The 57671-nt window shown below is 66.1% G+C and carries 49 protein-coding genes (1 of these 49 running past the window's edge); 24 read left to right on the top strand and 25 right to left on the bottom strand.

What is annotated here, in order from left to right; all coding sequences use genetic code 11:
• On the top strand, nt 1-2587 hold the 3' portion of the coding sequence (locus tag ENSA7_RS07275; RefSeq protein WP_106088478.1) for a protein kinase domain-containing protein. 209 nt of this gene lie to the left of the window's left edge; 2587 of the gene's 2796 nt are visible here — the last part of the coding sequence; the start codon falls outside the window, past its left edge; it ends in the stop codon at nt 2585-2587.
• A gap of 117 nt (nt 2588-2704) precedes the next feature.
• Here ENSA7_RS07275 and ENSA7_RS07270 read toward each other — a convergent pair whose 3' ends face one another.
• Entirely contained in the window at nt 2705-2935 is a 231-nt protein-coding gene (locus ENSA7_RS07270) for a helix-turn-helix domain-containing protein (protein WP_052555282.1), read from the bottom strand.
• 297 nt (nt 2936-3232) lie between these two features.
• On the opposite strand from ENSA7_RS07270, the gene ENSA7_RS07265 reads away from it, so the two are divergent.
• Together ENSA7_RS07265 and ENSA7_RS07260 are read left to right on the top strand one after the other, a co-directional pair.
• Entirely contained in the window at nt 3233-4525 is a 1293-nt protein-coding gene (locus tag ENSA7_RS07265; RefSeq protein ID WP_106088477.1) for a response regulator, read from the top strand.
• 7 nt (nt 4526-4532) lie between these two features.
• On the top strand, nt 4533-5216 hold the full coding sequence (locus tag ENSA7_RS07260) for a hypothetical protein (RefSeq protein WP_106088476.1): 684 nt from the start codon (nt 4533-4535) through the stop codon (nt 5214-5216).
• Here ENSA7_RS07260 and ENSA7_RS07255 read toward each other — a convergent pair.
• The gene (locus ENSA7_RS07255; protein ID WP_181233373.1) at nt 5213-6172 is read right to left on the bottom strand and encodes an HD domain-containing protein; all 960 of its coding nucleotides are present in this window, start codon (nt 6170-6172) and stop codon (nt 5213-5215) included. The genes ENSA7_RS07260 and ENSA7_RS07255 overlap by 4 nt on opposite strands.
• Nucleotides 6173-6246: 74 nt before the next feature.
• Here ENSA7_RS07255 and ENSA7_RS07250 point away from each other — a divergent pair, with 74 nt between their 5' ends.
• The gene (locus ENSA7_RS07250; protein ID WP_106088474.1) at nt 6247-6957 is read left to right on the top strand and encodes a RomY N-terminal domain-containing regulatory protein; all 711 of its coding nucleotides are present in this window, start codon (nt 6247-6249) and stop codon (nt 6955-6957) included.
• On the opposite strand, the gene ENSA7_RS07245 is transcribed toward ENSA7_RS07250, so the two are convergent.
• Nucleotides 6947-7240, bottom strand: coding sequence for a glutaredoxin (locus tag ENSA7_RS07245; RefSeq protein WP_244923737.1), 294 nt, complete (start codon nt 7238-7240; stop codon nt 6947-6949). The two genes, ENSA7_RS07250 and ENSA7_RS07245, sit on opposite strands and share 11 nt — an antisense overlap.
• 71 nt (nt 7241-7311) lie before the next feature.
• Between ENSA7_RS07245 and ENSA7_RS07240 the strand changes: the two genes are divergently transcribed.
• The 4 genes from ENSA7_RS07240 (at nt 7312) to egtD (ending at nt 10897) form a co-directional block, all read left to right on the top strand.
• The gene (locus tag ENSA7_RS07240) at nt 7312-7581 is read left to right on the top strand and encodes a hypothetical protein (RefSeq protein WP_146157435.1); all 270 of its coding nucleotides are present in this window, start codon (nt 7312-7314) and stop codon (nt 7579-7581) included.
• A 16-nt stretch (nt 7582-7597) separates the two neighbouring features.
• Nucleotides 7598-7990, top strand: a complete 393-nt coding sequence (locus ENSA7_RS07235) for an MAPEG family protein (RefSeq protein ID WP_106088472.1) — start codon at nt 7598-7600, stop codon at nt 7988-7990.
• Nucleotides 7991-8170: 180 nt separating this feature from the next.
• Nucleotides 8171-9781 carry a hypothetical protein gene (locus ENSA7_RS07230; RefSeq protein WP_181233371.1) on the top strand — a complete coding sequence of 537 codons (1611 nt, stop codon included), beginning with the start codon at nt 8171-8173 and terminating at the stop codon, nt 9779-9781.
• Nucleotides 9782-9886: 105 nt separating this feature from the next.
• Complete coding sequence (egtD, locus tag ENSA7_RS07225; protein ID WP_106088470.1) at nt 9887-10897, top strand: L-histidine N(alpha)-methyltransferase; 1011 nt, start codon at nt 9887-9889, stop codon at nt 10895-10897.
• Here the strand turns inward: egtD and ENSA7_RS07220 are convergent, their stop codons facing one another.
• Both ENSA7_RS07220 and ENSA7_RS07215 read right to left on the bottom strand, forming a co-directional pair.
• Entirely contained in the window at nt 10898-11599 is a 702-nt protein-coding gene (locus ENSA7_RS07220; RefSeq protein ID WP_106088469.1) for a uracil-DNA glycosylase, read from the bottom strand.
• Nucleotides 11600-11605: 6 nt separating this feature from the next.
• Entirely contained in the window at nt 11606-12337 is a 732-nt protein-coding gene (locus ENSA7_RS07215) for a haloacid dehalogenase type II (protein ID WP_181233369.1), read from the bottom strand.
• 179 nt (nt 12338-12516) lie between these two features.
• Between ENSA7_RS07215 and ENSA7_RS07210 the strand changes: the two genes are divergently transcribed.
• The 4 genes from ENSA7_RS07210 (at nt 12517) to ENSA7_RS07200 (ending at nt 16507) form a co-directional block, all read left to right on the top strand.
• A complete protein-coding gene (locus tag ENSA7_RS07210; RefSeq protein WP_146157434.1) occupies nt 12517-13401 on the top strand; it encodes a tetratricopeptide repeat protein in 885 nt (294 codons plus the stop codon).
• Between the two features lie 102 nt (nt 13402-13503).
• Nucleotides 13504-13641: a hypothetical protein gene (locus ENSA7_RS43315; RefSeq protein WP_181233367.1), complete on the top strand. Its 138-nt coding sequence runs from the start codon at nt 13504-13506 to the stop codon at nt 13639-13641.
• Nucleotides 13641-14942 carry a pyridoxal phosphate-dependent aminotransferase gene (locus ENSA7_RS07205; RefSeq protein ID WP_106088466.1) on the top strand — a complete coding sequence of 434 codons (1302 nt, stop codon included), beginning with the start codon at nt 13641-13643 and terminating at the stop codon, nt 14940-14942. The genes ENSA7_RS43315 and ENSA7_RS07205 overlap by 1 nt, the downstream gene beginning before the upstream one ends.
• Before the next feature lie 230 nt (nt 14943-15172).
• Nucleotides 15173-16507, top strand: coding sequence for an ATP-binding protein (locus ENSA7_RS07200; protein ID WP_181233365.1), 1335 nt, complete (start codon nt 15173-15175; stop codon nt 16505-16507).
• A gap of 23 nt (nt 16508-16530) precedes the next feature.
• On the opposite strand, the gene ENSA7_RS07195 is transcribed toward ENSA7_RS07200, so the two are convergent.
• The 4 genes from ENSA7_RS07195 to ENSA7_RS42095 form a co-directional block, all read right to left on the bottom strand.
• Complete coding sequence (locus ENSA7_RS07195) at nt 16531-16764, bottom strand: hypothetical protein (protein WP_106088464.1); 234 nt, start codon at nt 16762-16764, stop codon at nt 16531-16533.
• A gap of 303 nt (nt 16765-17067) precedes the next feature.
• Nucleotides 17068-17769, bottom strand: a complete 702-nt coding sequence (locus ENSA7_RS07190) for a RelA/SpoT domain-containing protein (RefSeq protein ID WP_106088463.1) — start codon at nt 17767-17769, stop codon at nt 17068-17070.
• A complete protein-coding gene (locus ENSA7_RS07185; protein WP_106088462.1) occupies nt 17766-18896 on the bottom strand; it encodes a ParA family protein in 1131 nt (376 codons plus the stop codon). The genes ENSA7_RS07190 and ENSA7_RS07185 overlap by 4 nt, the downstream gene beginning before the upstream one ends.
• Nucleotides 18897-19294: 398 nt before the next feature.
• Nucleotides 19295-21196 carry a hypothetical protein gene (locus ENSA7_RS42095; protein ID WP_146157433.1) on the bottom strand — a complete coding sequence of 634 codons (1902 nt, stop codon included), beginning with the start codon at nt 21194-21196 and terminating at the stop codon, nt 19295-19297.
• 928 nt (nt 21197-22124) lie between these two features.
• On the opposite strand from ENSA7_RS42095, the gene ENSA7_RS46095 reads away from it, so the two are divergent.
• Both ENSA7_RS46095 and ENSA7_RS07170 read left to right on the top strand, forming a co-directional pair.
• A complete protein-coding gene (locus tag ENSA7_RS46095) occupies nt 22125-22376 on the top strand; it encodes a helix-turn-helix transcriptional regulator (protein WP_106088550.1) in 252 nt (83 codons plus the stop codon).
• Between the two features lie 125 nt (nt 22377-22501).
• On the top strand, nt 22502-22870 hold the full coding sequence (locus tag ENSA7_RS07170; RefSeq protein ID WP_106088460.1) for a tyrosine-type recombinase/integrase: 369 nt from the start codon (nt 22502-22504) through the stop codon (nt 22868-22870).
• 45 nt (nt 22871-22915) lie between these two features.
• Here the strand turns inward: ENSA7_RS07170 and ENSA7_RS07165 are convergent, their stop codons facing one another.
• Entirely contained in the window at nt 22916-23332 is a 417-nt protein-coding gene (locus ENSA7_RS07165; RefSeq protein WP_106088459.1) for an ExbD/TolR family protein, read from the bottom strand.
• A gap of 95 nt (nt 23333-23427) precedes the next feature.
• Between ENSA7_RS07165 and ENSA7_RS07160 the strand changes: the two genes are divergently transcribed.
• Together ENSA7_RS07160 and ENSA7_RS07155 are read left to right on the top strand one after the other, a co-directional pair.
• Complete coding sequence (locus tag ENSA7_RS07160; RefSeq protein WP_106088458.1) at nt 23428-24321, top strand: hypothetical protein; 894 nt, start codon at nt 23428-23430, stop codon at nt 24319-24321.
• 41 nt (nt 24322-24362) lie between these two features.
• Nucleotides 24363-24725 carry a group I truncated hemoglobin gene (locus tag ENSA7_RS07155; RefSeq protein ID WP_106088457.1) on the top strand — a complete coding sequence of 121 codons (363 nt, stop codon included), beginning with the start codon at nt 24363-24365 and terminating at the stop codon, nt 24723-24725.
• 3 nt (nt 24726-24728) lie between these two features.
• Here ENSA7_RS07155 and feoB read toward each other — a convergent pair whose 3' ends face one another.
• Together feoB and ENSA7_RS07145 are read right to left on the bottom strand one after the other, a co-directional pair.
• Nucleotides 24729-26867, bottom strand: a complete 2139-nt coding sequence (gene feoB / locus ENSA7_RS07150) for a ferrous iron transport protein B (RefSeq protein WP_106088456.1) — start codon at nt 26865-26867, stop codon at nt 24729-24731.
• A complete protein-coding gene (locus ENSA7_RS07145) occupies nt 26864-27118 on the bottom strand; it encodes a FeoA family protein (RefSeq protein WP_244923736.1) in 255 nt (84 codons plus the stop codon). The genes feoB and ENSA7_RS07145 overlap by 4 nt, the downstream gene beginning before the upstream one ends.
• A gap of 118 nt (nt 27119-27236) precedes the next feature.
• Between ENSA7_RS07145 and hrpB the strand changes: the two genes are divergently transcribed.
• Nucleotides 27237-29852 (top strand): ATP-dependent helicase HrpB, encoded by a 2616-nt coding sequence (hrpB, locus tag ENSA7_RS07140; RefSeq protein ID WP_244923735.1) that lies wholly within the window; start codon nt 27237-27239, stop codon nt 29850-29852.
• A 152-nt stretch (nt 29853-30004) separates the two neighbouring features.
• On the opposite strand, the gene ENSA7_RS07135 is transcribed toward hrpB, so the two are convergent.
• Both ENSA7_RS07135 and ENSA7_RS07130 read right to left on the bottom strand, forming a co-directional pair.
• Entirely contained in the window at nt 30005-31093 is a 1089-nt protein-coding gene (locus ENSA7_RS07135) for a hypothetical protein (RefSeq protein WP_146157432.1), read from the bottom strand.
• 5 nt (nt 31094-31098) lie between these two features.
• Complete coding sequence (locus ENSA7_RS07130; protein WP_106088454.1) at nt 31099-32163, bottom strand: hypothetical protein; 1065 nt, start codon at nt 32161-32163, stop codon at nt 31099-31101.
• A 684-nt stretch (nt 32164-32847) separates the two neighbouring features.
• Between ENSA7_RS07130 and arsH the strand changes: the two genes are divergently transcribed.
• Nucleotides 32848-33558 carry an arsenical resistance protein ArsH gene (gene arsH / locus ENSA7_RS07125; RefSeq protein ID WP_280523979.1) on the top strand — a complete coding sequence of 237 codons (711 nt, stop codon included), beginning with the start codon at nt 32848-32850 and terminating at the stop codon, nt 33556-33558.
• Nucleotides 33559-33692: 134 nt separating this feature from the next.
• Here arsH and ENSA7_RS07120 read toward each other — a convergent pair whose 3' ends face one another.
• Genes ENSA7_RS07120 through ENSA7_RS07110 form a run of 3 tightly spaced genes read right to left on the bottom strand, consistent with a single transcriptional unit; the run spans nt 33693 to nt 35513 of the window.
• Complete coding sequence (locus tag ENSA7_RS07120; protein ID WP_244923734.1) at nt 33693-33938, bottom strand: putative antibiotic biosynthesis monooxygenase; 246 nt, start codon at nt 33936-33938, stop codon at nt 33693-33695.
• A 32-nt stretch (nt 33939-33970) separates the two neighbouring features.
• A complete protein-coding gene (locus ENSA7_RS07115; RefSeq protein WP_106088453.1) occupies nt 33971-34606 on the bottom strand; it encodes an isochorismatase family protein in 636 nt (211 codons plus the stop codon).
• Nucleotides 34607-34643: 37 nt separating this feature from the next.
• Nucleotides 34644-35513 carry a pirin family protein gene (locus ENSA7_RS07110; protein ID WP_106088452.1) on the bottom strand — a complete coding sequence of 290 codons (870 nt, stop codon included), beginning with the start codon at nt 35511-35513 and terminating at the stop codon, nt 34644-34646.
• A 115-nt stretch (nt 35514-35628) separates the two neighbouring features.
• Between ENSA7_RS07110 and ENSA7_RS07105 the strand changes: the two genes are divergently transcribed.
• Nucleotides 35629-36564 carry a LysR substrate-binding domain-containing protein gene (locus ENSA7_RS07105; protein ID WP_244923733.1) on the top strand — a complete coding sequence of 312 codons (936 nt, stop codon included), beginning with the start codon at nt 35629-35631 and terminating at the stop codon, nt 36562-36564.
• 204 nt (nt 36565-36768) lie between these two features.
• Here the strand turns inward: ENSA7_RS07105 and ENSA7_RS07100 are convergent, their stop codons facing one another.
• From ENSA7_RS07100 to ENSA7_RS07085, 4 genes are read right to left on the bottom strand one after another with little or no spacing between them, the layout of a single operon-like run.
• Nucleotides 36769-37470 (bottom strand): phytanoyl-CoA dioxygenase family protein, encoded by a 702-nt coding sequence (locus tag ENSA7_RS07100; RefSeq protein ID WP_106088450.1) that lies wholly within the window; start codon nt 37468-37470, stop codon nt 36769-36771.
• A gap of 14 nt (nt 37471-37484) precedes the next feature.
• A complete protein-coding gene (locus ENSA7_RS43310) occupies nt 37485-39878 on the bottom strand; it encodes a ligand-binding sensor domain-containing protein (protein ID WP_181233363.1) in 2394 nt (797 codons plus the stop codon).
• Entirely contained in the window at nt 39875-42463 is a 2589-nt protein-coding gene (locus tag ENSA7_RS07090) for an SAM-dependent methyltransferase (RefSeq protein WP_106088449.1), read from the bottom strand. Before ENSA7_RS07090 ends, ENSA7_RS43310 begins: the two co-directional genes overlap by 4 nt.
• On the bottom strand, nt 42423-43025 hold the full coding sequence (locus ENSA7_RS07085) for a hypothetical protein (RefSeq protein WP_106088448.1): 603 nt from the start codon (nt 43023-43025) through the stop codon (nt 42423-42425). Before ENSA7_RS07085 ends, ENSA7_RS07090 begins: the two co-directional genes overlap by 41 nt.
• A 77-nt stretch (nt 43026-43102) precedes the next feature.
• Here ENSA7_RS07085 and ENSA7_RS07080 point away from each other — a divergent pair, with 77 nt between their 5' ends.
• Complete coding sequence (locus ENSA7_RS07080; RefSeq protein ID WP_181233359.1) at nt 43103-43996, top strand: LysR family transcriptional regulator; 894 nt, start codon at nt 43103-43105, stop codon at nt 43994-43996.
• Between the two features lie 275 nt (nt 43997-44271).
• Here the strand turns inward: ENSA7_RS07080 and ENSA7_RS07075 are convergent, their stop codons facing one another.
• Complete coding sequence (locus tag ENSA7_RS07075; protein ID WP_181233357.1) at nt 44272-44577, bottom strand: hypothetical protein; 306 nt, start codon at nt 44575-44577, stop codon at nt 44272-44274.
• Nucleotides 44578-44920: 343 nt separating this feature from the next.
• On the opposite strand from ENSA7_RS07075, the gene ENSA7_RS07070 reads away from it, so the two are divergent.
• Nucleotides 44921-46693: a S41 family peptidase gene (locus ENSA7_RS07070; protein WP_106088445.1), complete on the top strand. Its 1773-nt coding sequence runs from the start codon at nt 44921-44923 to the stop codon at nt 46691-46693.
• Between the two features lie 126 nt (nt 46694-46819).
• Here ENSA7_RS07070 and ENSA7_RS07065 read toward each other — a convergent pair whose 3' ends face one another.
• The gene (locus ENSA7_RS07065) at nt 46820-49207 is read right to left on the bottom strand and encodes a hypothetical protein (RefSeq protein ID WP_181233355.1); all 2388 of its coding nucleotides are present in this window, start codon (nt 49205-49207) and stop codon (nt 46820-46822) included.
• Nucleotides 49208-49646: 439 nt separating this feature from the next.
• Between ENSA7_RS07065 and ENSA7_RS07055 the strand changes: the two genes are divergently transcribed.
• The 3 genes from ENSA7_RS07055 to ENSA7_RS42090 all read left to right on the top strand — a co-directional run bounded on the left by ENSA7_RS07055 (nt 49647) and on the right by ENSA7_RS42090 (nt 53337).
• Complete coding sequence (locus ENSA7_RS07055) at nt 49647-51494, top strand: OmpA family protein (RefSeq protein WP_146157430.1); 1848 nt, start codon at nt 49647-49649, stop codon at nt 51492-51494.
• Between the two features lie 160 nt (nt 51495-51654).
• The gene (locus tag ENSA7_RS07050; protein ID WP_106088441.1) at nt 51655-52962 is read left to right on the top strand and encodes a hypothetical protein; all 1308 of its coding nucleotides are present in this window, start codon (nt 51655-51657) and stop codon (nt 52960-52962) included.
• Nucleotides 52963-53133: 171 nt separating this feature from the next.
• Nucleotides 53134-53337 carry a hypothetical protein gene (locus ENSA7_RS42090; protein WP_146157429.1) on the top strand — a complete coding sequence of 68 codons (204 nt, stop codon included), beginning with the start codon at nt 53134-53136 and terminating at the stop codon, nt 53335-53337.
• A gap of 84 nt (nt 53338-53421) precedes the next feature.
• Here the strand turns inward: ENSA7_RS42090 and ENSA7_RS07045 are convergent, their stop codons facing one another.
• Together ENSA7_RS07045 and ENSA7_RS07040 are read right to left on the bottom strand one after the other, a co-directional pair.
• Complete coding sequence (locus ENSA7_RS07045; RefSeq protein ID WP_106088440.1) at nt 53422-55296, bottom strand: metallophosphoesterase; 1875 nt, start codon at nt 55294-55296, stop codon at nt 53422-53424.
• Nucleotides 55293-57671 (bottom strand): WD40 domain-containing protein (locus tag ENSA7_RS07040; RefSeq protein ID WP_342352815.1); only part of this gene is annotated, 2379 nt, incomplete at its 5' end. The genes ENSA7_RS07040 and ENSA7_RS07045, both read right to left, overlap by 4 nt.

The raw sequence follows: 57671 nt of genomic DNA, 5'->3' as shown, positions 1-57671 counted from the left end.
CCTCGAGCGGGTCGGCGCGGGCGGCATGGGGGTGGTCTACGCTGCGTGGGACCCGAACCTCGACCGCAAGGTCGCCCTCAAGCTCCTGCACGGCAACCGGCACGATCACAGCCAACGGCTGCAGCGCGAGGCCCAGGCGCTCGCTCGGCTGACGCACCCCAACGTGATCTCCGTGCACGACGCGGGCACGATCGCCGCCCTCGACGATCGCGTGTTCGTGGCCATGGAGTTCATCGAGGGCCAGACCTTGCGCGGCTGGGCCGGCGTCGCCCACGACCACGCCAACCGGAGCACCCCGGCGCCTGCCCGGGTCTGGTCGGAGACACTCGATGTCATGCTGGCCGCCGGGCGCGGACTCGCGGCCGCCCATGATCACGATCTGATCCACCGCGACTTCAAGCCCGACAACGTGATGATCGGCGACGATGGTCGCGTGTGCGTGATGGACTTTGGCCTGGCCCGCGCAGCCCGGGGTGGGGACTCGCTCGGCTCGTCGACCGACGGCCACCCCACCTCACCCAGCAAGTCCGCGAGCGCGCTGCGGGTGCCCACGCCCGCGGCGACCCAGGCTTCCGAGCCACCGGGTCCCACGGGCCCACGCCATGTTGGGGTCGAGCGGGTCGAGCGGGTCGAGCGGGTCGACGGGGGATCGGTGCTCGAGTCCGAGCTGACCATGGCCGGGTCGCTGCTCGGGACCCCGGCGTACATGGCCCCCGAGCAGCTGCGCAGCGACGAGACCGACGCGCGCGCGGATCAATTCTCGTTTTGCGTGACCACCTGGCAGTGCCTCTACGGCGTCCGGCCATTTGCTGGCGACACGCCGCTGGCCCTGTTGTTTGCGATCTCCAACGCCAAGTTCACCGAGCCGCCGTCGACCCGCGCGGTCCCGACGAGGATCCGGCGGGCGCTCGAGCGGGGCCTGGCCGCGCGGCCCGAGCAGCGCTGGCCGGACATGCACGCGCTGCTGCGAGCGCTGGCCGATGATCCAGTCGCGCGACGTCGACCGTGGGTGCTCGGTCTCGGCTCGCTCGCGCTGGCGGCCGCGGCCGCGACCGCGGCGATCGAGCTGCGCAACGACCCGCTCCCGCCACCGCCTCCGTGCGAGCACGCGGGCGCGCGGCTGCAAGAGCTCTGGTCCGACGCGCGGACGGCCGAGCTCGCGCAGGTGTTCGCCCGCAGCGAGCTTGTCTACGCCGACGAGACCTGGACCCGCGCGGCCGCCCAGCTCGACACCTGGTCGGCGGCGTGGGTCGCCGCGCGCGTCGACGCTTGCGAGGCGACCGAGCTGCGCCACGAGCAGTCCCCCGAGCTCCTGGATCTGCGCATGGCGTGCCTCGACCAGCGCTTGCTCAGGCTCGGCGCGCTGCTCGACGTGCTCGACCACGCCGACGACGCCGTGATCGAGAAGACCATCGAGGCGGTCGAGGCCCTGCCCAGCCTCGAGGTCTGCGCGGATCAGAGCTGGCTGACCGCGGCCCGGCGCCCGCCCGATGATCCCACCCTCGCGGCGGCGGTCGAGCGGGTGCGCGAGGACGTCGCGCAGATCGAGGCCATGGTCGACGGGGGCAAGAGCCACGACGCGCTGCCGCTGGCCGAGCAGACCCAGGCCGCCGCGCTCGAGCTCGGGTGGCAACCAACCCTGGCCGAGGCTGGGCTCGCGCTCGGCCGGGTCCGGCAGGAGCGGGGCGAGTTCACCGAGGCCCGCGCCGCGCTGGAGGCCGCGTTCTTCGCCGCGCGCCGCGGCAGCCAGGACGAGGTCTCCGTCAACGCGGCGTCGTTGCTGGTCTACACGTTCGCGGCCGGCCTTGGTGAGTTCGAGGCGGCCCGCGCCTGGACCGAGCACGCCCTCGCCGAAGCCGAGCGGGTCGGTCGCGACGATCTGCTCGCCGAGGTCCACACCGCGATCGGGATCGCCCACTACTTTGCGTCCGAGATCCCAGCGGCCGCCGCCTCGTTCGAGCGCGCGCTCGAGCTTCATGACGAGGACGAGGAGTCGACCTCGCTGGCCGCGGCTCACATCAACTACGGGACGATCCTGATCCGGGTTGGCGACGAGCACGAACGGCGGGCGCTGGCGGAGCTCGAGCTCGGGCTCGAGATGCTCGAGCACAGGGTTGGCCCCCAGCACCCCGCGCTCGCGCTCTCACTCAGCAACTACGCGACCGTTCACGGCACGCTGGATCACTTCAGCGAGGCGATCGCGCTGCTCGAGCGCGCGCTCGAGATCAACGAGCGGGCGCTTGGACCTCACCACCCCATGACCGCGCTGGTCGAGCTCAACCTCGGCAAGAATTTGCTCGACCTGGCCGAGCTGGCCGAGCCTGCCGAGCCTGCCCGAGCCGCGCTGCTCGAGCGAGCGCAGGCGCTGGCCGACCGCTCCCTCACCGCGCACCTGCAGGTGTTCGGTCCGCAGCACATCATGGTCGCGCAGTCTCAGCGCCTGCTCGGGCGCGCGCTGCTCGAGCTCGGGCGCCCCGCGGAGGCGATCCCCCCACTCGACGCCGCGATCGAGATCTGGACGGCGACCTTCGGAGCTGACCACACCGAGGTCGCCCAGACCCAGCTGCTGCGCGCGCGGTGTGACTGAGCGGCTCGGCTCGACCAACGACGAACGCCCTGAGCGGCAGCGACGAGTGGCGCCGGCGGGTCAGGGCGTTGCGACCCCGAAAGCGGGCCACGTCTGGGGGGCGATTGAGGATCCAAGTCAGAACGCCGCAATGGCGCTGCGATGCAGCAGGGGCTCGGGGACCCGCATGGGCGTGACACGCGGGCGCGGCCACTCGATCTGGTGCTTGAGGATCCGGCGCTTGAGCGCGTGCCGCGTGACCCCCAGCAGGTTGGCGGCCTCTACGATGCTGCCAGCGGTTACGAGGGCTTCCTCACAGAGCTTCCGTTCGGCTTCAGCGAGATTGAGGGAATCGAGAACGATCGGCATGCAGCGACAATAGTTGGATCACGATGCGGTGTAAAGAAAAAACGGGGCGCTAGGCCACAGTTTGTACATGTACCTAAGATCATGAATTGCCACAAAACGGCACTTCACGCTCTAGATGTTATGAATGATAGTTTATACAATGCGCGAATACGAAACATTGACGTTGTGAGCACCTGCAAAACCTAACCAGAAACCCAGTCCGCATGGTGGATAAGCTATGTGACGGGATTGGTACATCGCCGCGCGATTTCGTTGGCCCTATGGCCACGGGCGCCATGGCAGTAAGATGCGGTCTCCGTGTCGGAGACGAGTCGTGCGTCAGCGCTGTCCGCGATCCGCGTGTTGGTGGTCGACGACGAAGTCAACCTTCGGTTCGCCATCGAGCGTGTTTTGCGCCGCTCGGGTCACCTCGCCGACTCGGCCAGCACCGTACGCCAGGCGATCGAGCGGCTGCGCTCTCAGCCCTACGACACCGTAGTCACGGACCTGCGCATGCCCGGGGGCGACGGGCTCGAGCTGATCCAGTGGCTCGGCAGCTACAGCCCCTCAACCAAGATCCTGGTGATCTCGGCCTACATCACGCCGGAGTTCCGCAAGACCTACGGCAACCAGGCGTCGATCGGGATCCTCGAGAAGCCCGTCGAGCTCAGCAAGTTGATCGAGCTCGTCGAAGAGCTCGGACCGCGGCGTGGGTTCTACGGAAACTCGATCGAGGTCGAGCTGTTCGACTACGTGCAGATGGTCGCGCTCTCGGGCCGCGACAAGCTGGTCAAGGTCGTCACGCCGATCAGCGAGGGTCACATCTGGTTCGAGCACGGCGACATCGTCCACGCCGAATTCGAGTCCTACCAGGGCGAGAACGCGTTCTACAAGGTGCTCGCGGTCGGGCGCGGGACCTTCACCGAGGTGTTCTACACCGACCCGCCGAAGCGAACGATCATGGGCTCGGCGACCGGGCTGCTCATGGAAGCTGCCCGGCAGATGGACGAGGGCACGCTCGGCCAAGATCCCGAGCCACCGCCGCCGCCGCCGTCATCGGCGGAGCACGAGAGCTCGTTCGCCGATCTCAACGATCTGGATCACGAGCCGCCGCTGTCGGACCTCGACGGCCCCGAGTCCGCGGCCGGGTTTGATCCCTTCGATCCAACCCAGGCCGACACCGGGCTGCCCGTCGAACCAAATGATCCCTTCGACATGCGGTCGCCGCCTCCGCCTCCGCCGCCTCCGCCCGAGCCGCAGCACTCGGCGATGGGCCTGCTCGACGACCCGGAGACCCGCGAGCTGATGCTCGGGCAGTTCTTCGAGTTCGAGGGCGTCAACGGGGTGGCGATCATCTCGAGCACGGGCAAGGTCCTGGCCGAGAGCATGGGCGGCAACAGCTCGCTGGTCACGCTGGCCGGCTTCTACATGCGCGGCGCCGCGCGGATCGCCAGGTCGCTCGGCTACAACGTGTTTGACGGGGTCATCGCGCGGTCCGAGACCGGTCAACAGCTGATCATGGTGGGCATGGGGGCGACCTCCGCCGTGCTATCGATCGAGTCGAGCAGCAACCCCGAACAGGTCCGTGACGAGATCATGGGCCTGGATTGAGCCTTCCATGAGCGCGGTCCCAGAAGTGCTCCAACTCCTCGCCAAGATCACCCACGTGCAGGGCGTGCGGGGAGCCATGCTCGCGACCGCCGACGGCCCCGTCGGCGCGACCGAGCACGCGCACCTGCAGCCCGCTGTCGCGACCGACGTGGGCAAGACCGTGCGCCGCCTGGTCGTGGCGTCGACGACCGCCAACTCACCGCTGCGTGAGCTGCTGATCAACTTTGGTCCGTCGCGCATGATGTTGCGCCCGCTCGCTGAAGATGTCGTGGTCGTGCTGCTCGATCGTGACGCCGAGACCCAGCCGGTCCGCGAGCTGCTCGACGTCGAGGTCGCCCACATGCTCCGGGTCATGCGTGGCGAGCCCGAGGCGCCCGCGATCGCGGTCGGTGTCCACGAGGGCGACGACGAGGTCGGCGAGCTGCTCGCGAGCCCGCTCGGGCCCGTGCTGCTCGAGATCGAGAGCGTCTACCACACCTACCGCAAGCGTCGCGGCGCCAACCAGGGCCAGACCCGGTCCGAGATGCACGAGCAGATCCGCGAGTGGTTGCTGTGCTGCAACCCGTCCAACTACACGCTGCCGCTGCTGCTCGACGGCCTGTCCGAGACCATGATCGACGACCCGACCGGTCGCAGCGGCTTCGTCGGCGAGGTCCAGGGGATCCTCCGCCGCGCGGGCGCGCTGCGTTAGGGTTGGAGCCCGGTCAGGAGATCGCGGGCCCGCACCTGCTCGACGTAGTAGTCGCCCTCGCGCCCGCCCTCGAGCTCGCCGGCCTCGACCATGTGCTGGAGGCGGGCCCGGAGCAGGCCGATCTGTTTGCCGGGCGGGAGCTCGAGCGCGCGCATCAGGTCGTGACCCAGGCCCGACGGCAGCGGCTTGGGCTTGCGATCTTCAGCCTGCAGCGTGCGGATCCGCTGGGCGAGCTCGGAGATCAACTGCAGGCAGCGCTGACGCTTTCCGGGTCGCTGACTGGTGATGTCGGCCCGCGAGAGGTTGAGCAGCTCGTCGAGCGCGGGGCCGACCTCGCGCGCGAACCGACGGACCGCGGCGTCGCTCCAGCTGCCGTCGTACTGGCCCGGTCGCAGGTGCCATCGGATCAGCTCGGCCACGCGCTCGCGGACCGCGGGCGGAAACCCGATTCGCCGGGCCGGGCCGCGCTCGAACATCTGCTCGCCGATCTCCGCGTGGGCGCGGAAGGTCACGCGCCCGTCGGGCAAGAACCGCCGGGTCGGGACCTTGCCGATGTCGTGCAACACGGCGGCCCAGCGAACCGTCGGGCTCGGGACGGCCTGCCAGACCACGGTCTTGGTGTGCGCCCACACGTCTTTGTGACGGCGGGCGGCCTCCTGCGAGAAGTCGACCGTCGCCTCGAGCTCCGGCAGCAGCTGGGCGAGCAGGCCAGACTCGTGCATGACCTGCAGCGCCAGGTGAGGGTGGCGCCCGCAGAACGCGGAGGTCAGCAGCTCGTAGCGCTCGCTGGCCGTGCACGCCTGGACCTCGTCGGCGTGCGTGGCCAGCTGCGCGAGCTGCGAGGCCGAGGGCGCCACGCCCTCACGACCGGCGGTGACAACCGGGGCCAGGAGCGTCACTGGCAACCCGCTCACGACCGTCACCGACGGGGGCTCGCTGAATTCTGGCAGGGGCATGGCTGGTGCGGTCGACAGGATGTACCAAAACCCTGCGCGACCGTGGCCAGCCATGATAGGCTGGGGAGAGAGCGATGTCGCGGTCCCCGCAGCTCGGCTACAACCACAATATTCCGCATCGCGGCCGGCTTTATCACGTCCAGACTGAGGACTCTGGCGTGAAGAGGGCCCACATCTTCACGCACGTCTTCTACGACGGCACGATCATCTCGTCGAACAAGGTCGACTACGACCCCCAGGCGGAGGTCGAGAACCTCGACCAACACATCATCGGACTCATGCAGGAGTCCCATAAGTCGATGATCCGCAACCTGCGGCGCGGGGTCTACGACGACAAGATCGTGCAGTACATCGGTGAGCACCCCGAGGGTGCTCACGACGGGGCTTCCAAAGAGGCCGCAGCCGCCGCGCCCAGCGAAGACGTGCGGCCCGAGCGTCGCGCGCCCGTCGAGCCGCGTGAGGTCGAGCCTCAGGGTCCGCCGCTGACCCCCGGCCACCCCGGCCCCACCGTGGATCCAACCTTGACCCACCCCGCGTTCAGCTCGCGCGAGGCCCAGGCCCAGGTCGCCGCCAGCGCGTCTTCGGGCGCGGGTCCCAAGCGATCCAGCCGCGGCCCCAGTCGCGTGCGTCGACGCGCCGTCGGTGGCATCGGGGGGCGCGGCGTCTCGGCCGATCAAACCGCCAAGGCCAAGATCAACGAGCGCCGCGACGTGATCATCGGCAAGTTCGCGGCCGAGCACCAAGCCCAGCTCGACGAAGAGATCCTCGCGCTGCTCAGCGAGTGAGCCAGGTCTGCAGCTCGCCGCTCGAGTCGAGCTGCGACAGCTCATCGAAGCCGCCGACGCTCCGGCCCTTGATGAAGATCTGCGGCACGGTGGTCTGGTTGGTGGCCGTCCGCAGCCACGCGCGGGCGGCCGAGTTGCCAGACACGTCATAGCTCTCGAACGGGATCCCGCGGGCGCCCAACAACCGCCGCGCCATCATGCAGTACGGACACCCCGGCGTCAGATACACCACGACGTCACTGCCGAACGCGTCTGGGCGAGGAAACGATGGTTCGGCTGGCACAACCTGCAGCTACCCCCGCTCGCCGCCCGTGGCAAGCACCGCGCGCCAGAAGTAGTATGTTTGCCTACGCCATGTCCGAGAACGAGCTGATCAACAAGGGCCTGACCGAGCTCAAGGCGCTGCGGGCCGAACTAGAAAAGGCGGTCAAGACCGCCAGCGAAGAAGCCAAGGAAGGGTGGACGAAGCTGCAGCCGCACCTTCAACAAGCCGAGAAGCTCGCCTCAGAGAAGGCCAGCCACATCGCGCAAGAGGTCGGTGAGTCTGCCGGCGAAGTCATCACCGACGTCCGCGATCGCCTCGAGAAGCTGCGCGATCGGATCCGCAGCGAGAAGCAGGGCTGAGCGATCGTCTAGGCCCATGACCACTCCGTTTGTCTGTGTGTTGGTGGCGTTCGTGTCGATCTGGCTCGCGCGGATCCCCGTGTTCGTCGCGCTTGGGCGCAGTGAGCAAGACTTCGACAACAAGCAGCCCGCGCGCCAGCTCGCCAGCCTCGAAGGGTTTGGCGCGCGCGCGGTCGCGGCTCACCGCGGGCTGATCGACTTCTTCGCGCCGTTCGCCGCCGCTGTCGTGATCGCCCACATCTGTGGTGCCGACCCGCGTCGCTCGGCCGTGCTGGCGATCGCGTTCGTGGTCTCGGAGCTGCTCTATGTCACCGCCTACCTCGCGAACGCCGACTACCTGCGCTCGTTCGTGTGGTTGATCGGCGTGTTCACGATCCTCGGCCTGTTCGGCCTGGCGGCGGCGGCCTAGCTGGTTTCAGCTCGGGCGAGGCTGCTTTCAGCTCGGGCGAGGCTGCTTTCAGCTCGGGCGAGGCTGCTTTCAGCTCGGGCGAGGTTTCTCGCCCGCTTGCGGGCGCCTCAGCTGACCGGGGGGCTGATGGCAGCGAGCTCGAGCGTGCGTCGGCGGGTGGGCGCTGCTACGGTCGCCACGATGCGCCGCGTGATCGCCCCGACGCCGCTTGCAGCCCGCCGTCATGGCTGGTCCAAGCGCTTGATTCAGTCCGTTCCGCTGCTCGCGCTTGGGCTGACGTTGAGCTTCTCGGGCGGCTGTCGCCAGCCGCACACGCCCGATGGCAAGCCGCCCAAAGGTGAGTCGCGCGAGGCCGCCAGGATCCACCTGCCCGACCCCCTGCCGCTCCCGGCCGAGCCGCTCGCGGCCTCGTTCATCGCGGCGCCGAACCAGGCGATCTCCATGCTTCGGCCGTACAGCCCGGTCGAGATCGATCCTGCGGCGATGATCGAGCAGGCGCTCACCGAGCTCACGGATCCCTCGCTGGCTGGCGAGCTCGCCCGCGCCGTCGATCTTGCCGCGCCCTTCGCCAACGTGGTGCTCGACGACCAAGAGGTGATCCGGCTGTCGATCCAGGCCAGCGCGATCGGCTCGCTGGGCGGGCGTCTGGCCGAGCTCCCGCCCGTCGGTGACTTCGGAGCGGTGAAGCTGCCCTCGGCTGCGAGCCGTGAGACAGGCCGCGACTGGTTAGCCTGGGTCGACGAGGCCGACGGCAACACGCTGGTGCTGGCCAACACGCTGCCGGGGCTGGTCACCGCGCGCGGCCTGGCCGAGGCCTACGGACAGCAACCGATCTACTTCACCGCGGATCCATCTGCGCTGCCGATCCCAGTCGACGTCCCGTTCTCGCGGGTGACCGGACGCGGGGACATCAACGCGATCGTGATCGAGGCGCAGGCCATCCCGGGCCAAGATCCGCTCGCGCAGCTGCCGATCACGCCGGGCACGCTGGGCGGTCTGCTCGATGGCCCCGACCTGGTCGTGGGCGGCAGCGGTCGCTACGCGGACCATCAAGAGTTGGTCCGCGAGGTGACCTCGCAGATCAACGCCAACGTCCGCCAGCTGCCGTTCTTGGTTCGCGGCGTCGGTGAGGATCTCGCCGCCAAGATCAACACCTTGCTGCGCACCTGGGATGGCCGGGTGTTGGTCGCGCTCGGCCCGGCCCAGCACTTGCGCTTCGCGTACGGGGCCGGCGACGTGAACAAGAGCCAGATCGCGACCATGCGCTTGCTGCAGCAGGTCGTCGACAGCGTCTCGCTCGCGCGCAACTTCGTGTCGATCCCCAAGATGAGCCTGCGGCGGCGCGTGGCCAAGGGTGACGGCCAAGACGTCGAGATGCTCGTGATCCACGACGCCGCGAGCCTCGGGGTCTCCGAGCTGCGCCCGCTGATCGACGGCGAGGGGCGGCTCAACATCGCGATGGCGTGGTCCGCCCGCGCTGGCGGGGGCGTGTTCGTGATCGGGCCCGACGCCGCGAACCAGCTCGCGCGTTGGCTGGACGAGACAGCGAAGTCCGCCGCACACACGGCCACCGCTCAGCAGCTGCTGGCGGCCAACTTTGCTGGCGATCCCGCGCAGCTGCAGGCGTTGCTGCAAGCCAGCCCCGAGGCGATCGACGTCGGAAAATTGTTGCAGCTCCAACCGACAGGCCCGAAGTGGCAGGTCGGTGTCGAGCAGCGAGACGGCGGCCTGTATGTGATCGACGTGCGCTCGCCCGGGCCGCCCAAGCTGGCCCGGGTCAAGTCCAAGTGAGCATCCAAACGGCGCGGGGACCCCTCGGCGGTTGCCGCTCGTCGACCTCGCGACTACTTGGAACTAGCGCGACCTGCCTACGTACAGGCGGTTGCCGCCCCCGCCATGCTCGACTCGACCAAGAAGACCCAATCGGTCGCCCGTGCTCTGCACGCGATCGCGCCCCCCTCAGAAGATCGCAGCTTCGCGCAGGACGTGGTGTTGGGGTTGTCGAGCGCGCCCAAGCAGCTGCCGTGCAAGTACTTCTACGATGCGCGTGGGTCGGCGTTGTTCGATCGCATCACCGAGCTGCCGGAGTACTACCCGACGCGCACGGAGATCGCGTTGATGCGGGACCACGCGGCGAAGATGGCCGCGACAATCGGTGCCAGGGCGCTGCTCGTAGAGCTTGGCAGCGGCAGCTCCGTCAAGACCAGGCTGTTGCTCGACGAGCTCGAGCGGCCGGCCGGCTACGTGCCAATCGACATCTCGGCCGAGCACCTGCAGCAGGCGGCCAGCTCGATCGCCGCCGACTATCCAGAGCTCGAGGTCATGCCGGTCGCCGCCGACTTCACCCGTGGCTTCGTGATCCCGCGCCCACGCGCGGGTGCAGCACGCAGCGTCATGTACTTTCCGGGCTCGACGATCGGCAACTTCACGCGCGAGCGGGCGCTCGAGTTGCTGCGTGCGATCGCCAGGTTCGTCGGCGCCAACGAAGATGAGCGCCCCGGTGGGCTGTTGCTCGGCTTCGATCTGGTCAAGCCCGCCGACGTGCTGGTCCGCGCCTACGACGACGCCCAGGGCGTGACCGCGGCGTTCAACCTCAACTTGCTCGAGCGCATCAACCGGGAGCTCGACGGCGACTTCGACCTCGCCCAGTTCGAGCACCACGCGGTCTGGAACCCCAAGCTCGCGCGCATCGAGCTGTATCTCCGCAGCACCCGGGCGCAGGTCGTCCACGCCGCCGGCCGCAGCTTCGAGTTTGCCGCGGGCGAGCTGACGCTGACCGAGTACTCGCACAAGTACACGCGTGACTCGATCCTGTCGCTCGCGCACCAGGCCGGGTTCGAGCGCTCGACGATCTGGACCGATCCCGAGCAACGGTTCGGCGTCGGCCTGTTCCAGCTGGCCGACTAACTAGCTTCGGGCCCGCGCCAGCTTGGCCGCGCGAGCGAACACCTCGCGCAGCATCGGTCGGGTCAGGCGCTTGGTGAAGGTGTTCTGCTGGCTCGGGTGGAAGCTGCCGAGCAGCGTGTAGGTCCCGATCTGGACCTCGGCACCGTGCGCGAACTTGGGCTTGCGCGGGAGCTTGTGGCCGTGCGCCGCGAGCACCCGCAGCGCGCCGTCCCAGCCGAACCCGCCGAGGGCGACCACGACCGACGCCGTCGGCAACAACCGCAGCTCGTCGATCGCCCAGCTGATGCACTGATCACGCTCGACGGTGGTCGGCTTGTTGTCGGGCGGCGCACACTTGACGATCGAGGTGACCCAGGCGCCGCGCAGCTCGAGCCCGTCGCCGCGGGCGGTCGCGCTGGCCTGGTTCGCAAGCCCGGTCTCGTGCAGGGCCCGAAACAGCCAGTCGCCAGAGCGATCTCCGGTGAACATGCGGCCGGTTCGGTTGGCGCCGTGGGCCGCTGGCGCGAGCCCGACGATCAGCACCTTCGCCGCCGGATCGCCAAAGCCCGGGACCGGTCGGCCCCAGTAGTCTTCGCTGGCATACGACGCCCGCTTGTCGCGGGCGACCTGCTCGCGCCACTCGACCAGCCGCTCGCACGCGCCGCAGCGCACGAGCTTGGCCTCGAGCGTCTTCAGCGAGCGGCTGCGCGGTCCGGGTGGCATTGAAACTCAGCGCGCGAGCAGGGCCACGAGCCCAGCCAGATCCGAGACAGTCCAGTCGGCCGGCGGCTGCGCGTCGAGCTCGTCGACGTCTGGGGTCGCGCTCACGGATCCGCGGCCGCTGTCGCGGACCACGTACACGGTCTGCATGCCGTGACGGCGCCCCGGCCCGATGTCGTGATAGCGACTCTGCGCCGCGTGGAGCATCTGGCCTGGGGTGACGCCGAGCCGCTCGAACGCGCGCTCGAAGATCGCGTCGTGGGGTTTGTAGCAGCCGACCGAGCACGCGGTGATCACCGCGTCGAACTCGACCTGCAGCGCCCGGGCCGTGCCCGCGAACAGATCCTCGTCGACGTTCGAGATGATCGCCAACCTGTGACCCGCAGCCGCGAGCGCGCGCAGGCTCGCAACGGTGTCGGGAAACGGCTGCCAGTTCGGCAGCGACTCGACGAGGGTCTCGAGCTCGTCCGCCTGCGGCGCGAACCCGAGATCCTTGGCCATGCCCGCGAACGTGCGGCGCAGCACCTCGCGATAGGGCATGTACGGTCCGGCCTCGACCGCAGCCTCGGCTCGGGCGTAGGCCGCGAGCACCTCGTCGGGGCGGCTGACCAGCTCGTGGCGCGAGATCACCGGGTGCATCGCGGCGAGGATCCCCGACTCCCAGTCGATCAGCGTCCCGTAGCAGTCGAAGCTGATCACCTCGAAGTTGCGTGGGCCGGGCGGGGCAGCGTCGTTAGGCATCGGCGCAGTCTGAGCACACAAGCCGAACTCGTCCAGCTGGGACCCGCCGCGCGTCTCATGCGCGACCCCCCAGGAGAGACGCGCGCCCGCGAGGCTCTCCGGTTCCGCCGGGCGCAAAGACGGCGTCATCCCAACTTAGCCCAGCTTGCCCGCATCGACCTCGGGCTACACTCTCGTTGGTGTCGCGCCGGATCCCCGTCGACGAGCGCTGGTTCGCCCTCGCGCTCGTGCTCTTGCCTGGTTGTGAGGGCGAGATCGCAGCCCTGTTCTCGCTCGCGTTCGGGACCGCGCTCGGCGCCTGGATGGTCAGCCGCGACCGCCAGAACCGAGCGCTCTACGCCGCCGAGAACCTGCGTCACGCGATCGCAACCGGGCAGCAGCGCGACATCGAGATGAACCTGCGCAAGCAGCTCGCGCTCGCGGCCGCCGGGGAGGCGGTCAGCGTCGAGCGGCAGTGGCTCGCGCGGGCCCAGCTCGGCGGGCTGCTGGTGGCCGAGTGGCGGCTCGACGAGGCCCGCGAGATCTACGGGGCCGACGACACCGGGCTGTCTCCGCACCTGCAGGCGCTCGCCAACTTCGGTCGTCACGAGCTGGCGATCTTGACCGGCACCCCCGACGAGCAGCGGCTCGCGAAGATCATCGAAGACCGCGACAACTGCCTCGGCCACGTGCCCCCGCGCTACCGCGAGCTCGTCGCCGACGCCTGGCGAGCGCTCGAGGGCCTGTGTCTGGTCCGCATGGGCCGCGCGCGCGAGGCCGGGCCGCTGCTCGAGCGCGGGCTCTCGTCGCTCGCCTACAACCCCGCGCGGGTCGTGTACCTGTTTCACCTCGGCCAGGCCTACGAGCACCTCGGTGAGCGCCAGCTCGCAGCCGAGACCTACGAGCAAGCGACCAAGGCGTTCCCGGGCACCCGCCTGGCCAGCGAGGCCAAGTCTCGCCAGCTCGCGCTGGTCGACGGCCAGCACGGCGAGGGCATGTTCCGGCGCATGCTGCCCGAGACCCCGGTCGGGTCGGGCCTGGTGCCAGCCAAGGCCAAGGGCCCGCGCGACGAGCCCCAGGACTAATCTGAACCCAAACCGCCCCACATTGCGTGAGCGAGCGCAAACACCCGGTCCTGCTTGGCCTCCGGCGTGATGTGGTGTAATCCGCCCGGAAGCGACACGCGCATGGCCACTCCGAAGCAAGACGACCATCACGAGATCCCAAGCCTGTCGAGCATGGCCTACTTCGCGGTGTTTTTGGCCGTCTCGCTCCTGGGCCTCGTGCTGTTTCTGCAGTTCAAGTTCGGCACGCCCACGCCCTGATGAGCGCGCCAGACTCGTCCGGCCGGGCCGCGTCGATGTTTCGCTCGGTGCCCCGCACCGGCGTCATCTATGTGATGGCGGAGGCCGGCAAGCAGGGGTTCCGCTACGGGCACCCAGATTGGTGCAACCTCGGTCAGGGCGCGCCCGAGACCGGTGAACTGCCCGGCAGCGCGGCGCGGCTTAGCACGATCGGGCTCGACACGGAGTCGGCCGAGTACGCTCCGGTGCCGGGGCTTGGGGATCTGCGCGAAGCGGTCGCCGAGCTCTACAACCACCGCTATCGGCGGGGCATGGCCAGCCGCTACACGGCCGACAACGTCGCGATCGCGTCCGGTGGGCGGGCGGCGCTGACCCGCCTCGCGACCGCGCTGGGTCGCGTGAACCTCGGCCACGTGCTGCCCGACTACACCGCCTACGAGGAGCTGCTCGAGGTGTTTCGCGCGTTCGTGCCGATCCCGATCGTCGCCCACGAGCGCGAGGGCTTTCGGCTCTCGCCGCAGGCGCTGCGCGAGGCGATCGTCGGCAGCGGGCTCGGGGCGATCTTGCTTTCGAACCCCTGCAACCCGACCGGCCGCCTGATCGCCGGCGAAGATCTGCGCCGATGGGTCACGACGGCCGGCAAGCTCGGCTGCGCGCTGATCATCGACGAGTTCTACGCTCACTACGTCTACGGTCCGCCCAGCCTGCGCCACGCTGGCGAGCTGCCCCACAGCATCAGCGCCGCGGCCTGGGTGGAAGACGTCGATCGGGATCCGGTCGTGATCGTCGATGGCCTGACCAAGAACTGGCGCTATCCCGGCCTGCGCCTGAGCTGGACCGTTGGGCCCAAGTCCGTGATCGAGCGGGTCAGCTCGGCCGGCAGCTTCCTCGACGGCGGCGCGCCGCACTGCATCCAGCGGGCTGCGCTGCCGCTGCTCGAGCCTTCGCTCGCTGATCAAGAGGCGGCCGCGATCCAGCGGGCGTTCACGATCAAGCGCGACCTGATGCTCGAGCGGCTGGGCGGCATGGGGATCCGCGTGGCCGGAGCCGAAGACGGTGGGCCTGAGGGGGCGTTCTATTGTTTTGCGGATCTTCGGCAGCTGCCCGAGTCGCTGGCCAATGGGATGGCGTTCTTTCGCGCGGCGCTGGAGCAGCAGGTGATCTGTGTGCCTGGGGTGTTCTTTGACGTTGATCCTGGCAAGCGGCGTGATCACATCGCCTCGCGCATGGCCGGGTTCGTGCGGCTGAGCTTTGGGCCCGATCGACCGCAGGTCGAGCGGGCGCTCGATCGGCTGGCGGCGCTGGTTGCGGGCGCCTCCTGATTCCCGGTTGGGATCGTTCGTCGGCGCTCAGGCTGTGCGCGCCGCGGTCGAAGATGAGATCAGCAGCTTCGGGAGAGGCCGGTCGACATCGAGAGGGTCCCCGTAGACGAGGACAACTCCGAGTGCCGAGCCGGCATGTTCGAGCACGGTCGCCCACTTCGCCCCGGCGGGGCCACTCGTCACCTCCCACCCTGACCGTGCGTCGCCGGTCATGCGACACTCCGCCCGCCATGGCGCGCAAGAAGGTCTCGAAGCAGGTGGAGGTCGCGGTCCAAAAAGACCACCTGAGGAAGCTGGCGAAGACGCGGCACCCCGTGCACGCCGTCCAGGAATTGATCTGGAACAGCCTCGACGCCGACGCGAAGTCGGTCGAGGTCATCATCGAGCGCAACTTGTGGGGCGGCGTGCAGCGGCTCGCGGTCATCGATGACGGCGAGGGCATTCTTCCAGGGCGGGCCCAGGCTGCGTTCGAGCGGCTCGGTGGCTCGTGGAAGCAGGAGCTTCAGGTCACCCCCAAAGGGCGAAAGCTGCACGGACAGGAGGGGAAGGGGCGTTTCGCGGCCTTCTCACTTGGTCGGCTGGTCTCGTGGGACTCGATCGCGATGGATGACGATGGCGACTTTTACTCGTGCCGGGTCGAGGCGAGCGGGGACATGATCGATCGCTTCCTGCTCGCGGCCGGGCCCGTCGCCAAGGGTCGTCAGGTGACGGTCGGTACCAAGGTGACGGTCGACGAGATCCCCGAGTCGGTCCATGGGCTGATCGGCGAGGACGTGATCACGGCGATGCACGACAAGTTCTCGCTCTACCTCGTCAAGTACCCCCGCGTTAAAATGGTGTACGACGGCGAGGCGATCGATCCGCATGCCGCGATCTCGAATATCGAGTCGTGCAACGTCTGCGTGGAGGTGGACGGGGAGTCCGTCGAGGCGGACGTCGACATCGTCGAGTGGAAGCGAAAGGGCCCGCGGGGCATCTACCTGTGTGACAGCGACGGCTTCTCGGTTCAGGACGTCCCGCTCGGCAAGAGCACCCACGGTCGCCGGATCACTGCCCACATCAAGAGCGAGATCTTTCAGACGCTGCTGGCCAGCGGCGGCCTGAGCGTGGGCGACCTGCACCCGGTGGTTCGGGCGCTGCTCAACCGCACCCGCGAGCTGGTCGGCGACTACTACGAACGCAGCTCGAAGCGGGTGGCCATCGAGCGGGTGAAGGGCTGGCGCGACGAGGGCGTGTACCCGTTCGGCGCCGCGCCCAAGGGCCCGATCGAGACCGCGCAACAACAGACCTTCGTCCTCGTGGCCAACGAGGTCGAAGAGCGCGTGCCCGAGGTTCAAAAGCACGGGCAGAAGGCCAAGCGCCTGCTGTTTCGGCTGCTGCGCGACGCGATCGAGCGAGGTCCCGATCAGCTTCACGTCATGCTCGCGCAGGCGCTCGAGCTGACGAATGCCCAGCAGCAAGAGCTCGCGGAGCTGCTGCCCAAGCCCAAGGTCAAGAGCAAGCGCAAGCCAAAGTCCGCGGCTGAACCCAAGCGCGCGACCGCCTCGCGCTCGGTTGACGCCTGACGCAGATCTGGCCCTTGCGGCGATCAGCCCTCTTCTTCGGCGCGCTGAATCTGCTCGAGCGTCTCGATCTCGGAAAGACGCATGTAGGGGTCTTTCGCCTTTACGGGGACGAGGCGCTCGGTGAGTCGGTGCGAGAGCATGAAGAAGCCTCCGGCCATGATTAAGGGAATGGCAATGTTGAACACCCCGATCCTGTTGGTGCCGGCGGTCAGCAACACAGAGACCAAGATGCCAACGACCAGGCCCACGAGCGCCACGGGAGCCGAGACGATGATACCAATCTTGTCGCGCCATTTCTTGTCCGCTTCCCACGCTTGCTCGACCTCGTCGCGTGCCTGGCGTAGCTCGAGTCGACGAGGTCACCCGAACACTTGGGGCAATCGCGCGTCCACGTGGCCGCCCCGTTCGCGGCCGCAACGCGAAAGGGACCGGGCACGACGTCGTTCATCGCACCGGCGCCGCAGGCATTGCAAAAATAGCGACGAATCGGTTGGGGCGGGGGCACTGCCACAGCGTAACGCAGGGGCCCACTGGGTCATGTCCCGAGCCGCCCCCTTCAGCTAGTCAGGCAAGTCCTGTAGGCGCGTCAGTTCGCTATGCTCGACATACGTGGAAAATATGGAGTCCACCAGTCGTGTTCCTGTTGACACAAGCCTCGCCAAAACACGGAGTTGCTCCTGACACGCCTTGCTGATGGCTGGCGTCGGGTAGTTGATGGAATGATCAATCTCGCCCCAGATCTCCTCGAACAACGTCCTAACTTGCACTTCGCAACACATCGCCCTATTCCCACCAGGCGCACGGATTTGGTAGTGAACACTGGTATACGCGGACTCTTTGATTTTGACATCAAGCCCAAATTTCTCGAAAAAACTCTGGGCATCGGGATCCCAAGAGTACGCGACAGCAGCTTCGCCCAAAACCCAATCACCGTCCTGAACCTTCTGATCGATCATACCATGAATCGCAGGGAACTGCGTCTGGTGCAGGTGGAGCACCCTTACGCCCGCCAGATCTGTGATTTGATCAAACAAGGTGTCTTTCGTAACATCTTCCCCCTCCTCGCGCTTGCGAGACAGTTTACCCCTCAGATGCTCAGGATCTTTCAGGCGACCTTTGATCGAATGAATGACAGGTAAGGGGGGCAAGTGAAGTTCAGGCGCGACCTCGAATGTCCGCCTCACGGCAGTGTGCCAAACATCAATACTCGGGCGCTGTCGAATGTATTCCGCGATAATTGAGTCCTGCCACTCGGCGCTCATACATCACCTCCACTCGTCTTCAGCTTTTTGATTCGCTGCACGACAGATTTGGCGAAGGCATGGTATCCCGATTGGGTTGCTTCATATCGTTGCCGATTTCCGCTCACGGTCCCCCGGTCCCCAGGCTCAAGGGATTCATCTGGAACGCGCCAGATGGGCACACGGTATTTGTTTGCCATCGCCGGAAGCGTGCCATGTGAGTGCATGACCGCCTTCCCCCCAATGGGTTCCTCTAGTTCAGTGGGGTCAATTCCAATGCGAACAGAGTCGGGAATATACTTGGTGATAGTGGACGGAATTTCCCTCGCATAGTTATAGTGAGCAAGCGCAAGATCCCACGGGCTTGTTCCCGTGTACTTGCGTGCGTTGAAGATTGTAAAGCCAAGGAATCCGACGGAGTGCTGCGGAAAGGCTTTCCGTTTCTCCGGCGACAGAACAGTGTGAATTATCTTAAACTGTGCGTTCCAATCACTGAGAGCACGCCCGATATTGCGCACGCCATACAGGGAAAACACATCCGGGAGACAGGGGATCAGAAACGCATCAACCGTATTGATGGCGACTTTATTGAGAGCTCCAAGACTTGGAGATGTGTCCAGAAGCACATATTCATACCCGTAGTGTTCGGCGTACGACTCAATCAGCGTTCGAATTCGCGTGACCGTCCGAATCGCTAGAGGCTCACCCCGATACACGTCGCTCCAACGGCTGGAGATCTTCTCCTCGTATGTGTGAAGGGTGATCCGACCGGGGATGATGTCAAGATTTTCCCCAACGCGAAACGGCGGAGGGAGTTTGTCAATCTCACCGGTTCCTTCCTCTGTTGGCTTCAGTAAGAAGTGCACCGATCGTGGCTCGCTCAGCACATTCTCAAACTCAACCGCCGTGAGCTTGATTTTCGTACTCTCAAACCCGTCATCTATAAAACTGTCCTCGTCCCTCCACAGACCCTCGATTTCCCCCATGTCCAGATTGTATATTGTGATATTACACTGAGGATCAAGGTCCACAAACAGGGTTTTGTGCCCGAGTTCTGCTAGCGCGTGACCAAGGTGAAACGTCAAGGTGGTCTTGCCGACGCCACCCTTGTTGTTGAAGACAGATATTACGGCGGGAGGAGGTGACATAACACAGATCCTGTTCACAATATCGTATCACGTTCGTATTTGAATATCCAACACTGCACATCCGCCCCCCCCCCTCGTTGTGAGACTCGACCCCGCGTGGCTGCTTCAGAGGGTGTTCGCAGTCGACATCATGACCTCCGCGGCCAAGGCCAGCTCAAGCTTGACTTCGCGGCGTGACCGACCCGAATCTGCTTGAGTTGTGATCGTCGAGCCGCGGCTCGGGTGCACGGGCTGGCTTTGTTCGGGCGTGACATCGCGCCAAACGGGTCCTGTCCGGCAGCTGACCCACCCGCGATCCGCCTCGCCGGCCGACGAGCACGCCAAGCGTGAGGCGGCGCGATAGTCACGCACCCTGCGACCCCGCATCGGATGTCTATCCGCCACAGGCTCGCCTCTATCTACTCTTCCTCGATGGCTTCTAGCCGATCGAAGATGGTGAGTAGAGCATACCCTCGCGCCGTCAACCGAACTTCCAGAGTGCGCGGGTCAACAGCCACGGCTTTGTGTAGTTCTGAATCGATCGTACGTCGGACTTGATACAGTGAGCATTCGTCCTTGTAGTCCGAAATCAGTACATCTGTGACGTTCTGAAGATCAACCTTACCCGAGTCACTATCGAGAATCCTCAGGATCCTCATCGCGCGATCATACCTTTTGCTGCTTACCTGAGTCCAAGATGTTTGCGCCAAAGACGCATAGTTCAATTCCGCTTCGTCGGAAAGCTCCGACACCTTCTCGATCCAGTCAAAACTCCCTCGCTCGGGAGCCCCCTCGTCAAGAGTTGTTTTCAATGCATGCGATGCCGCCTCCAAATCAAGTTCGGGATGAGCGATGCTCCCCGCTGAAATGGTAATGCGCTCTGGAAGAATGAGGAAGGCATGCCGAAAATACGACGGGAGTGCGGTTACAGGTACTTTCGTGTGTGCTGTCAGCGTACGAATAAACAAAATATGTTTTAGGTGATATTTGGGTGTCCGGCGGCCGGGAAAAACCTCTTGGACCACCTCGAACACCGCAGGCTCGAAAACCCATCGTTTGGGTTGTTGACTGACATCGTCGACACCAAGCGGCGCGTTCCCATCTCCGTCATCCCTTAGAGATACTGACGCACGGCCAGCGGGACCTTCCTTGGATGAGAACTTGATCTCAATGAAGTTGATGTCCCTTGTAAACCCCTGAATATATCCAAGTATGTGAAATGGAAACGAGCGTATCCCGGAACGCGCATGGTCTGGGCGCCAGATAAGGATTTCCTCTTCCTCTGAGTCAAGCGCTCGTTGAGTTACAGTTGTCCCAGGTTCAGGCTCCAAAATCGACTCAAGTGTCGATACAAACTTGGCGTCAGAGAGTAAAGATGCGGGGATGTCTCCGCGTAGCGCTCGCTGAAAATAGTCGAGTTCAACATAGCGTGCGAAACGCATGAACAGAGGCTCGCCGGCTAGCTGTACTCCAAAACCGATTTGAGCGCTAGATGCCTTAAGAAATGTGATACGAAGGCCTGCGTCCTCAGCTTTCAACGCCGGGACGATCGAATGCACCACGCGTTTGCGGATAGTGCTATGGAGATCTGAGATGAGAGATAGCTGCTTGGCCGCGTCAGCCGCGTCCAGCCCGTGGGTAGCAAATCCTCCAGAGTATTTTAGCCAGGACTCGAACCCGTCATCTTGGCAGACCCTCATGACAGTCTCAAAAAGTTGCAGGGCGTCATTTTCCCCTTCCAGACGTGTGCGAACAAATGCCATTGCACGCGCCCTTTTGGGGGATGACACACACCTCAATGCGTTCATCAGAGGATCTTCCGGCACGAGCACAAGGCAGGCCCGTATCGCCCGTTTGCATATATCGTCTTGCTTGAGACTCTTTATGTCCTTCGACAGGCACGCCTGAAAAACGGACCCGAGTATCCCCTGTGCGGTCTTCCTAAACAATATCCGAGTGCGAAAAATATAGAAGTATTTGTGCTCTCCCTTAGTTTGGCCTTCGATACCGAAGCGCTGCTGCCGCACGGGGAAAAGTAGTCGTGTTTCTGGGAGCGACGAATCCAAGCCAAGTACGACAATGTCGTCTGTGTGATTCAGTTCGACTTTAACAGACGTCGGCAACTTGACATAGCGTTCTAGGCGCTCACCCGGTGAGTCTGCATCCGGGTTCTGAGAAGCATGAACAAAATCATCCTTATGGATGGCATGATGCGAGAATGAGTTGGACACATGGTCGCCAACCTCGATAGCTGCAGCCCCCCAGGCGACGGGCTCTCCTTCGGGCCAACTGCCCTCAAACCCGATTACTTGGGCTGACATTGAGCCAATTGCCTTCCTACGAGTTCGCGGACGAGTGCCCCCGTGCCGCCACTTATGTATTTCTGAAAGAATGTCCGGAACCACTCCGCCTCATCGTCGTCCGCCTCGGAATCGTGCCAATCAAGTAGTTGTGCGTAGAATGAGGGTGGACTCGACCACGCGACAACTCTCTCAGCTTTGAACGTGTCGAACCGCCCCTCCCAGGTCCAAGAGCGCCAATCAGGATTGCCTCGCCAGATGGCGGCGGCTGGCTTGTCATTCCAAACTTCATGTGGTCCGCTATGGGGAGGACTCCATGCACGTGTAAGGTCGAGATAGTCACTGAGAAAATCTAGACCCGGATGTTCTTGGAGGAGCTCCTGGCGTTGAGATTCACTCCAAGTATACGAATGCAAGAATGTCTGCCTTCGTTCCCTCTCCCAAGTGCAAACAGGTGAGATTTTTCGGACTAAACCGCCCGTGTCGAAAGGAGAAACTTCCCCAAACACCTTGAAGTCTGGATTATGAAAGGCGATTGACCATTCCCCGAATGTCTCGAGAGTGCGCCCTAAGTAGCAGTAGACACGTGCAGGAGAAATACGCAGTTCAAGTTCTAGCTGTCCCGTGTCTGGTGCTGCTGCGGCTGGAGGGGCCGGAGCGAACCCGTTGCGAAGCGCGTTAATTGCCGCACCTACCGAATTTCGCCTGAAAGCGTGAAACCAGACGATGGGACTACTCATGGGCTGTGGGAATCCGGTGAGCATATGAACATTCGGTCAGATGTAGTCTGAGCAGGAAGCGGCTTGTATGCACTGGGCGCGAAAGCCGCACCTGGCGTTGGGCGTGGCCATGAGGGTAACACGGGTACGCGTCGCAGAGCCAAAATTGTGCGTGGTTGTAGGCCGGGTTCCGGCTACTCTGTAGCTCCGCGTGGGGTAGAGTTCCATCCCTGGTTGGCCGACCAGATCTCGGTGTACCGTCCGTTGGTGACTACGAGGTTCTCTCCACGAACCTTCATCGTCTGACCTTCGAGCAGAACCTCACGCTCGAGGAGGTCGCCCGCAGGGCTGGCATCACCCTGGAGCAACTCGAGGCGATCTGCTCGGGGGAGGTTGATCCCGTCCTCGATCTCGTCGACCTGATTGCTAAGGCTGTCGGCGTCACTGCGTCCGAGCTTCTCGCCGAGCCCGACTTCAACTGACTCCCCTCCTAAGAGCCGATTCGCATGCAGTCGAGAAGTCGGGCGAGTCATGAGAGCTGAGCCTGTACACGCGGAGTTCACCACGCCGAAGCACGACAAGATCCGCACGGTGCCCATGACCAAGCGTGCTCGGTGAGCTGAAGCAAGCCAACCAGAAGCTGGTGTTCACGGGTGACGGCGACGTGCCGATCACTCGGCAAGTCGGGCGCACGTGGATGGGCCGCGCCCTCGACCGCGCCGAGCTACGCCAGCACGGCCCACATTCGCTGCGTCACACGTTCTGCAGCCACCTCGCCATGCGCGGGATCGCTGCGCGTGTGATCCAACAGCTCGCCGGTCACAGCGAGCTGACGACCACGCAGCGCTACATGCACCTGTCACCGGGAGCGAGCGAGGCAGCTCGAAACCCCACCACCACGGCGGGACGCTCCCGCGTGGAGACATGCTGGAGACGGCTTCACGCCCGCCCCCCGCACACTCCCCAACTCCAATGACTTATCCTCAGAACCCGAGGGGCTCCTAGCCCGTGCCCGCGCCACTTACAGCTTCTCAGACGCGATCCCGACGTGCTCGATCCCAGCCTCGCGCGCAGCAGACATCACGTCGATCACCGATCCATACGCAACCTTGTCATCAGCCTTCACAGCAACCCGCTGATCCGTCTGCGCCTTCTCGCTGGCGACCAACGCCGCGACCAACGCGGCACGATCACCCGCGACGGGCGTCTTGCCCACCGTCACCGCCCCGGCGGCGTCGATCTTGATCAGCAAGGTCGCGTCCGGATCATTCTCGGTCTGCTCGATCGGATCTTGCGGGATCGAGATCGGCTGCTTGTGGTTCGGCGGCGGCTTGGCGGCGACCATGAAGATGATCAACAGGCTCAAGAGCACGTCGATCATCGGCGTCACGTTGATCTCTGCGACAACGTCCGCGGCCGGGCCTTCCTCGTCGAGCACGGACGCACGCTAGCAAGGAAGCGGGACGGCTCACAACGTCGAAATGTGACCGCGATCACCGTTGCGTGTTTTGCGCTGACCCTATCCTGGCCGTCATGATTCGGCCGTTGATGACCTACTCGACCCTGGGGCTTGGCTTTGTCGCTTGTTTGGCGGTCGCCGGGCCGGCGTGCACCGACGACGGCAGCGCGGAGGCTGGCAACACCGAGACGGCCGGGGACGGCGACGGCGACGGCTACCCGGGCGACGGCGACGGGGATCCGGGCGACGGGGACGGCGACCCCGACTTCGGCGACTGCGGCAACGGGGTGGTCGACGACGGCGAGGTCTGCGACGACGGCAACAACGTGACCGAGTACCCCCCGTTCGCGGCGGGCGACTGCATCGACGACTGCTCGATGGTCCTGGCCACGTGCAACGACGGGACCGTCGACCCCGGCGAGGACTGCGACGACGGCAACGACGACAGCAAGGACGCGTGCACGACCTCGTGCACGACCAACAGCATGGGCGTGCACGCGGCCTGCACCGTGTTCGAGGACGGCATGGAGGTCGACCCGCTGTTCAACATCAGCGAGGGCGACATCCAAAACTGCGACAACGTCGAGCCCGTGGCCGGGACCGCGGTCGGCTGCAATCGCTCGTGGCAGTACATCGGCAACAACCTGGTCTACGCGGCGGGTGGTGACTGCCAGATCATCGCGCTCGAGTGCGAGGGGGATCTGTGCCCGCCGGGACCGATCGGCGACTACCCCAACGTCAGCGCTTGCCCGGAAGGGCACGTGCTGATCGACAAGGTCATCGAAGGCGGCGGTGGCGTGCCCGAGATCCGCAGCAAGGTCTGCCTGCTCGCGTGCGAGTCCGACCGCGACTGCCGCTGGAACGAGGCCGACGTGTTCTGGGACGGACCGGGCGAGTACCGGTGCAAGACCACGCCGCTGTCCGGTGGCGCGCGCGTGTGCAACGACGGCCGCAACAACGAGCTCTAGTCGCGTTCCCCCTCGGCGAGCTAGCGGCTACGCTGCGGCCAATGTCCGAGGACTCTCTGTACCAGCGCATCGGCGGCAAGCCAGCACTCGAGGCCGCCGTCGACCGCTTCTACGCCCGCGTGCTCGCCGACGAGCGCATCGCCCACTTCTTCACCACGGTCGACATGAAGACCCAGATCCAGAAGCAAAAGCGCTTCTTGGCGGTGGTGTTCGGCGCCCCCGGGACCTGGGAGGGCAAGGACATGCGCAAGGCCCATGCGCACCTGAAGCTCGAAGAGATCCACTTCACCGCGGTGGCCGAGCAGCTGCAGGGCGCGCTCGAGGATCTGAGCGTGCCCGCGGACTTGATCGGCGAGGTCATGGCGATCGCGGCCTCGACCCACGACGACGTCCTGGGTCTGTAACCGCTAGAGCCCAAGGCCGAGCAGCCGGCCGACCTGGAACACCAGCAGGGCGGCCAGGTAGGCGATCGCGGTCATGCTCACCAGCATGAACGCGGGCCACTTCCAGCTGCGGGTCTCCCGGCGCACGACCGCCAGCGTGGACATGCACTGGCAGGCGTAGACGAAGAACACCAGCAACGCGATGCCCGAGAGCCGGGTGTAGCGGGGCTTGCCGGCTTCGTCCTTGGCGTCGCGGATCACCTCGCGCAGCGGGGCGTCGTCTTCGTCGGCGTTCTCGATCCCGTAGACGAGGCCGAGGGTCGAGACCAACACCTCGCGGGCGGCGAAGCTGCCGATCAAGCCGATGCCGATCCGCCAGTCTTGCCCGATCGGCTCGAGCGCCGGCTCCATGGCCTTGCCGACCCGACCCGCGACCGAGCGCTCGATCGCGGTCTCGCCCGGGCCGAGCTCGGCCTCGTCGACCTGTGGGAAGCTGAGCAAGCCCCACAGCACGATCGTCACCGCCAAGATGATCGTGCCCGCGTCGCGCAGGAAGTCGGCGGTGCGATCCCAGACCTGGTGCAGCGTGTCGCGGATCCGCGGCAGCCGGTAGGGCGGCAGCTCGAGCACCAGCGGCGGGGTTGGACCCGGCAGCAGCGTGCGCTTGTAGATCGCGCCGATCCCCAGCGCCGAGACCGTCGACAGCAGGTACATCGACAGCAAGATCAGCCCGCCCTGGGTGAACGGGCCGAACACGGGCGCGTCGGCGACGAACAGCGAGCCGATCACCAGGGTGTAGATCGGCAGGCGAGCGCTGCAGCTCATGAACGGGATCATCAGGATCGTGACGACCCGATCCTTGAACGAGGCGATCGTCCGGGTGCTCATGATCGCCGGGATCGCGCAGGCGTAGCCCGACAGCAGCGGGACGAAGGCCTTGCCGTTGAGCCCGACCCGGGCCATGAGGCGATCGACGATGAACGCGGCCCGGGCCATGTAGCCCGAGTCCTCGAGCAACCCGATGAACAGGAACAGCAGGGCGATCTGCGGGACGAACACGACGACGTTGCCGACCCCGGCGAGCACGCCCTCGGTCAGCAGATCCGTGAACATGCCGGGCCCGAGCGCGCCCACGACCAGCTCGGACAGCGCGCCGATCCCCGCTTCGATCACGCCCATGAAGGGATCCGCCCACGAGAAGATCGACTGGAAGACCAGCGCCATCACCAGCAAGAAGCTCAGCGGGCCGAGCACGCGGTGGGTCAGCACCGCGTCGATCTTGGCCGAGCGCGCCATCGCGGGGGCGAGGGCCTGACCGGCCTGACCAGCCTGACCAGGTTGTTGCCCGGAGCTGGGGAGCTGGGCGAGCAGGCGATCGACCTCGGCGTAGCGCAGCTCGACGAGCGAGCGGATCGCCTGCTCGAGGTCGCGCGGGTCGAGGCTGGCGGCGCGCTCGCGCTCGTCGACGCTCGCGCCACACAGCTCGAGGTTGTCGGCGGCGACCGCTGCCAACAACCACCGCGCGCGCGCCGGGCTGACGCCGCCGGCTTCGAGCTTGGCGAGGCAGGCACGCAGCGCGGTGTGGGAGCTCGCGGGCTCGACCAGGCGCGGCGCCGGCTTGGGCAGCCCGCCCTGACCGAGCCGATCGAGCTGGTGGAGCAGCGCGTCGAGACCCACGCCGCCGCGGGCGACCGTCGCGACAACCGGCAGCCCGAGCGCCGCCTCGAGCTGCTTGGCCTCGATCCCAACCCCGGCGTCGGCGGCCAGGTCGACCATGTTGAGGGCGACCACGCACGGCAACCCCAGCTCGAACACCTGCAGCGCCAGGTACAGGTTGCGCGCGAGGTTGCTGGCGTCGAGCACCAACAACACAGCGTCGGGCGCGGCCTGATCAATGGTCCCGGTCAGGGTTCGAAACGCGATCGCCTCGTCCTCGGAGATCGGCGTGAGGCTGTAGGTGCCGGGCAGATCCACGAGCGTCGGCGCGGGCGTGTCCGCGCGCGGCTGCCAGCCCTTGGTCGCGCGGATCGTGCCCTCGCGGGTCTCCACGGTGATCCCCGGGTAGTTGCCAACCTTGTAGCGCGAGCCGGTCAGCAGGTTGAAAAGGCTGGTCTTGCCGACGTTGGGGTTGCCGGCGACGGCGATCCGCAGCGGCCTGCTCACGCCGTGACTCCGGTGATCTGCACACGTCGGGCCTCGGCCCGGCGCAGCGACACGTGGTAGCCACGCAGGCGCAGCTCGAGCGGATCACCCAGGGGCGCGCGCTTGATCAACGCGACCTCGACACCGGGCACGAAGCCCATCTCGAGCAAGCGCACCGACATCGAGCCATGTCCCGTCACGGCGAGGACCTCGGCGCGCTGCCCGAGGTTGAGCCCGTCGAGGGTCATGGGGTTGTCGTCTTGAAAAGCCATTTCAATATGCGTCGATACCACTGAAAATGGTGGGCTTCAAAGCGATCAACCTCACGAGCCACTGAATTGGGCTTTCATTTTGTGTGGCCCGAGGTCGGTGGGGCTATGGTGCGCGGCCGTGGCCGCCAAACTCGACGTGCTCGCCGGGGAGCTGCCGATCAGCGCGATCTTGCCGGAGCTGCTCGACGTGGTGCGCGAGCGCAACGTGGTGATCGAGGCGCCGCCGGGCGCGGGCAAGACCACGGTGATCCCGGCGACGCTGCTCGAGCGCGGCGCAGTTGGGCGCGGACAGATCCTGGTGCTGCAGCCGCGTCGCCTGGCCGCGCGACTGTCTGCCCTGCGCACGGCCGCGCTGCTCGGTGAGGGCGTGGGCGGGCGCGTCGGGTATCGGGTGCGCTTCGATCACGCTGGCGACGCCAACACCCGGCTGTGGTTCATGACCGAGGGCGTGCTGGTTCGGCGGCTGCGCGATGATCCCGAGCTCGCGGGCGTCGACGCGGTGATCCTCGACGAGTTTCACGAGCGCCACCTCGACGGGGATCTGCTGCTCGCGCTGCTGCGCCGCCAGCAGCTGCTTGGCTCGCCGCTGCGACTGTTGGCGATGTCGGCGACGCTCGACGCCGAGCCCGTGGCGCGGTTTCTGGACGCGGCCCGCCTGCGGACCGAAGGCCGCAGCTTTGCCGTCGAGCTCGAGCATCGCAGCCCTCGCTCACGCCACGGCGAGCTGCCGCTCGAGCGACGCGTGGCCGGGGCGGTGCGGGACCTGATCGAGCGCGGGTTGATCGGTCACGCGGCGACGCAGCCGGGTCACGCGCTGGTGTTTCTCCCCGGCGCCCGCGAGATCCAGGCCTGCGCGCGCGAGTGCGCGACGCTGGCCGAGCGGGCCGGGCTCGAGCTGGTGACGCTGCACGGTCAGCTGCCGCGCGCGCAGCAAGATCACGCGGTCGCGCCCAGCGACACCAGCAAGCTGATCCTCAGCACGAATGTCGCCGAGACCTCGATCACGATCGACGGCGTGGTCGCGGTGATCGACAGCGGGCTCGCGCGGATCGCCGACTTCGATCCCGGCAGCGGTCTGCCGCGGGTCAGCCTGGGGCCGATCTCTCGCGCGTCGGCGGCCCAGCGGGCGGGCCGTGCAGGCCGGACCCGCCCGGGTCTGTGCATTCGGCTGTACGGCCAGCACGACCACGACCACCGGCCCGAGCATCAGCTACCCGAGCTGCGCCGCCTCGACCTCGCCGGTCCCGTGCTCGAGCTCGCGGCCGCGGGCGTGCACGCGCCGGACAGCTTCGAGTGGCTCGAGGCCCCGGCCCCGGCGGCGCTGGCGGTCGCGCGCGAACTGTTGATCTCGCTGGGGGCGATCGACGAGCACGGCCAGCTGACCGGGCTCGGTCGGGCGATGCTGAGCTTCCCGCTGCACCCCCGGCTCGCGCGCTTGTTGGTCGCTGGGCTCGAGCACGGAGTCGGTGAGCTCGCGGCTGCAGCCGCGGCGTTGCTGGCCGAGCGACCCCTGCGTCGGCCTGGTCCGGCGCGGTCGTGTGACGCGGACATCCTCGACGAGATCGAGCTGCTCGAGGGGCGCCGCGGCAGCGCGAGTCACCGCCTCGATCCCAGCGTCCGCGCGGCGCTCGAGCGGGCGATCAAGCAGCTGCGATCCATGCTCGGACGAGCTGGCGCGACGATCAAAGGCCCGCGTGTGCGGCCCAAAACCGCGGAGCAGCGCGAGGTCGCGCTGCGCCAGGCCCTCCTCGCCGCCCACCCGGATCGGGTCGCCACAGTCCGCGTCGACGAGCACGATCGTCGGACCTTGGTGTTCGCGTTTGGGGGCAGCGCCGAGCTGTCGAGCGACTCGGGCGTGCGCACGGCCGGCTGGGTGATCGCCCTGCGCAACGAAGAGCGACGCGAGGGCACCCGCCGCCGGGCCGTCGTCCACAGCGCCGCCGCGATCGAGCCCGAGTGGTTGATCGATCTGTTCCCCGACGCCGTCACCGACGCCCAGGAGCTGCGGTTCGACGCCGCGCGCGAGCGGGTCGTCGGCGAGTCTGCGCTGCGCTACGGCAAGCTCACGATCGAGCGCTCGGCGATGCCGAAGCTGCCCGAAGCCGCCGCCAGCGAGGTCCTGCTCGCGGCCGCCCGCGACGTCGGTGCCGCGAGGTTTTGCCGAAGCCGCGACGCCGACGGCACCCAACAGCTCACCCAGCTGCGACTGCGCGCGCGCTTCATCAATACCCAGCGCCCCGAGTTTCCGCTGCTCGACGACGCGCTGATCGACGAGGTGCTGGCCAGCGCGTGCGTGGGCCTGAGCAGCTTCGCGGAGCTCGAGCAGCTCGGCTTGCTCGCGCGCTGGTCCACAGAGCTGGGCGCGCGCGCGGGTGATCACCGGGCCCTCGATCGACTCGCGCCGACGCGGGTGACCCTGCCCGGCGGCCGCCGACTCACGGTCAACTACGAGCCGGATCGAGCGCCGTGGGTCGGCTCGCGCTTGCAGGACTTCTTCGGCATGCCAGCCGGCCCGCGGGTGCTCGACGGCGCCGTCGCGGTGGTCTTGCACCTGCGCGCACCCAACCGCCACGACGTCGCGGTGACCAGCGATCTCAGCTCGTTCTGGCGCGAGCACTATCCAGCGATCCGGACCCAGCTGAGCCGCCGCTACCCCAAGCACGCGTGGCCCGACGACCCCCTGCGAGCGACGCCGCCTGCTTCCTCTACGGGCGGTCGACGTCGGCGTAAGTAGAGCGCTCGTCGTTGTCGGCTCGAGTTCGTGAGTCATTTCGATCAGTTGTAAATGACGATGACACGCTCGACGCGGACCCTGCGGAGCTCGGGGTGTTCGCGGGCACGATCGACGACGCGCCGCCCGGGCAGCGACTCACTCGCTGGCACACCTCAGTGCTTGACCACCACGGTGACACGCCCGCGAAAGTCAGCGGGCGCGTGCAACTCCAGTGCGTACCGACCCGCGTCCAAGTCCATTGGACCGATGAACGGGCCTGGCCCCGACAACACCTTCGCGCACGGCTCACACTTCACCAGGGTCAGCTCGACCCCAGGTATCTCCGCGCCGTCTTCGCCCCACATCCCCAGGACATAGATTTCGTCCGCGTCAATGTCGAAACGTCGGGTGAGCCACATCTTGTCGTCCAGCGGGCCGATCATGATGTCGTTCGCACAGTCCAGCGTGAAGGTCTCCTCGATCGCGTGCTCGCCGTCGACGCTGACGAGGCCAAGGTCGGGGGCCGCCTGTGCTGCCCCGCACGCGAACACGCGCGACTGATAGTTCCTGAAGCGGTTGCAGGATGGTCCGAGCTCGAGCTCGAAGTCCGCGAGTAGCTCCTTCGTCGTCATGCCGAGCACGGACTTGAAGGCCGCGGCCAGGGCAGGGCCGTCTGGGAATCGATCCGTGATCCGACAGACATCGAGCACCGCTTCCACCCCAAAGTGCTCCACGAGGTAGGCCGCGAAGCGGCCGACGATCCCATACTCGTCGGAACCCCGGGGGAAGGAGGGAGCGTCCAAGAGCGCGGCCAACAGATCGAGGTTCCTGGTCTGCGCGTCGAGACCCGCCCCGCTGTCGTAGAACTCGGCCAAGCCTTCACCGAGGACATCGGGGCAACGCACCGCTGCGAACGCCGCCATATGGACGACCTCATGGATGTCTGGGAGTTGCCGCGAATGGATGCACTGGGCACTCGGTGAATAGCACGCGACGGCGTCGTCGCACGGGAGCTCAGCGGCGTACTGTTCGGGTGAGTACCACCGATATGGGCCGAGGTGCCCTGTGACGCCGAACTCCACCGCGAGCGCACCCGCGTAGGCGTCGACGTACGCGAAGGTCCCCCCGCAGGTCTCGTCCGCGCTGCGGTCGCGACCGTCAATGTCAATCCACTTGCCCTGGAACAGCCAGTTCGGTTCGTGAGGCTCCTCCACGCACGCGCTGCCGCCGAGCGAGAGCACGACGGCTCCCGCCACACCCATCGCGCTCAATCGTCCCATCGGCTGTCCTTGAACGTGATCGTCCACGAACTTCCGCCGCCGTCCACGAACTCGACGTCAAAACCATCGATGCCCCATGATCCGTGGTCATCGGTGATCCACATATCGGTCGAGTTGGCGGCCATGAAGCGGTTGGATCCTTCGGCGGCGTTGACACCGGAGACCACGAACTGCGCGGCCCCTGCTGGGATCTCATAGCCCACAACTCGCCCGTCGGTAGGGTCGACCACTTTGTACCCGAGTGCCTGCCTCCACAGACGCACTTGAACCCGATCGGCGACCAGCGACGCAAAGCCGTTGGTGATCACCACGGCGTCGTCCTCGAACACGTCGAACTCTTCGAGGGTGAACCCGGTGCCATTGAGGTCATGGGAGAAGGCCGCAGCCGGACAACCACGAGGACCGCACTGCGCATCAAAGCTCGCCGACGCCGTGACCGGCCCCCAGAGGAACGGCGGACCGACCAGATCAGCGTCGAGGGGGACGGCGAGATCGACACCCACGAAGACGCCGCCGTTGGGGGTGTGGCCCTCTTCGAAGATCTGGTCGTTGTTGCCCTGCGCATTGATGCACGAGATCCATTCGCTCTCGTCTTTCGGCAAGGACACGCCGTCGATCTTGGTGGGGGCCGTGACGTTCAGGACGAGCCCGTGCACGTCGCCGAAGTCACCCAGCGTCCAGTGCGACACCACCTGTGGCAGCTGCGCTGAATTGTTGGCCAACAAGCTGTCGAAGCACGCATCGTAGTTTTGGGTGATCCACACTTGGATCGGCGCGACCTTCTTGGCGAACATGCCGAACGAACCGTCGTTGACGCCGGCTTGCAGGCGCTCCGCGAGCGTGATGCAGATCTGCTGATACATGTCGTATGCGCAAAACCTCTTGTACTTATCTGCATGCTGATAGTCGAACTCGCCGCAGCACGCGATGACTTCGGCCGCGGCGTAGGGTTGAGCGTTCTCGTGGAAGTAGTTGTTCTGCTCGCACCACCCAGCCCCGAGCAGGTCGACGCACGATTTACCCCCGAGCGAGAAATCGAGGCTAGTGTGCAACTCTCCAGCGCATGGTACTGGATACCGACATCGCTCGCGCCGATGACGTTGTGGTAGCAGTCGTCGGATGCCATTTCGCTGGGCGCGCCGTCGCCGGTCTCGCCCGATCCGGATTCCAGCCCCCCGGTCTCGTCCCCAGCGGTCGCCTCGGTCGGGGGACACTTCTCGCCCTCGCCCTCGAGTGGAGTGCACTTTTCCGCATTTGGATCCTCGGTGTCCGGGTCTTTGCAGCCCGCGATCGCTAGCGCGGCGAGCGGAGCAGCGAGGAATGCCCAGTGGAGATTGGCGTGAGCGTGAGTGGTCATCGCGCGTGGTCTGCTCGAACGATCCGGCTGCGTTCGTGGCAACGATTTCGTGTCATCGATTTCTGGCCCGACTCCCCCCTCTCCAGCACTACCCGCTCGATCTATGCGGGCCCCGACACGCCACCCGCTCCCGCTCGCGCGTTCACGCGTGGGCAGCGGCAACGATCGCGGCGCCGCGCAGTGCTGACACCACCCGTCGCCCGAGCGACGTAGCGACATAGGCGCTCGAGTCGCTGACGATCGCGGCTGGGCACGACCGGCTGCTCGAGCCGTTTGCCGAGCCCGAGCCCGAGCCACACCGGCCTCCGCTCGAGCTCGCCGAGGAGACCTGCAAGCAGACGCGTCGCCTAGGCGCGCGGGCCCTGATAGTTTGCGGGCAGTGGCTGCGGACACGATCGAACACGACCTCCCTCAACACAGCGTGCACAGCGTGCTCGAGCAGCTCGAGCGCCCGGCCTCGAACCACCCGCCGCGGGTCTTGGTCCTCTACGGATCCCTGCGCGACGTCAGCTTCAGCCGCAAGCTCGCGCTCGAGTGTGAGCGTGTGCTGACGACGTTTGGTGCCGAGGTCCGCCTCTACGATCCACATGGCCTGCCGGTGTTTGATCGCAGCTCCAACGATCACCCCAAGGTTGTCGAGCTGCGCGAGCTCTCGCAGTGGTCCGAGGCCCATGTTTGGATCTCGCCCGAGCAGCACGGCAGCGTGGCCGCGGCCTTCAAGAATCAGATCGACTGGATCCCGCTCTCCGATGGTGCGGTGCGCCCATCCCAAGGTCGGGTGCTCGCGGTCATGCAGGTCTGCGGCGGCTCGCAGTCCTTCAACGCCGTCAACCAACTACGCATCCTCGGCCGATGGATGCGCATGTTCACGATCCCCAACCAGAGCTCGGTCGCCAAGGCCTGGCAGGAGTTCGACGACGACGGGCGCATGAAGCCCTCAGCGTTTCGCGACCGCGTCGTCGATGTGCTCGAGGAGCTGTTTCGCGTGACGCTGCTGCTGCGCGACCGGGTGCCAGCCCTCAGCACCCGCTACAGCGAGCAAAAGCAGCTGCGAGTCCAAGGCGCCTTGACCAAGGGCCTCGGCGTCTGAGCGGGCCCGAGCCCGACAACCATGCCTCACGACACCTCGCTTGGCCGTTTCGCCGAGTACGCCCGGTACAGCTGCCATGGATGATGGTTGGCTCCGAGCAGCCGCGATGCAATGCAGCACGGGCCGCTAGCTAACTAGGTGCGCAGCCAGGGGGCAAACATCCGTTGCAACGTGGGCATGATCAGGTAGGTCATCAAGATGACGATGCTCGCCACCGCCAGCGCGACGACGGCGAAGGGGTGCCCGGGAAGCCGGGCCGTCAACGCTGGTGGAATGAAATAGACCGGCGCGAGCAGACCCAGGAAGGTCAGCAGCGCTCGCTTGTAGCGCGGAGGCGCGGGGCACGATTGGGCTCGAGTCTCGAGCTGAATCCTGGCCATGGCTCTGCTCCCGTCGATCGTGGGTTGGGCGATCAGGCCGAGGCCTGCTCGAAGGCCGCGCTGCGGACCTGGCCGACGAGGGTCGCCCAGTCCATGTCGAGGGCCCCGTAGACCTCCCCGGCCACGGGCCGGGCGTTGTCGCCGAGGATCTCGACCATCAGGCTCGCGCCGTCGGCCACCACGACCCCGCTTTGCAGGAGTCGCAGGATGCCGGTCTCGCGCTTGGTCGGGGTGAAGGTCCCGCTCGCGTCGGCGGCGACGTAGGCCTCGTATCCCTCTCGGACGGCGCGCATGGCCGGGAACGCGGCGCAGACCTCGAGCGAGACGCCGGCGAAGATCAGCTTCTTGCGACCTGTGGCCTCGATGGCCGCGGCCACGCGTGGGTCGTCCCAGGCGTTGACGGTGGTCCGGTCGATGAAATCCTGGCCCGGGAGGGCTCCGACGAGCTCGGGGAGGGCTGGACCCCAGAGCGTGTCGGCGGAGGTCGTCGTCGCCACGATCGGCAAGCCGAGAGCCTTGGCAGCGCGGGCGAGGCCTATGACGTTGTGCTTGAGCTCCGCCACGGAGTAGTCGCGGATCCCGGTGATCAGGCCGACCTGGTGATCGACGAGCACGAGCGCGGCGTTGTCTTGGGTCAGGGGCTCGGGGTTGAAGGGCTTGATGGTCATGATGGTTCTCCTGTGGGTTGGTTGGGGTTGGGGTTGGTCAGTCGATGGAGCCGAGCTCGCCGGCGGCGTGGGCGGCCGCGACCGCAGCGAGCTCCTCGCGCGTGTTCATGACGAAGGGGCCGCGCTGGACGATGCGCTCGCGGATCGGCTGCCCCTGCAGCAGCACGACGTGGGCGCCGGCCTCGCTGCGCAGCTCGAGCGCCGCGGCCTCGGCCTGGCTGCGCACGGCGATGGCGTCCCCCTCGGCGAGGACCGTGACCGCGCCGCCCACCGCGAGCTCCACACCTCCGCCCACGGCGTGGATCCACGCGTCGAAGTCCGCGGGGAGCTCGTGGACGTAGGCGCCCGTGGGCTCGAGCTGGGCGTCGAGGATTGTCAGCGGTAGGGCCGGCGACGCGTACCCGGACACGCCGTTGCTGTCCCCGAGAACCACACGGACGCGGTAGCCGGGGCCGCGCAGCTCGGGCATCCGCGCCGCGGGGACATGCAGCGCGTCGGGGGCGTCGCGCTTCGCCGCCGCCGGGAGGTTGACGAAGATCTGGAGCGCGTGGGTCTGGGCGCCGGCGCGCGGACGCTCGTCGTGAACGGCACCGCGCCCGGCCTTGAGCCAGTACAGATCCCCGGGCCCGAGATCGAGGTCGTTGCCGAGGGAGTCGCGGTTGTGGAACTGACCCTGGCTGTCCTCGAACAGCACCGAGACCGCCGACATCCCGGCGTGCGGGTGCGGACCGAAGGTCGGCTCGCTCATCGTGAAGTGGTCCACCATCACGAGTGGGTCCATCAGCCCGTCGAACTGCGTGTGGTCGAAGCTCAGCGCCGAGAACCCGGTCCCGATTCGGACCTGCCGGCCGCGGATGGGGGCCGTCGCAACGACGCGTTCCGCGCGAATGTGATGATTGATGTGCATATGCCCTCCTGTGGCTGTGAGTGGCGGGTGCCTCACCCGAGGCATTGGCATCATATTCAGAACGAAATCCTGGACAACGGGCACAGACAGAACATATCGTCCTGAATGCGGAACAATGAGCGCCAGCCAAAAGCGCACGGGTCCCATGGATCTCAATAGCTATTTGTATTTCGTCCACGTCGTGGAGAAGCGCGGCTTCACGGCCGCCGGCCAGGCCCTCGGCGTGCCCAAGTCACGGCTCAGCCGCCACGTTCAGCAACTCGAAGATCGGCTCGGCGTGCGCCTCATCCAGCGAACCTCGCGGCAGTTCGCCGTCACGGAGATCGGCGACGTTTTCTATCGCCACGCCCGCGCCGCCCTCGACGATGTCGAAGCGGCGGAGACCGAGGTCAAGCGCCAGACCAACACTCTCTCGGGTCAGGTTCGGCTGTCGTGCTCCGTGGGCATGGCCCAGTTCGCGCTCGTCGATCTCATTGCCGACTTCCTGTCCCACAACCCCAAGGTCGACGTGATCCAAAACGTGACGAACCAGTCGGTCGACCTGCTGGAGGCAGGCATCGACATCGCGATCCGCGGCCACGCAGGCCCGCTCCCCGACTCGAGCTTCGTCCAGCGTCGCGTCGCGCGGACGCCTTGGTTTCTGTTCGCTGGCCGGGCCTACCTCGACCGCAACGGGTGGCCCGCGAGCCCCGACGACCTCGACGCTCACCAGGGACTCAAGGTCGGCTGGAAGCCCGAGCTCGGCCAGTGGTCGCTGCGCGGACCCGACGACGTGCGCGTGACGATCCCCTTTCGGCCACGCCTGTGCAGCGACGACATGTCGACGCTCAAGCAGGCCGCCGCTGCAGGGCTGGGCGTCGCCGCGCTGCCTGGCTACGTCTGCCGCGACGACGTCGAGGACGGCCGCCTCGTCCGCGTGCTGCCGGGCTGGGTCGCCGGCGACGCCCAGCTGAGCATGATCATGCCTTCGCGCCACGGGCGGCTGCCGGCCGTCGAGGCCCTCGCCGAACACCTGCGCCGCGAGCTACCGCGCTTCGTGGAGTTCGAGTAGCCCCTCCTCGGGGTTTCGCGCCGAGACAGCCAGCAGCGTCACCGGCCCGACGAGATGCTGCTGTACCAGCTCATCGAGCAGCACTGGCCGGCCTTCCTCGAGCGAGCCGACCAATCTGGCGGCTTGCCCGACTTCATCGTCGAGGAGTGCGATGCGCTTGGTGAAGCCCTGACTGACGCCGAGACCCTCGGCACGTGTCGCGCCTCAGCAGCGGCAGTTCACCACGACTCGATCGGCCTCGAACCCCTCGGGACGGCGCGCGAGGATCCCTCGGTCGACCCCTGCTCCGGCGGGGAGCGGCGCAAAGCGCAAGTCGAAGCCGACCCGGGTGACGTCACTCTCGTTGGCCACCGTCCCGTGGCTGAGCCCGCTGTCGAACACGAGGACCTCGCCGTGGCGCACCTCCACAGGCCGATGGTCCGCCTTGCCGTAGTCGCTCTCCACCCACATGCTCCGGGTCCCGCGGCAGTCCACCATCGGGATCCAGGCCGCGATCTGATCGAAGCGACCCGTGATGTCCGTGTCGCGGTGCCAGTCGCTCACGCCCGGACCCCTGGCGAGGTGGACCCGAAACCGTGGACGCTGCGGATACGAAAGCTTGCCGCCGAAGAAGGGCGCGAGCACCAGGCGCACGAACGCGTGGTAGATCGGATAGAAGGCCGAGTCGGCGGCCTGGGAGGCCATCCAGTCGCGCATGGCCTTGCTGTCTCGGTAGCCGAGCTCGGCCTCGGGTCCGAGCCGCGTCCGCTTCTTGGCCAGCACGGCGCGGTGCAGCCGGCTGACGTCACGCATGCGGAACATCCTGCAAAACACCTTCTCAAACGGAAACTGCGCCGGCTCGTAGCGGATGAGCTTGGCCGAAGACATCGCCCCGTCCCAGCCTTCGATGTCGCGAATGCTGGCCATCGGGCCTCGCTCGCTCAGTAGTGTGCGTGCGCGATCCACAGGCCTCCCTTGCTACCGATCCCCGTGGGGATCACGTAGAGACGATCGTTGAAGGTCGTCAACAGGGCGCTGGTGCCCCCGTTGCGCGAGGCGATGGCGAGCTGATTGGGCGAGTGCGGATCGATCTTGTTCAGGACCCCGTCGATGACGCAGTAGAGCGCGGACTTCATGACCGTCATGTTGTTGATGTGGCCCCCAGCGATGCAGAAGTTGTGGTTGATAGTGCCGTCCGAAGGGTCGATCTCCCACATCTCATGCCCCAGGAGCGCATGCCGAATCAGGTAGAGCTTGCCCTTGTAGGCCGTCATCGCCTTGACGTAGGTGTAGGCGAGCTTGTTCGTGCCCAGCGAGGTCCGCTTGCCGTTGGTGGGGTCGACCTCGAAGAGCTGAGCGCCCTTGGTGATGTAGAGCTTGCCGTTGCAGGTCGTGATCGCGGTGGTCCCGGTCCAGGTGATGGAGAGCTTGTGGCGGTCCCCGGTGGTGGGGTCGATGCGGTAGAGGTTGTCGAGGTATACGCCGTAGAGGAAGCCCCGCACGCCGTCGTCACCTGTGTTCATGGCTGCGATCTGCGCCCCCAGCCACAGGTGTTCTCCGGAGATCGAGGTCCGCTCCCCGCTGCCGGGATCGACCCGATACAGGTGCTCGCCCTGGGCGATGTAGAGCTGGCGGTTGACCGAGTCTGGAAGGTCGGTCGAGCCACGATCGAGGGCGAGCGTCGTGATCGAGCTCGTCGACTGCCACGCCTCGTCACCGAGTCGCTCCCAGCGACCGGCGTGGGGCTCGACCTCGTGGAGGTCGCCCTTGACCACGTAGAGCATCTGCTTGTACGCGACCATGGTCTCGGCGCCGGACCAGTCGAGGGTGCCGACCCGAAACCAGCTGCCGTCGTCTGGATCGATGGCCCAGATGCCGTCGCCGTCGAGGAGATAGAGCGAGCCCTGGATCGCGGTGAGGGCCTTGGACGACCACCACGCGCCGCCGAGCGAGTCCCAGTTCTCGCTCTCCTTGGCGTCTCGATGAATCTTCAGGATGTGGCCGCCCTGCTTGATCCCATCGATGGTATCGGTGTTCGAGGCGTAGATGTGGTCCTTGAACGCCGTGGCGATAATCGGCGGTAGCCAACCCTTAAAGCCGAGCTCGAAGCTGGTCACCAGATTGGTCGAGTTGTTGGGATCCTGATCGTATCGCCACAGGCCGCTGCCGTCGAACCCATAGATGTGCCCGCCGGTCGCGAGAATCCCGACCGGTAGTGCATAGGTGCTGAACTTGACACAGTCCCCCGTGCCTGGCTCGGCACGCCAAAGACCGCCATCCTGAATCAGCCACAGGTAGTCCTTCCACTCCGAGTTGTCTCCGCTGGTCAGCACGGCCATGGCCTGGGTGCCCGACCAGTGACCGTTGAGGAGCTTCCAATCCTCCTGATTGCTATTTTTGGGATCGACTTCGTAGAGGTGGCTGTCGACGACATAGAACTTGTCCCCGTACACGACCATGTGAGAGACGCTGCTCCAATTTCGTCCCATGACCCGGAACTGATGCTGGCGTTTGCCCACGGCGTGCAGCAGGGCGCTGAGGACCAGGCCCTTGGGCAGGCTTCCGACACCGCCGGGATCGCTGCTGATCCGGGAGTTCATGCGGCTGTAGACGTCCGCGTCCGAGGTCGCGTTGGTCGCCAGGTAATTGATGAGCTCGTTCATCGAGTCCTGGGTGAAGCCGTCGGGGATATCGCCGTTGCCGAATTGTAGCGATGGCAGGGTCAGGCCCGCGAGCAGCACCGCCTGCTGCTCCTTGAGCGTGGGCGCCCAGATGTCGGTCTGATCTTTGGTCCAGTCCTCGAGGATGCCCGCGAGGTCGCTGATCTTCTGCTCGTCGCTCGACATGTAGTTGAGCAGCGCGGCGGTGCCAAACGCGGTGCTCGCAAGGCTGTCGGCGAGCTGATCGGGCATGCCCATCTTCTTGAACAGCTTGCCGAGGTACGTCTTGCCGTACTCGACCGCCTTGCCCTTGGCGTACTCCTCGAGCTTGTCCCAGGCCGCCTTCTTCAGATAGTTGACGAGCTTGTCCTCAAGCTCCTTCCACGAGGCTTGGGGGACCTCGACGTCGGTGTCGATGTCGGTGTCGACGTCCACGTCCACGTCGATGTCGACGTCGATGTCCACGTCGATGTCGATGTCGACGTCGATGACCGCGAACACGTCGACGTCCACGTCCACGTCCACGTCGATGTCCACGTCCACGTCCACGTCGATGTCCACGTCAATGTCGACGTCGATGTCGACGTCGATGTTGATGGGGAGATCGAGGCCCTTTCCAAACCCTGGAGACAGGCTGCTCGGGAGCTGGTGGTCGGGCTTTTTCTTGGTGCTCATGGTGTGACCTCGGTCGTGGTGTTCGTGGATTGGATGGAGAGGAGCGGGATGATGCTGGCCAAAGATCGATTGATGACCTGGGTGGTGAATCGGACCTTCTGCCACTCGTGCCAAAACGGCGGATGATGCTCGCGCAGCGCGGTCTCACTGAGCGCGCGCAGGCCTGCCCACGCGCGCGCGGACACCCCCGCAGGCGCGTCGCCGCAGGCGGATCCAGGCTCCGCCTGCGCGTGCCCGAAGTAGTTGCAGCGACCGGTTAGATCGTCTTCGTCGCCGACGCGACCAAAAAAGAATCGCATCTTGGTAAACGGGTCGACGAGGAAGCGCAGGTTGCCGTGGGCGAGGGGGGGCGAGCCTGTCGCCCACCGGAGCGCGTCGGCCTCGAACTCGACGCCGTCGATGGCGGTCTCGCCGAGGACCAGCCCGCCCGCGTCGAGGCGCAGCGTCGCGAGCTCCGCGGTGGCCTCGGAGAGACCGCGAACGGTGTAGGTCGTGGCGAAGCGCGCGAGCTCGCCCTGACGCGGGGCCGAGACGGGCAGCTCGACCATGTCTCGCGCCTTCAGCTCGACGCGCTCGCCCCCGTCGTGGAGAATGACGCCCGCCAGCTCGCGCGGGCCCTTGCGCAGCGAGCCCGGCCGGACGCGCAACAGGCCCGAGTGCGGGTTCCCCTCGCTCGCCTGCCAGGCGAGCGCGCCGTTGTAGAAGGTCGGCTGTCGGATGCGCTCGTCGTTGACGTAGATCAGGCTGGCGCGCGTCGCCGGATCGCCGAGGATCGCGACGAGCAGATCGTGCTCGACGCAGTAGTAGGCCCCCGTCCAGGGCAAGAGCAAGGTCGCGTTGACCGCAGCGATCGACGCCGGGAGCATCTTCGGCCTGACCGCGTAGCCCCGCTCGCGCATCCACTGGTCGACGCTGGCGGGCAGCCGATCCTCGCGCAGCCCGATCTTGATCGTCTGCTGGAGATCGCGCGCGAGCGCCCCGCTGCGCAACACCGAGGTGATGAACGAGTCGTGGGGAGAGGAGACCAGCCTCGAGCCCTTGGCCGCGATCTGGATCGCGCCCTCGTCACGCGCGAGCAAGGCGGCGCGCTCGCGGGCCGAGAGCCCCGCGAAGGACTCGACGGCCGCCTCCGGGTCGTCGCGGTAGCGATCGTGGAGCTCGGGGTTGTCCGTCAATTCGATGAGGAACTCGCTGGCTCGACTCAGGGGCTGGTGCTGGTAGTCCATCGGGACCTCGAAGCTGGCGAATTCCCGAATTGCCCGGAGCTCGCGCTCGCCGTAGTCGGCGATGCGGCGAGTCGCAGACGCGGGCCGCAGGGTCTGACCGGGCTTGATCAGCTCGAGCCGCGTGGCCATGTCGACGTCGGTGGGCGTGGCGTGTTTCGGTGGAATGTAGAAGGTCGACAGACCCGTGATGCGGAGCTGGACCGCAGGATCGAGCAATTCCGAGAGCGCGTAGACTTCGACGGTGGGCTCGAGGGTCGGGTAGCGAGCCGCGATATAGTGCGTGATCTCGTAGTCTTCGCCGTAGAACGACTGGAGATACTCCGCGAAGATCTGAAATTTGTCGTTGACGAAGCCTCGGCGGCGAAAGCCCATCTTGCCGATCAGCCCGACTTGCCAGAGCACGACATGCAAGCCTGGGTCGGGATCCCGCTGCCGAATCAGCAGATCGGTGGCTTCGTGGGTCATCATGCCCGGATGGCAGGGGTCCACGCCGAGGTCCGCGCACAGGCAGTCCAGCGCCGAGATCCCCGCTTTCATCACGGCGCGGTGACCTTCCCGGCGGGCGATCTCGATGGCTCGGTGGGTCGAGAGCACGAAGATGCCCGGGTGCCCGTAGTAGATGACCACCACTTTTTCGCCCTGGCGTACCGGGTGGAGCACCGCCTCGCTCATCTGCACGTAGGTGTGGTAGCGAGGCTTGCCTTCGTCGTAGAACACGTAGAGGTCGTGAGCGTCGGGCCGCAGCTTGCGGATCCAGACCACGGTGGCCGGATCGGCCACGCAGAAGAAGACCCTGTCTGCGGCGCGTATCGACGCCTCTGCGTCGCGCGTGAAGCCCACGCTAGCGATGCCCGAGCCGAGCACGACGAGAGAACCAGTCGCTCGATCGCGCGCGCGCGAGGCCGCGGGCGTCTCGTGACTGGGCAGAGGCGCCGAGGCAATGTCCCGCGCGAGGGTGCGCCAGGCTGCGATCGACTGATCGCGGGTCGGGTATCGAGCGGCGGCGGGAGCCTCGTCTGCCCGCTCGGGATGGCGAGAGACCGTGATGGGCGGTCGAAATTGTGGTGGCAAAGTGTATCTCCTCGGGTCGTTTGTGCGCCGCGATCTGTGTACCGATCCAAAAAAATCGAGGGCTTCATGGCCCCGCGACACAAGCTCGAGGCTTGCACGTGATCGCTCGTTTCGGCGCTCTCGGGAGCCCGAGGCGTGTCGCTTGTCTCGCCAGGGGCGACGGCCATGCTCGACGCGCGTGCGAACCGGGCCCGCGCGGGCGAGACCTGACCGACAGGCCTGGCCTCGCCAAGGCCTGGTTTCGCTATCACTCTGGGTCAGGCAGCAGCTCCACGTCGAGCACGACATCAAACGGGGTGATCGGCAGCATGTACCAATTGTCCGCCAGCGTCGTGCGGTCGACCAGGGTCAGGCGCGCCACGATCACGCCATCGCGCATGGCGAGGAACCGGCTGCCGAATTCGGGCTCTGCGTCCGAGCCTCCGATCTCGACCGAGGTCAACCAGGCACAGTCCGTTGGATCCGACTCGTCCGCGTGGGTGCCGAGTTCACACAACATCATGTCGCGGCTCTGCAGCTGCACCCACCGCCCACGAGCGCCGCAGTCCGAGCTGGCGATGCTGAGGTTCGCCGCCGCCTCCGGCACCAGCGCCTGGCTGGCGAGAGACCAGCCCAGCGCACTCACGCCGTCGCGCGTGTCGAGCCGAAGCGTCACGAGCTGGGTCGCGGCGGGCTCGGGCTCCTCCCCGGCGGGCTCGCGCAGGTCGGGCTCGCCCAGGTCGACCGCTTCGGTGTCCTGATCCTCGACCGCGAAGTCCTCGGCGTCGCAGCCGAGGAGGGGAGACAGCGCCGCCGCAGCGACGAAGGCCAGCGGTGCGAGGGAGCGTAGGGGTGTCGTGGCGGTGTGCATGGTGACGCTGTTGTAGGCGTGAACCCGTTGGGCGAGAACACTCGATGTTGCCCATCGGCTGTGCAAATATGCACAGCATGAACTGGGACGACGTCCGCTTCGTGCTCGCCGTCTCCAAGGCTGGCTCGCTGCTGGGGGCCGCCAAGGCCCTCGGTGTGGACCACACCACGGTCGGGCGGCGCGTCGACGCGGCCGAGGCCGCCCTCGGCGTGCGGCTGTTTACCCGCACCACCCGTGGCTACGTTGCGACCGCCGACGCGGAGCGTCTGTTGCCGTCGATGGCGGCGGTCGAGCAAGCGATGCTCGGCGTCGAACGCAGCGCGCACGCACAACACGAGGGCCTCGTCGGCAGCGTGCGCGTGACCTCGCCGGAGACGCTGGGGACCCACTACCTGGCCGAGCGCCTGGCTGGCTTTGGGCTGCTGCATCCGGGGCTGCACATCGAATTGCTGCCAGCGGGCGAGGTGCTGGATCTGAGTCGGCGCGAGGCGGAGGTCGCGATTCGAACCTTCCGGTCCGAGCTGGACGGCCTGGTGCTGCGCCGGGTCGCGGTTGTCACCTATGGCATGTACGCGTCGGTCGAGTACCTGAAGCTTCGCCGGCTCCGGTCGGCGGGCGAGCTCGCCGAGCATGCGATCCTCAGCGGCACCCCCGACGCCAACGCGGCGGAGCCGAAGTGGCTCGAGCGGATCGCTCCTGGCGTGGTGCCGCGGTTTGTCAGCACCCTGTCGACGGCGCTGGTGGCCGCGGCGCGGGCATCGGCCGGGGTCGCAATCTTGCCGCGTTACCTGGGCGATGCGGAGCCGAGCTTGCGCTACGTCGCGATGCCCCATGAGCCCAGCGAGACGCTGTGGCTCACGGTCCACCGTGACCTCCGGGCGACGCCGCGGATCCGCGCGCTCCTCGATTTTCTGACCTCGACGATGAAGGCCGACGCCGGGTTGTTTCGCGGCCAGCCGCCAGGACGCTGAGCTCAGCCGTTGCTGAGCGTTAAACGAAGCCGGCTCGAGCCCGGCCATAGTTGATCATGTCGAGCGTCTTCAGCAGTTGAGCGACGAATGGTCCGGAAGCGAAAGCTGTATGCGCAGGGTCTGACGGATCAGGTCCTGATCAACGAGGCTCCCCCACGGAAGCAAGGACAACATTTCGTATCGACCGTCGAGGTCGGCGTCGAACACCGCGCGTGGTGACGGCCGCCCCCACACTGGATAGGGGAGATCCTCGTCCTCGACCTGTCGCGCAGACGTCAAGGACGGCACCGGAAAGCAAGGCACAGACACCCCTTCGCCGAAGACCAGTGACCGCATTGCAGCCACTGGGTCTCGAGTTCGTGGGCTGGCAAGCGTTGACCATCGAGGTCGACAACCACGGCCTCGAGCCGCAGTTGATCTCCGGGCAAGACCTCCGCGATCGGCTTTGCGTCGCCGGCGATCAGCGGCCCGACACGATCGAGGTGGAGCGGACCAAGCTCGACCTCGTGGTGAATCGTGAGGATCTCCGTGGACTCGATGTAGCTCGACGGCCGCAGCTCGCTGTCGCAGCCGAACAGCAACAAAGCAAAGGGCAGGCCGAGTCTCGTCGGGTTCTGATCCGCCTCACGCCCGACAGTGTCCAGGCATCGATGACGCGAGACAAGCGGGGGAAGCCCTGCTCAGCGCGCTCGCGCGTGGGGTCGAGTTGGCTGCTGGTCAAACGGCGAGATCGAGGTCGAGCTGGTCAGGCACAGCCGGCCGTGGACGCGGTGGCGGCCGAGGCCCGAGGCCGACGTTCGCGAGCACCCGCGCGATGCTGTCTCGCAAGTCGACGATCTCGACCAGGCGCATGCGCAGTGGTCCGCTTTCGCCGCTTGTCGAGAATCCTCGTCAAAGCAAGATTTAGCGGTTAGGTTCCGCCCCATGACTCGCGTCCAAGACTGGGGACTCCTCGCCTTCATTACATCATTCAGCACCGGACTTTACGGCTGTGTCGGAGACCCCACGCAGGACTCCCTCAGCGAATCCACAGAGAGCTCGTCCGAGACTTCGAGCAGCACCACAGACACCAGCGGAACCGATAGCGCTGAGGAGACCGAGACCGGCGAGACCGAGACCGAGACCGGCGAGACCGAGACCGGCGAGACCGAGACCGGCGAGACCGAGACCGGCGAGACCGAGACCGGTGGCGAAGACGAGTGCGAGAGCCTCGACGAGACCATGTGCGAGGACGGCATGCTCGTGAGCTGCGTCGAGGAGGATGAATTCCTCGTGTGGGGGGATCCGGTCGCCTGCGACACTGGGTTCATCTGCAAACAGAGCGCCTGCGAAGAGCTCTCGGCGGCCCAATTGTCTCAGATTAGCCTGCTCGGGATCTACGCTGACCACCTCCGCGACCACACTGGCTACGCGGAGGTGCTCGACTTCGAAGGGCTCGTGGCCGCGGCCGCCCACGATATCTCGCTTGGTGAGGGCGACGATTACACCTTCGCCAAGGCGATCTACTCGATCTACCGAGCCGTCCCCTTCGGACACAGCGCGATCGGCCTTGGACCTCTCGATTGGTCCCAGTGCTACGATCCGAACGGGTTTGCGCCGCTGCGGGGGAACTCCTGGTACGGAGTCTGTGCCCGTTCTGCAGGCGACGCGTCGATTGTCACCTTCGCGGACGAAATAAACCCGATGGGCCTCACCCCCGGAGACCGCGTGGTAGCGATCATACGCGGCGACGAGATCTGGGAAGGCCCGGACATGCTCGAGCGGATCAGCTACGAGCCTCTATGTGACGGTGGGATTCCCTCAGAGAGCGGCCGCGCCGACTACAACGCGTTGCACGTCTTTGCGGTCATCAAGCCAGGGGACGCGATTGAGGTTCTTCACCCGGACCAGAGCCTCGAGGTCATCGACGTCCCCGAGCGCGGCGATCAAATCTCCTGCTTCGATCCCTTCCGTCGTGAGGAACGCGGGGAGCTCTTCGCCTCCCACCAGCGCGAAGACGGCGTGGTCGTCATCATCCTGCCCACGCTCGGCTCTCACGCCGATCACCCCTTCCCGCAGCCGCTCTCTTTCCAGGGGTATCGCGACTGGAACGCTGAGGCGATCGAGCTGCTCAACGAGGACCTCGCGCAGTACAACGACATTGCGGGGATCGTCTGGGACATTCGCGGAAACCGGGGAGGCTCGGCCGAGTACGGAATGGGGATCTTCGGGTCTCTGGGCGATGTCGCCGGCGGTCTCGGCGAGTGCCACGCCCGCATCATCGCCTCGTCACCGCCCGAGTTCTCCGACGCAGTCGAGTACCCCTTCCCCTATCAGATCTTCGTCGACGATCCCCTGCCCACGCTCAACTTCGATGGCGAGCAAGTGATCGTCGCCGACGGGATGTCGGTCAGCGCCGCGGACTGGCTGCTGTACCGCGCCGCCGAGCTCGAAATTCCGATCTACGGTCACGGGGGGACCGGCGCCTACGGCTATCAGACCGGTCCGTCCTACGTGACGCAGAGCTGGGCCCCGGTCGAGGGTGAGCACACGGGCATCGACTCGTATGTCTCCGGCGCGCGCTGCCTCGACTCCGAGGGCGAGTCGCTCGAGGGCTACGCCCCCGTCACCGTCGAACTCGACTACGATCCCCAGGACCTCGCCGACGGCATCGACACCCTCATCGAGGCCGCTGTCGCGGACATTCTGGAGCCCTAGCCTAGCTCGGGCATGGACCGACTGCTCTCGACCTGAGAGCGGATCGGGAGGCGTGCGCGCGGAGAACTCGGGTTCGACGCGCGCACGTCGTTTCAAGTCGACCGCTCACGTTCGCGGTCGCCGCAGCTACGGCCCCGGGACGATCTTTGCGAGGACCTGATCGGCCCAATCGCCGAGGACCATCGCCTGCCCAGGCTTGCCGGGCATGAACGTCACGGTGTCCTCTTGTGGATTGACGTTCGCGTCGAGATAGCCCACGGCCATCAGCACTGCGTCCCCGGCCGGCTCGAAGTCCCAGACACGCTCGGACCAGGGGCTGGTGATCTGGTCGGCGAACAGAAAATCGGAGGTCGACGAGTAGGTTGCGAAGAACGCGTCGGTCGTCCAGTCGAACCCTGGCTCGACGAAGTCGACGGCGTCGGGGTCGTCCTCACCAATGTGTATGGTCTCGGCGAAGCTCCCGCCGAACACGACGTTGCCGTTGGAGAGCGCGACCACCCCCCGACCCAGCTCGTTGCCAGGGCTGGCGGCGACCTCGATCCACTCGAGCGCACCGTCGAGGCTCACACGCGCGAGGTAGGCGTCGTAAGCTCCCAACGAGCTCTTGCTGAGCTGGCCCTCGACCAGGGGATCGAAGGAGCTCATGCCGTTCCACTCACCGGCGAGATAGATGGCCGAATGGTCCGGAGCGATGTCGAGATCGCGGACGTAGGTGCGGAAGCCTCCGCCGAGCTGGCCTTCCCACGTGCGCTGGCCATTGGGGGAGACCCGGGTCAAGAACGCATCGCCGCCGCCCCATGCTTGATGGGTGCTCTCGTTCAGCGTGCCCGGCTCGTAGACGAGGTCCGCCGTGTGCGAGCCACAGAGCACCACGCTGTCGTCGGGCAAGCGGACCGCGTCGTCGTAGACGCCATCGATCCAAGCCTGGGCCCAGAGATGGCCGACCCCAGGCTCGTAGCGGGTCACGAACAGGTGCTGGTTGTTGTTGAAGGGCCCGAGATAGATCTCGTCTTGGGTGTTGGGATTGAGGGTGATGTCCCAGGTGAAGAACCCGATCAGGATGTAGGTTCCGTCGCTCAAGGGGACCACGTCGAGCAGCCATTCGTTTCCGGTCTCGCTGATCGACGTCGCCCACTCGAGCTGACCGTCGTCGCTGTACTTGGCCGCGAATGCATCGTTTCCGCCAGTGTGGGCGAGCAGCGTTTCGTTGAGCTCACCCTGGCCAAGGATCACGTCGTTGTTGTAGTGGCCGACGCCGACGAAGCCGCCGGAATCGACCTCGTGCAGCGCAGAGTGAGCGGCGGGAGCTTGCCGTTGCCAGACCATCGTCCCGGTCGCGTCGAGCCGGACCACGTAGGTCCCCGCCGGCCACTGCTGCCCGGCGAACTGACCGTTGGGGCTGATCTCCAGCGAGAGCACGGCTCCGTCGCCATCGGCGAACATCGCCGGGATGAGCGTGTAGTCGTCGCTGTCGACGACCGGGAAGTACCAGCTGTCGGGGATCTGGCACTGGTTCGGGCAGTCGCCGCCACAGTCGGGCCCGGTCTCGGCTCCGCTTTGGATCCCGTCGTCACAAGTCGGTGGCGAGCACGAGATTGTGCAGTCGTCGGTGTTGTCCTGATTGCCGTCGTCGCAGGCCTCCTGCCCGGCCCAGACCTCGCCGTCGCCACACGACGCGGCCACGCAGTTGTCGAGGCAGGCATCGGTGTTGTCGGCGTTGCCGTCGTCGCAGAGCTCTTGCCCGGCCCAGATCTCACCATCGCCACACGCCGCCGCGACGCAGGTATCGAGGCAGTCGTCGCTGTTGTCGGCGTTGCCGTCGTCGCAGGCTTCACCGACCTGAATTTCGCCGTCGCCACAGCTGGCCAGCGAGCAGTTGTTCTTGCAGGCGTCATCGTCGATGTCGTTGCCATCGTCACAACCCTCGCCGGGCCCGACGTAGCCGTCGCCACAGCTGGCCTGCACGCAGCCCTCGACGCAGGTGTCGGTGTTGTCGGCGTTGCCGTCGTCGCACTGCTCCATGTCGGCCCAGACGAAGCCGTCACCGCAGCCAGCGTTTGTGCAATCCCCGAGACAAGCGTCGGTGCTGTCGGCGTTGCCGTCGTCACAGCCCTCGACCCCCGCCTCCACGTAGCCGTCACCGCAACTCGCCGCCACACACCCGACCAGACAGGCGTCGCCATTGTCGGCGTTGCCGTCGTCGCAGGTCTCGCCGGGTCCGACATGGCCGTCCCCACACGACGCCTCGGTGCAGTCGGACAGGCAGCTGTCGGTGTCGTCTTGATTGCCGTCGTCGCAGACCTCGTCGTCCTCGACCACCCCGTTGCCACACTCGGCGGTGCTGCCTTCACCGCCGCCGGTGTCGGTGCCCGACTCGGTGCCCGACTCGGTGTCGGTGCGGGTGTCGGTGCCGGTGTCGGTGCCGGTGTCGGTGCCGGTGGTGTCGTCGCCACAGGCGAGCGCGAGCGAGAGCGGGAGCAAGGAGATCGTTCTGGCCAGGGGCGTGCGAAGCATTGGCAGATGCTGCCACTCTTGGGCGGGGCCGTCGAGTCAGGCTCGCGATCGCTTCTCGACGCGATGTCGCGGTGCCATGCAATTCTCGTCCTGCTCGAGCTACTCGTCGGCCCGGGGCGCTGGGTGTGAACCGTGATCGGCAGAGGACGCTCGGCGCAGTCGGCCTCAGCGTTGGCATCTCGCTGATCAGTCTCGGGGTGCTGCTGCTTGTCGCTGGCGGCACGAGGAAACAGAGCCTGAAGCGCGTGAGCGTTTCCGCAGGTCAGCTACAGTGGCGGTTCTGAGGGCGATCGGAGCCGCCGTCGTGCTGTCAGCAAAACACCCACGAACCGACGACCTGTGCGACGTACCGTCGCTGAAAGTCGCCGCCGCCACCTTGACGCCAGTGTGTTCGACGCGATAGGGACCTATCGTGCCCCGTTCGTGTAGCCGTTCAGTTTTGCTGCTGCTTCTCCTCGGCACGTCGGCATGCCATCTGATGGCTGATTCGACGACGCCCGACAAGGCGCCCACCTTCGCGCCGGTCTACACCGACGGACCCGTCCCGTTGCCCGGCGACGAGCCCGAGATCGCCATCGTCGCGGGCGTCGACGGACGTCCGGTGGTCGTGCCCACCATTACCCCGGGTGCCGTCATTGCGTTTCCGGCCGGCGACGCCAGACCGCCAAAGGAGATCTACGTGCGGCGACGGACCACCGAGGGCGAGGACCTTGGCGAGACGCTGACGCTCCCCGTTCGACCTCCCATCGACAAGGCCGACTCGAACGTCGGCTTCGAGATCCCTCAGCTACCACACGGCATCTACGATATTTGGTACGCGGGCGGTCGACCGTCGAAATCTCCACCCCCGCTCGTCGAGCCTCCTGATCCCACCGCGTCGCAGTGGCTCACCATTCAGATCAAGCCTCAGCTGCGGCCGGTGGACGCCGTCGTCTCGGGCCGGCCCGGAACCACGGTCGAGGTCGCTGTCGGGGTCGCGGGCGGGAAGCCTACCGACCCTACCGAGGTCACGCTCTCCGGCTTCACGTCGACGATCCGCCTCGCACCCGGACAATCGAAGCGCGTGCCTGTCGGCGCTGATGGCCTCGCACGGTTCAAGGTGAAGATTGGGTCCGACGGCGACGTGTATCTCGCTGCAACCTCGGAGACCTTCGCCCCGGTTGCGATCCGGGTTGTTGGTGGACCCGAGTACCCGATCCGCGACCACCGCCTGCAGCCCGGTGATCTGCTGCTCTGTCAAGGTAGCGGCTTCGTGTCGACGTCGATTCAAAGACTGGAGAGGGAGCAACTCGGGCCCCCGACGTCGCAGGCCGTTCCAGGATGCTCGGCGACGCGCGAGCGCCCCTGGTACTCGCATGTTGCCGTGTATCTCGACCACGGTGAGACCGCGGAGATGCTGGACAGCGGCTTGCTGCTCCACAGCCTGGAGCAGACCCAGAAGCAGTGCACGACGCTCGACGTGTACCGACGAGAAGGGATCACCGAGGATGAGCAGCAACGGATTGTCGCCTCGGTTCGCGCGTACGGGTATCGACCTTATGCGTACGGTCAGATCGCAAAGATGGCGCAGTTGGCCACGGTGACCGGAACGACGAGCGATTGGAAGGTGTGGATCGCAGGGTTCATCGGTGGCGCTGGGCTCAACATCCTGGCCAAGTTGAAGGCGTGGTTCAAGGGCGAGCCGTTCGTGCCCCTGTACACGGGGCCCGTGAAAGGCAGGGCTGCGATGATCTGCTCGGAGCTGGCCGCGTGGTCGTACCATGATGCAGACGTCGAGTTCGAGGTCGCCCCTTGGTGGCCGATCATGGAGAGTGAAGGAATGCTCGGCACTCTCAACGAGCAGATGGACTACACGACCCCCAACATGATCGCGCGCAGTCTCGACGCGACCTTTCAGTTTCAGAGTTGGCCCGCCGTTCCGCCCCAGGTGGTCGTGTGTTCCGACCAGATTCGCCTCGGCGAAGGCCTGGAGTTCGACACCGGCAGCGCTGTCATCCGCGAGGCGGATGAAGACTTGCTCGCGCAGCTCGTGGCGGTCCTCGCGGCAGATCCCGGCATCAAAGACATCTCGGTCGAGGGCCACACGGACAGCGTGGGTTCGGACGAGGACAACATTCGGCTCAGCCAAGCACGCGCCGAGGCGGTGCGGCTCTGGATGGTCGAGCACGGCGTCGCTGCTTCCCGGCTTTCGAGCGTGGGCCACGGAGAGGCGCAGCCACTCGTTGCCAACGACACGCGAGCCAACCGACACCGAAACCGCCGAGTCGAGTTCCGTCGTGCGCCATAGGCCGCGCGATCGCGGACAGCCCCGTGCAGGCGCCGAGTCACCAGGGGCCAACCGAGGGTGCGCCCATGCCTTTCACTCGAGCTCCTCGACGGCCTCGAACTTGCTAGACTCTTCGCGTGCGCCGCCGGACTGCTCGAGCGCTACGTCCTGCGTCGTGCCCATGACCGATCTCGGATTCACGCTGCCGCTGAGCGAGAATGCGTTGCTGACCGCGCTCGCGCGTGGACAGGGTCGCGCGTTGATGCACGTGCGTCACACAGGCCGGCTCTTGTCCACGGCGTCGATGCTAGACCACCTGCTGGTCAGTCAATCCTACGATCAGCAATGCGAGGGCCATCGCGCAACATGGTTGTTCGAGATCATGCAAGCCGTGGGCTGGACCGAGAGGTTTGTGCGCCCGGTGTGCGACGCGATCCATACGACCGAGGACACCTGGGACCTCGCGCAGCTATGCGCGCTCGCGTTGCTCTACGCCCGCGCCGGGCACCCCGAGGCGGCCACGGCGTTGCGCTGGGTGGTCGACACATGCCCAGACAAATCGGCGCCGTGGCAAGCCCAGTCCGAGATCCTCGAGTTCGATGGTGTCGAGGGATTCGTGCGGATTGCGAGGCACTATCTCGCCGCCGGTCTGGAATCAGGCCCATACGATTGGAGGGATCTCGATTGGCTGCACACTCAGGCCAAGCAGACGCTCGGCGAAGCCGAGGTCCTCGCAGCGCTGGCCGAGATACCCGCCTTGAAGGGTTTGTCCGGCTTGATCGAGGCCGCCGAGGCGGAGCGTTCGAAGCTCCGCCCAGCGCCGCATTGGGAGCCGGCTGAGGTGAACGTTGAGGCGCTAGTTACAGCCGCGCGGCAATCGACCCAACCAATGATCGGGTGGTTCATGTTTTGGGGCAACAGGGCAACGTCGGCCCAGCTCGAGCAGGTGGTGAGCACGATGATCACAACCTCGGAGCTGACCGTGCGCTGGCACCTCTGGCAGGTGTTCAGGCACCGTGCGCTGCCCTCGGCCGCACCCGAGATCTTGATCGACCAAGTACTTGCCTGCGAGGACAGTTGGGCGCGGAGCCGGGGGATCAGCATGTTGTCGCGCAGCTCGGACCCACGGATGCGTGTCCGTGCACGCGAGGCGCTGGCGCGCTCGGATCTGGAGCTGCTGCCCTGGCTCACCCACGACCGGACGCCCGAGGACACCCAGGCGATCTGCGCTGCGCTGCGTCAAGCGCCAACCGATGACCCAGATTTCGTCCACAGCGTCGGTTTGGATCTACTCGCGGTGTTCGGCGCGGACGCGACCGGCTGCGCGGAAGCGATGATCTGGCTGTGGTCAGCGACGCCCTGCAGCGTGTGCCGTGGCCAAGCGCTCGAGCAGCTGCAGGCGGCTGGCGGGGCGCCGGCATGGCTGGTGGAGGAGGCCGCGTCAGACTCGAACCTCGACATCCGCGAGCTGGTTGCGATCACGAGCTGAGACCGGCTACGCGCGCGCTCCCATCGGCACTACGCCACTGAGCCGTTGGCGCCGGCGGGCGTTGACGAGTCTGTAGTCGACGCAACCCTATTCGAGTGATCGACGTGCACGGCGCCTGCAAAAGCGTAAATAGTGCGATTGTCACGGCGGGTGTCGCAGCGGGTGTGACAGGTGGCACTCGGCGACGGCGACGGCGACTACCCTGGCATGTACCACTGCGATCCCGCGGGCGAGCCATGTTTTCAAAGCTGCGAGACCTTTGTCGAAGGCCTGACCTGCGACACGATGTGCACCTCGGTGGGCGAGACCTGCGTGGCCTACGAGCGCAGCCGAGGTGGGAGTGAGCCGATCGGCGATCAGCTACCTACCGTTTGATCGGGGCGCACCGACGGTGATCGTGGATGTGATGTTTGAGCGCGGGGCCAAGGTGTTCTCGATCCTGCGCTGGCTGACCTGAGGTCACGTTGCGACACGCTCGAGTTGCTCAACTGCACGGGGCGCGAACGAACCACCTTTGCGTTCGTAGGTCTGGGCCTGGACTTTGTAGCGCTGGCCCTCCCGGGTCACGATGATCTCGTTGAAACCATGGCGCTCGTAGGTCTCGCGGCTGCCGAGGGTGCCGGCGCCGGCGATCAACAGCTCGCCCTTTCGCTCGAGGTAGGCCGCGTGGGTATGGCCATGGAGGAGCAGCGTGAAGCCCTGCTCTTCCAACGCCGCTTGCAGCTGTCCGCCGTTTGTCAGGCCCGAGTAGGAGGTGATTTCGGTCGCAATACTGGGGACTTGGGCCAGAGGGTGGTGGACGACGGCGATGCGAATCGGCTCGTGTTTCCATACGGCGCTGCGCAGGTGTTGAATGTCGCGATCGTGCACCAGCCCCGGGTCGAGGCGGCCGTAGTGCTCGTGGTTGGCGCCCCCGTATTCGGGCGAGCCAAGCAGCGCAAACGCGAGGCCGAGGGAGCGATAGTGCTGATGTGCTGGTTCACGAGTCTCGGGTGGCTCGACCAACTGGGGAAAGGGCCAGGATGTGCCGGTGAAGACCCGAGCAAAAGCCAGGTGAGGGCGCCGCCCGCCAGCGGGACCGTCGACGGCGGTCCAGTCGACGTCATGGTTTCCGGGCACGAGCAGCAAGCGCGGGTCGTCAGGGTCGAGCCCCGGGTGCGGGGCGAGGCACGCGGCGACACGGTCTAGCCAGGCCCGACCAGCCTCGAGCTGATCGTCTTGCCCCGCCTCGGCGATGTCACCGGAGACGACCACGAGGTGTGGGCGTTGGTGGGTCTCGAGTTGAGCGAGCCAATCGAGGTAATCGTCACGAATAGGGCCCTGTCCGGCGGCCTTGGCTAGCTTGCGCCCTTGCACGCTGTTATCCTTGGCGTCGACGCTCAGCGCCGTCTTGGGGCCAAAGTGGAGATCAGAGATGTGGTGAATGCGGACCGGTGGCGGATAGTGATCGGCGAGCACCGGATCGCCGATCTCGTACTCGCCGGAGTCGGATTGCATGAGCAGGCCCAGGTGCAACAACATCCGGCATAGGTCCTCGCTGGGTCGCTCGTGCTCGGCGACCATGCGAAGCGCACCGCGGTGCTCGGGGATCAGGCAATCGTACAAGACGTGATAGAGATAATCGTATTTACCCGAATTTAGCTCCCCGATTACCTCTTTTCCGAATTTATGAATATCGTCGCGTGACAACGGATTGCGCAGATTGCCCTCTGGCGTGTCCAATACATGCCGAAAAAATTCGGCGAGCAGAAAGGGGTTGCGTCGCCAGGTCGGCGGCAGCTGCTCGAACAGTTGGTGTTGAGTTGGTGTGCGAGGGAACCGCTGCGACTGCGCCGCAGACAGGGGACCCAGGCGACGATACTCGAGGTCCTTGCTGCTGACCAAGGCGCCGCCGACTTCGCGCAAGGCGTGCCACTCGGCAGGAGTGAGCGCGAGGGTCACGATCGTTCCCGTGTGCTTGAGACGCTGGCACCACTCGACGAATTGTTTGGCGCCCTCGACGTTTAGCTCCCAGCCCTTGTTCATCACTTGCTCGGGAGCGGTGTCGTGGAAGAGCACAGAGCCGGGCTCATCGAATAGCAGGACCGTCCGGCCGCGCGCGTGCTCGGGCAACTCCTGCTTTTTGGCGTCGATCTGGTCGAGCGTGACGTGAGCTGCGTTCGCGGGTCCGATCGCGGCTTCGATCGCGTTCAAGGCCCAGGTCTTGCCCGAGCGGCGGGCACCCAACAACGGCCAGAATACCCCATGTGGCATGGTTTGGACGGTCTGGACGAGCGCGTCCCAATTGCGCAGCTCATAGTCCGCGTGATACTTGGAGGGCCACCAAAAAATCATGATTGGGGTTCCCCCAGCGTTTCGATGTTATCGTGCATCCAGTTCAAGAATGGTTTGTCGATCACCCAGCTGCCGTCAGCGAGCGCGCCTTGATCACGCATCACTCGTTTCTCAGCATCCGTGAGGTCGGTTGGATTGGACAGCCTTCGATGTTCCCGAGCTGCCGCCAACCCAGCCCGTAGGACCTCCCGGGCTCGGGGGGTGAACTCCTGCCAGCGCAACTCGAAGTAGGTCGCTTTGGCGCGCAACAGCACACGACGGTAGAAATCTTGAAAATCACCGCGAGACATGGTCGCGGGCGTGCGTTGATGGACGGTCTGCTCCTGGACGAGCGCGTAGCCGAGTACTTGCAAGTAATAAGGCCACGTCCCGCACTCCTGCACAACCCAACTCGCCAAAGTCGCGGAGATCGGCGCTTGCGCGGGGGCTGTCGCAGTCAGAAACTCGAGCGCGTCGGGCTCGGGGATCGGGCCAAAGTCGACGAAGGTGACGTCATTTCCAAACGATGATCCTGGGACCTCGCGCATTCGCTCCCTGACCTGGACCCAGTCGTAGTGGGAGCCCGAGTAGATCAACGTAATCGCGGAGTCTTCATTGCCGAGCGCGCGGAGCCAGCGGAGTGTGCCGGCCTGGGCCTCCGCGAGCACGGCGATCTCGTCGAGGATGATCACCGGCGCCTTGTGTTCGTGCAGCAGCTCGACAAACGCGGCGGCGGAGTTCGGCGCGTCACCGAGCTTCGGCGCGAGCAGGCTCGCAATGTCGTCGGGGGTTTGTGCCGGTCCAGCCTGCAGGCTGCGTGAGAACACCTGGCACCCGGGGCTGTGGTGCACCAGATAATTGAGGAACGAGGTCTTGCCCGCCCGCCGGGGCCCGCGTAGCCACGCGACCCCGCGACGGCGGAGCACCTGCACGACCTCGTCGATCTCGACGCGTCGTCCCGGGAGCGTGTCGACGTTGCGCAGGGCCGTATCGGGGGAGAAGGGGTTGGTGATGATGTCGCCGAACTGCGTGGAGACGATCGTGAGCGGGCTGGGTGGGGGACGGTCGACGGAGATGCTGCGAATCTCACCGTCCCATGGCAGCGGCGCCCAGCCAAGCGACTGAGCGAGCGAGCGCGTGGGCTGGCCGGCTAGCGAGCGGGCGACGGCCTCGCGCGATTGATGGTCGCGGATACCTGCGAGCGGCAGGTAGAACACGGCGGCGCGATCTGGGCGCGGCACCTCGAGGTAGGCTTCGGCGGACTCGGGTTGCAGGCAGAATTGACCGCTCGGTGTCTGGGCCAGACCGATCTCGCCGTGGGTCTGCAGGATCGCGAGGCAGGGCTCGAGCCGCCAGACTTGGACACCCGCGGTGGAGCCGGCGATGACTTGGGCGCTGTCTGGCGACCAGGCTACCCGCCTGAGTGGAGTCTCGCTGCGAAACTGCTCGAGCTGCTCGTAGGTCTGGGCATCCCAGATCCGCAAGGTCTTGTCGTCCGAGACCGACGCGAAGCGGGTGCCGTCGGGTGCGAACGCGAGACCCCTGACCGGCGCGGTGTGGCCGACTAATTCGTGAATGCGGCCGCCGTCGTTGGCATTCCAGACCCGCAGCTTGCAGTCCCAAGACGATGACACAAAGCGATCACCGCTGGGATACCAAGCGATGCCGTTGACGTAATTGGAGTGCGCGTTGATCTCCAGCAGCTTGGCGAGAGTCGGGATTGACCAGATTTGGATGTCGAAGAAAGACGAGCCCGAGGCGAGCTTGGTGCCGTCGGGCGAGAAGGCCACGCAATTGACCCAATCCTCATGCTTGGCGGTTGCGAGGTGCTCGCCGGTCGCGGGGTTCCACAAGCGGCTCGTGCGGTCGGCGGAGCCGGAGGCGAGCAGCTTGCCGTCGGGTGAATAGGCCACGCACGTCGCGTCGCGGGTGTGGCCGGCGAGGGTGCGGACGTGCTCGAGCGTGTTGGCGTCCCAGATGCGGACCCGACAGTCGCTCGTGGCCGAAGCGACGTGTTCGCCGGAAGGGGAGTGCGTGATGGCGCGGGGCTTGGCCTGGTGGCTGGTGGTGATGGCGCGTTGGGTGTGGGAGTGGGGGTCCCAGACGCGGAGGGTGTCATCGTCGGACCCCGATATGAAGCCGGTGCCGTCTGGGGCGTAGGAGACGCACGTTGCGTCCTTGGTGTGGGGGAGCAGCTTGGTTGGTTCGGTTGCGTCCCAGATACGGATGGTGTTGTCGTGGGAAGCGGAAGCGATGCGGCGGCCATCGGGGGACCAGGCCACGGAGGTGACCGAGTGCGAGTGCCCGTTGAGGGTGGAGAGGTTGCGGCCGTCGTCGGCGTCCCAGATGCGGATGGTGTCGTCGTGGGAAGCGGAAGCGATGCGGCGGCCATCGGG

Origin of the sequence: Enhygromyxa salina (assembly GCF_002994635.1) — a bacterium.
In the GTDB taxonomy this organism is placed as follows: Bacteria; Myxococcota_A; Polyangia; order Nannocystales; family Nannocystaceae; genus Plesiocystis; species Plesiocystis salina_B.
Note: the sequence above shows the minus strand (reverse complement) of the source record. Positions and strands in the feature narration are given on the sequence as shown.

Bases quoted from the DNA above. Each gene is read 5' to 3' on its own strand.
- ENSA7_RS07270 (WP_052555282.1), bottom strand. From the start codon at position 2,935: ATGCCGATCGTTCTCGATTCCCTCAATCTCGCTGAAGCCGAACGGAAG.
- ENSA7_RS07260 (WP_106088476.1), top strand. From the start codon at position 4,533: ATGAGCGCGGTCCCAGAAGTGCTCCAACTCCTCGCCAAGATCACCCAC.
- ENSA7_RS07255 (WP_181233373.1), bottom strand. From the start codon at position 6,172: ATGCCCCTGCCAGAATTCAGCGAGCCCCCGTCGGTGACGGTCGTGAGC.
- ENSA7_RS07250 (WP_106088474.1), top strand. From the start codon at position 6,247: ATGTCGCGGTCCCCGCAGCTCGGCTACAACCACAATATTCCGCATCGC.
- ENSA7_RS07240 (WP_146157435.1), top strand. From the start codon at position 7,312: ATGTCCGAGAACGAGCTGATCAACAAGGGCCTGACCGAGCTCAAGGCG.
- ENSA7_RS07235 (WP_106088472.1), top strand. From the start codon at position 7,598: ATGACCACTCCGTTTGTCTGTGTGTTGGTGGCGTTCGTGTCGATCTGG.
- ENSA7_RS07230 (WP_181233371.1), top strand. From the start codon at position 8,171: ATGCGCCGCGTGATCGCCCCGACGCCGCTTGCAGCCCGCCGTCATGGC.
- egtD (WP_106088470.1), top strand. From the start codon at position 9,887: ATGCTCGACTCGACCAAGAAGACCCAATCGGTCGCCCGTGCTCTGCAC.
- ENSA7_RS07220 (WP_106088469.1), bottom strand. From the start codon at position 11,599: ATGCCACCCGGACCGCGCAGCCGCTCGCTGAAGACGCTCGAGGCCAAG.
- ENSA7_RS07215 (WP_181233369.1), bottom strand. From the start codon at position 12,337: ATGCCTAACGACGCTGCCCCGCCCGGCCCACGCAACTTCGAGGTGATC.
- ENSA7_RS43315 (WP_181233367.1), top strand. From the start codon at position 13,504: ATGGCCACTCCGAAGCAAGACGACCATCACGAGATCCCAAGCCTGTCG.
- ENSA7_RS07205 (WP_106088466.1), top strand. From the start codon at position 13,641: ATGAGCGCGCCAGACTCGTCCGGCCGGGCCGCGTCGATGTTTCGCTCG.
- ENSA7_RS07200 (WP_181233365.1), top strand. From the start codon at position 15,173: ATGGCGCGCAAGAAGGTCTCGAAGCAGGTGGAGGTCGCGGTCCAAAAA.
- ENSA7_RS07190 (WP_106088463.1), bottom strand. From the start codon at position 17,769: ATGAGCGCCGAGTGGCAGGACTCAATTATCGCGGAATACATTCGACAG.
- ENSA7_RS07185 (WP_106088462.1), bottom strand. From the start codon at position 18,896: ATGTCACCTCCTCCCGCCGTAATATCTGTCTTCAACAACAAGGGTGGC.
- ENSA7_RS42095 (WP_146157433.1), bottom strand. From the start codon at position 21,196: ATGTCAGCCCAAGTAATCGGGTTTGAGGGCAGTTGGCCCGAAGGAGAG.
- ENSA7_RS07160 (WP_106088458.1), top strand. From the start codon at position 23,428: ATGATTCGGCCGTTGATGACCTACTCGACCCTGGGGCTTGGCTTTGTC.
- ENSA7_RS07155 (WP_106088457.1), top strand. From the start codon at position 24,363: ATGTCCGAGGACTCTCTGTACCAGCGCATCGGCGGCAAGCCAGCACTC.
- ENSA7_RS07145 (WP_244923736.1), bottom strand. From the start codon at position 27,118: ATGGCTTTTCAAGACGACAACCCCATGACCCTCGACGGGCTCAACCTC.
- ENSA7_RS07135 (WP_146157432.1), bottom strand. From the start codon at position 31,093: ATGGGTGTGGCGGGAGCCGTCGTGCTCTCGCTCGGCGGCAGCGCGTGC.
- ENSA7_RS07120 (WP_244923734.1), bottom strand. From the start codon at position 33,938: ATGGCCAGGATTCAGCTCGAGACTCGAGCCCAATCGTGCCCCGCGCCT.
- ENSA7_RS07115 (WP_106088453.1), bottom strand. From the start codon at position 34,606: ATGACCATCAAGCCCTTCAACCCCGAGCCCCTGACCCAAGACAACGCC.
- ENSA7_RS07110 (WP_106088452.1), bottom strand. From the start codon at position 35,513: ATGCACATCAATCATCACATTCGCGCGGAACGCGTCGTTGCGACGGCC.
- ENSA7_RS07105 (WP_244923733.1), top strand. From the start codon at position 35,629: ATGAGCGCCAGCCAAAAGCGCACGGGTCCCATGGATCTCAATAGCTAT.
- ENSA7_RS07100 (WP_106088450.1), bottom strand. From the start codon at position 37,470: ATGGCCAGCATTCGCGACATCGAAGGCTGGGACGGGGCGATGTCTTCG.
- ENSA7_RS43310 (WP_181233363.1), bottom strand. From the start codon at position 39,878: ATGAGCACCAAGAAAAAGCCCGACCACCAGCTCCCGAGCAGCCTGTCT.
- ENSA7_RS07090 (WP_106088449.1), bottom strand. From the start codon at position 42,463: ATGTCGTGCTCGACGTGGAGCTGCTGCCTGACCCAGAGTGATAGCGAA.
- ENSA7_RS07085 (WP_106088448.1), bottom strand. From the start codon at position 43,025: ATGCACACCGCCACGACACCCCTACGCTCCCTCGCACCGCTGGCCTTC.
- ENSA7_RS07080 (WP_181233359.1), top strand. From the start codon at position 43,103: ATGAACTGGGACGACGTCCGCTTCGTGCTCGCCGTCTCCAAGGCTGGC.
- ENSA7_RS07070 (WP_106088445.1), top strand. From the start codon at position 44,921: ATGACTCGCGTCCAAGACTGGGGACTCCTCGCCTTCATTACATCATTC.
- ENSA7_RS07065 (WP_181233355.1), bottom strand. From the start codon at position 49,207: ATGCTTCGCACGCCCCTGGCCAGAACGATCTCCTTGCTCCCGCTCTCG.
- ENSA7_RS07050 (WP_106088441.1), top strand. From the start codon at position 51,655: ATGACCGATCTCGGATTCACGCTGCCGCTGAGCGAGAATGCGTTGCTG.
- ENSA7_RS07045 (WP_106088440.1), bottom strand. From the start codon at position 55,296: ATGATTTTTTGGTGGCCCTCCAAGTATCACGCGGACTATGAGCTGCGC.